Raw genomic sequence first — 56,532 nt, 5'->3', positions numbered from 1 at the left:
GCTGGACGAGCTGGCCCACGCCTACGCGGTGACCATCCACCGGTCGCAGGGCAGTGAGTATCCGGCCGTGGTGATCCCGGTCACCACGGGTGCGTGGATGATGCTCCAGCGCAATCTGCTCTACACGGCGGTCACCCGGGCGAAGCAGCTGGTCGTCCTCGTCGGGTCGCGCAAGGCGATCGGGCAGGCGGTGCGCACGGTGTCGGCCGGACGGCGGTGCACGGCGCTCGACTTCCGGCTCTCCGGCGGAGGCGACGTCCGGCTCTCCGGCGGGCCGCCGGCGCCGTGAGTTCGGGGCATCCCGGGGCGGTGTTCGTGAGCGGGCAAAAAAATGATCGATCAAACGAGTCGCAAACGTCACACAGCCCTTCCGGATGGGGAATCAAGGGGGCAGGATGAGCAAGTTGGCGGCACTGAGTGCCGCCGATAAGCCCAATGGTCGACCCCGAGTGCACTCTCCTGAGCCAAATGGGGGATGGTAGAGACAGTCAGGGCACCTCGAAGATGAGGCACTACGTCGGTGAGGGAAGACGTGAGCGACAACTCTGTAGTACTGCGGTACGACGGCAGCGAGTACACCTACCCGGTGATCGACAGCACCGTCGGGGACAAGGGCTTCGACATCGGCAAGCTCCGCGCCCAGACCGGTCTCGTGACCCTGGACAGCGGTTACGGCAACACCGCCGCCTATAAATCCGCGATCACTTACCTCGACGGCGAGCAGGGGATCCTCCGCTACCGCGGCTACCCGATCGAGCAGCTGGCCGAGCGCTCCACCTTCCTGGAGGTGGCCTACCTGCTGATCAACGGTGAGCTGCCGACCGTCGACCAGCTGGCCGGGTTCAAGGACGAGATCACCCGGCACACCCTGCTGCACGAGGACGTCAAGAACTTCTACCGCGGCTTCCCGCGGGACGCCCACCCGATGGCGATGCTGTCCTCGGTGGTCTCCGCGCTGTCCACCTTCTACCAGGACAGCCACAACCCGTTCGACGAGCAGCAGCGCAACCTCTCCACGATCCGTCTGCTCGCCAAGCTCCCGACGATCGCGGCGTACGCGTACAAGAAGTCGGTCGGCCACCCGTTCGTCTACCCGCGCAACGACCTCGGCTACGTCGAGAACTTCCTGCGGATGACCTTCTCGGTCCCGGCCCAGGAGTTCGAGCTCGACCCGATCGTCGTGTCCGCGCTGGACAAGCTGCTCATCCTGCACGCCGACCACGAGCAGAACTGTTCGACCTCGACGGTCCGCCTGGTGGGCTCCTCCCAGGCGAACATGTTCGCGTCGATCTCGGCCGGCATCAACGCGCTGTGGGGTCCGCTGCACGGCGGCGCCAACCAGTCGGTGCTGGAGATGCTGGAGGGCATCCGCGACGCCGGCGGTGACGTCGACTCCTTCATCCGCAAGGTGAAGAACAAGGAGGACGGCGTCCGCCTGATGGGCTTCGGCCACCGGGTCTACAAGAACTTCGACCCGCGCGCCAAGATCATCAAGGCCGCCGCGCACGATGTGCTGTCCGCCCTCGGCAAGTCCGACGAGCTGCTGGACATCGCGCTCAAGCTGGAGGAGCACGCGCTCGCCGACGACTACTTCGTCTCGCGCAACCTCTATCCGAACGTCGACTTCTACACCGGCCTGATCTACCGGGCCATGGGCTTCCCGACCGAGATGTTCACGGTCCTGTTCGCCCTCGGCCGCCTGCCGGGCTGGATCGCCCAGTGGCACGAGATGATCAAGGAGCCGGGCTCCCGCATCGGCCGCCCGCGCCAGATCTACACGGGCGTGGTCGAGCGCGACTTCGTGCCGGTCGAGGAGCGCTGAGCCGCTGCCGCGTAGGGGCACCATTCGTCTGGTGCCCCCGTTGGCGGGTGGGCGTCGGCCGTCTTTCGGCTTTGGCGCCAGGGCTCGGGGCGCGGCCGGGGGTCCGGGGGTTGTCCCCCGGGACAGCACGGCCACGGGCGTGGTCGAGCGCGACTTCGTGCCGGTCGAGGAGCGCTAGACGCTCCGCTAGGGGGCGCGTGAAGGGTTGTCGGTTGGCTGCGGCTGGGTCGTGGCTGGTCGCGCAGTTCCCCGCGCCCCTTAGGTCAGCTGCGCTGAGCGCGCTCCAGAGGCTGAGCAATGAAGAAGGCGCCCTGGCGTCGGTCCCCCCACGGGCCGACGACCAGGGCGCCTTCCCATGTCCCGGTGCGGATTCCCCCCACGGGATCCGGCCGGGCGCCTGTGAGACCAGCGCCTGAATCGCTGTCCGGACCCTGTGAGCACAATGAGCAAAACTCACTGCGCTCGGGTCCTGTCTGTTCACTTGTGATCACTGCGATGTTCTGACTGCGGTCTGCCGGGACAGCGCACGCTGGGAGGGCCGCTCAAAGCTTCCCGGTGTACGTGCCCCGGCAACGCATCTCTGGAGAAGTCCCCCAAGACATCCCCAGATGCCAGTCGACGCCCCCCAAGACGCCTTCTGACATCGCCAACTTAGACCTTCGAACCCCTTCGATGGTTACGTTCACATCACTGTGATCTGCGTCTCTTGCATATGTCCCAATAGATGCGCAAGAGGCCCGATACGACGAACGGGGCTCAAGCGTAAGGATGATGCGCGAGCCTTGTGAAGAGCTTATGTGAGGCTTGCGTCGGATTGAAGGGGGGTCTCGCGGAACGTCCGCAGTCGCAGGCTGTTCGTGACCACGAACACCGAGGAGAAGGCCATCGCCGCCCCCGCGATCATCGGGTTCAGCAGACCCGCCGCGGCCAGCGGCAACGCGGCCACGTTGTAGCCGAACGCCCAGACGAGATTGCCCTTGATCGTGGCCAGGGTGCGCCGCGAGAGGCGGATCGCGTCCGCCGCTACCCGCAGATCCCCGCGGACCAGGGTCAGGTCGCCCGCCTCGATCGCCGCGTCCGTGCCCGTTCCCATCGCCAGACCCAGATCGGCGACGGCGAGCGCGGCCGCGTCGTTGACGCCGTCGCCGACCATGGCGACGGTACGACCCTCGGCCTGGAGCCGCTTGACGACCTCGACCTTGTCCTCGGGCAGCACCTCGGCGATCACCTCGTCGACGCCGACCTCCGCGGCCACGGCCTCGGCGACCGTCCGGTTGTCGCCGGTCAGCAGCACCGGCGTGAGCCCCAGTGCGCGCAGCTCGCGCACCGCCTCCGCGCTGGTCTCCTTCACCGCGTCCGCGACCGCGAGCACTCCGCGCGCGGCCCCGTCCCAGCCGACCACGACGGCCGTACGACCGCCGCGTTCGGCCTGCTCACGGGCCGCGGCCAGCTCCGGAGGCAGCTCGTCGAAGAGCAGCCGGCCCACGGCCGCCTCGTGGCCCTCCACACGCCCGCGTACGCCCCGCCCGGGCACGTTCTCGAACCGCTCGACCTCCGGCAGCTCCCCGGCCCGGTCCTCGGCGCCCGCCGCCACCGCGCGGGCCACCGGGTGCTCGGAGGCGTGCTCCAGGGCGCCCGCGAGCCGCAGCACCTGCTTCTCGTCGGCGCCCTCGGCGACGTAGACCTCCTGGAGCGTCATCTTGCCGGTCGTGACGGTGCCGGTCTTGTCGAGGACGACGGTGTCGATCCGGAGGGTGGTCTCCAGGACCTCCGGGCCCTTGATGAGGATGCCGAGCTGGGCTCCGCGCCCGGTGCCGACCATCAGCGCGGTCGGCGTGGCCAGGCCCAGCGCGCACGGGCAGGCGATGATCAGGACGGCGACGGCGGCGGTGAACGCGGCCACCGTGTCGCCGGTCGCGCCGAGCCAGCCGCCGAAGGTGACGGCCGCGATCAGCAGCACCACGGGCACGAAGACGGCGGCGACCCGGTCGGCGAGCCGCTGCACCTCGGCCTTGCCGTTCTGCGCGTCCTCGACCAGCCGGGCCATCCGGGCGAGCTGGGTGTCGGCGCCGATCCGGGTGGCCTCGACGACCAGCCGGCCCCCCGCGTTCACGGTGGCGCCGGTGACGGTGTCCCCGACGGTCACGTCCACCGGCACCGACTCGCCGGTCAGCATGGAGGCGTCCACGGCGGACGCGCCCTCGACGACGGTGCCGTCCGTGGCGATCTTCTCCCCGGGCCGTACGACGAACCGGTCGCCCACCGCCAGCCGCCCGACCGGGATCCGCACCTCGCGTCCGCCGCGCAGGACGGCCACGTCCTTGGCGCCCAGCTCCATCAGCGCCCGCAGCGTGGCGCCCGCGCGGCGCTTGGCGCGGGCCTCCAGATAGCGGCCGAGCAGGAGGAACGCGGTGACGCCGGCGGCGACCTCCAGGTAGATGGCGGAGGCGCCGTCGGTGCGCGAGACGACGAGGTCGAAGCCGTGGCGCATGCCGGGCATGCCCGCGTCGCCGAAGAACAGCGCCCACAGGGACCAGCCGAACGCGGCCAGCGTGCCGACCGACACCAGGGTGTCCATGGTGGAGGCGGCGTGCCGGGCGTTTGTCCAGGCGGCCTTGTGGAAGGGCAGGCCGCCCCAGACGACGACGGGTGCGGCCAGGGTGAGGGACAGCCACTGCCAGTTGTCGAACTGGAGGGCCGGGATCATCGCGAGCAGCACGACGGGGAGGGCCAGGGTGGCGGAGACGGCGAGGCGCTGCCGCAGGGACGCCAGTTCCGGGTCCTGCTCCGGGTCTTCCTGCCGTACGTCTTCGGGGGCGGGCTCCGGCGGCGGGGGTTCCTCCGCGGTGTAGCCCGTCTTCACGACGGTGGCGATCAGATCGGCGACCTCGACCCCGGCGGGGTAGGTGACCCTGGCCTTCTCCGTCGCGAAGTTCACCGTGGCGGTGACCCCGTCCATGCGGTTGAGCTTCTTCTCGACGCGGGCGGCGCAGGCGGCGCAGGTCATGCCGCCGATCAGCAGCTCGACCTGGGAGGTCGGCGGCGTGTCTATGGGCGTGTCTGTGGTGGTCATGTCCGGGCTCCAGACGACGGACCGGACCGTACGCCACCCATTCTCGGTGGAGTACGGCCCGGTGTCGGCGGTCGTGGCTCAGTTGCCGTTCAGCCGGTGCTCAGGCGCGGCCGACCAGCTCGTAGCCGGCCTCGTCGACGGCGGCGCGCACGGCCTCCTCGTCCAGCGGCGCCTCGGAGACGACGGTGACCTCGCCGGTGGCGGCGACGGCCTGCACGGACGTCACGCCGGGGAGCTGGGTGAGTTCGGCGGAGACCGAGCCCTCGCAGTGTCCGCAGCTCATCCCGGTCACCTTGTAGACGGTGGTGACGGAACCCTGGGTGTCGGTCTGGGCGCTCATGTCGTTACTCCTCGTCGAGGCGTATGGGGTTGCGGTGGCCCACGAGGGGCTCACCTCACTCACACACTATACCCCTAGGGGGTATTTCTCAAAGAGGCCCCCGGCCGTGTCGCCGCCGCGGCCGGTTACCGTTCCCCGTCGAAACCGACGGAAGGCGAGGGGCGTATGCGGGCGGTGGTGTTCGAGCGGTTCGGGGAGCCGGCCGAGGTGCGGGAGGTCGCGGACCCGCGGCCGGCGGAGCACGGGGTGGTGGTGCGGGTCGAGGCCACCGGGCTGTGCCGCAGCGACTGGCACGGCTGGCAGGGGCACGACCCGGACATCACCCTGCCGCACGTGCCGGGCCATGAACTCGCCGGAGTCGTCGAGGCGGTCGGCGACCGCGTGGCCCGCTGGCGGCCCGGCGACCGGGTCACCGTGCCGTTCGTCTGCGCGTGCGGCGGCTGCCCGGCCTGTGCGGCGGGCGACCAGCAGGTGTGCGAGCGGCAGACCCAGCCCGGCTTCACCCACTGGGGGTCCTTCGCCCAGTACGTGGCGCTGGACCACGCCGACGTGAACCTGGTCGCCGTGCCCGAGGAGATGTCGTTCGCCACCGCCGCCTCGCTGGGCTGCCGGTTCGCCACCGCCTTCCGGGCGGTGGTGCAGCAGGGCCGGGTGGCGGCGGGGGAGTGGGTCGCGGTGCACGGCTGCGGCGGGGTGGGCCTGTCCGCGGTGATGATCGCGGCGGCGGCCGGGGCGCGCGTGGTCGCCGTCGACGTGTCGCCGCGGGCGCTGGAGCTGGCGCGGCGTTTCGGGGCGGCCGAGTGCGTGGACGGGACGCGGACGCCGGACACGGCCGAGGCGGTCCGGGAACTGACCGGCGGCGGAGCCCATCTCTCCCTGGACGCGCTCGGCTCACCCGTGACCTGCGCGGCCTCCGTGCGGTCCCTGCGCCGCCGCGGCCGGCACGTCCAGGTCGGCCTGCTGCCCTCACCGGACGGCACCACCCCCGTGCCCATGGCCCGCGCGATAGCCCTCGAACTCGAACTCCTCGGCAGCCACGGCATGGCCGCGCACACCTACCCGCCGATGCTGGAACTCGTCCGCACCGGCGGCCTGCGCCCCGACCTCCTGGTGACCTCGGCGATACCGCTGGCCGCCGTGCCGGACGCGCTCGCGGCGATGGGTACGGCGCCCGGGGCCGGGGTGACGGTCATCGAGCCGTGGAGCTGACCGCGGCCCACTCGGGCGCGAGGACCGACATCCGTACGGCGTCGATCCACTGCCCCGACTGCCACACCACCTGCCGCTCGGTGCCCTCGGCGACGAACCCGGCCTTCTCGTAGGCGCGCCGCGCCCGGGGGTTGTGCGCCAGGACCTGCAACGACACGCGGTGCAGCCCGAGTTGCCCGAAGGCGTGGCCCAGCATCAGCCGGACGGTCTCCGTGCCGAGGCCGCGGTCCCGTCCGCCGGGGCCGATCAGGATGCGGAAGTTGCAGTTGCGGTTGGGCTCGTCCCAGTCGTTCAGGACGGCCTCGCCGACCAGTTCGCCGCTCGCCCGGTCCACGATGCCGAGGTCGAGCCGGTCGGTCTGCTCGTTCCGGCTGCCGTACCAGGCACGCAGCCGGTCGGGCTCGAAGGCGTCCTGAGGGCTGCCGGTGAGCCGTATGACGTCGGGGTCGGCGAGGACGCGCGCCATCACGGGCACGTCGGCCTCGGTGAACGGCCGCAGTACGACCCGTTCGCCGGTGAGCACGGGTTTCACGGAGAAGTCCATGGGCGGCACTGTGCCCCACGGCGAGGTGGGGCACCGAGTGATTTTTCCCCGTCGACTTTTCCGGGGCGATTTCCAGGCCGGGATCAGTCCTGCCTGCGCCCCCGGTTGCCGGGCCGGGAGGCGACCCACGCCCGGACGGTCTCCGGGTACCAGTACGGCTTGCCGCCCTCCACGTGATCCGGCGGCGGCAGCAGACCGTGCTTGCGGTAGGAGCGCACGGTGTCGGGCTGGACGCGGATGTGGGCCGCGATGTCCTTGTAGGACCAGAGCCTTCGGTCGGTCATGTGTTGCACCTCCCCGCGCGCGCCACGGCGGCGGCCGGGGGAGCCGTCGGGGGAGCCGGGCGCTGCGCTGGCGATCACCAAGCCTGTGCCCGGTCAACGACGCCCGGTGACCGCGTGAACGGGCTTGTGGGGCGGGTGTGACACGGAATCCGCGGACACGTGACATGTGTGACAGAGAGGTGGTGTTTGTGACACGGGTGCAGCAAAGCCACACCTCCGCGAGCCCCCGACCGGACGTATCTAGTCCGAATGTCTGGACAAACTATTGACAGGGCTGTCCGCCCGCGACTAGAAACCCTCACAGAGCCGCGAAGGCGCGACGCGAAGGGATCTCGATGGCGTACGACCTGATCACCATGGGGCGCATCGGCGTGGACCTCTATCCGCTCCAGACCGGCGTCCCGCTCCCGCAGGTGTCGTCCTTCGGCAAGTTCCTCGGCGGATCGGCCACCAACGTCGCGGTCGCCGCCGCCCGCCTCGGCCGCCGCACCGCGGTGATCACCCGCACCGGCGACGACCCCTTCGGCACCTATCTCCACCAGGCGCTGCGCGACTTCGGCGTGGACGACCGCTGGGTCACCGCCGTGCCCGGGCTCCCCACCCCGGTCACCTTCTGCGAGGTGTTCCCGCCGGACGACTTCCCGCTCTACTTCTACCGGCAGCCCAAGGCGCCGGACCTGGAGATCGACGCCCACGAACTCGACCTCGACGCCCTCCGCGAGGCCCGGATCTTCTGGGTGACCGGCACGGGACTGAGCGAGGAGCCCAGCCGTACGGCGACCCTGGCGGCCCTCGCCCACCGGGCCAAGGCGTCCACCACCGTCTTCGACCTGGACTGGCGCCCCATGTTCTGGCAGGACCCGGACACCGCCCGCCCCTTCTACGCCGAGGCCCTGAAGCACACCACCGTCGCCGTCGGCAATCTCGACGAGGTGGAGGTCGCCACCGGCGTCCGCGAACCGCACGCCGCCGCCCGCGCCCTGCTGGACGCGGGGGTCGAACTCGCCGTCGTCAAGCAGGGACCCAAGGGCGTCCTCGCGGTCAACGGCAAGGGCGAGTCCGCCGAAGTCCCGCCCCTCCCCGTGAACGTCCTCAACGGCCTCGGCGCCGGCGACGCCTTCGGTGGCTCCCTCTGCCACGGCCTGCTGGAAGGCTGGGACCTGGAGCGGATCATGCGGTACGCCAACGCCGCCGGGGCGATCGTCGCCTCCCGCCTGGAGTGCTCCTCCGCGATGCCGACGCCGGACGAGATCGAGGCGGCGCTGAGCGCGGGAGCGGTGCTGTGAGGGCGGGCCGGGTGACGGGCGCGCACCACGAGCCCGGCGGGACGCCGGGCGGCGGCACGCCCATGGCCCCTCGGCAGGGCGCCCCCGCCGTGGACGTGCCCGCGCTGGTCCGCCTGCGCACCCACCACCCCGAGGCGATCGCCGAGGCCGCCGCCCGCCGCGCCCGCCGGCCCCTCCTCAAGGACAACGGCCGGCTGATGATCGTCGCCGCCGACCATCCGGCGCGTGGCGCGCTCGGCGTCGGCGACCGCAAGCTCGCCATGGCCAACCGCGCCGACCTGCTGGAGCGCCTCTGCCTGGCGCTCAGCCGCCCCGGCGTCGACGGTGTCCTCGCCACCGCCGACATCCTCGACGACCTGCTGCTGCTCGGCGCCCTGGACGGCAAGGTCGTCATGGGCTCGATGAACCGCGGCGGCCTCCAGGGCGCCCGCTTCGAACTCGACGACCGCTTCACCGGTCACCGCCCGGAGGACATCCAGCGGCTCGGCTTCGACGCCGGCAAGCTGCTCCTCCGTATCGACTACGACGACCCGGGCTCCCTCAACACCCTGGAGTCCACCGCCCGCGCCATCGACGAGATGGCGGCCCGCCGACTCCCGGTGTTCGTCGAGCCGTTCATCAGCCGTCGGGACCCGGACGGACGGCTGCGCAACGATCTGTCGGCCGACGCCGTGACCCGGTCGATCGCCATCGCCTCGGGCCTGGGCGGCAGTTCGGCCTACACCTGGCTGAAGGTCCCGGTCACCGACGACCCCGACGACATGGCCCGGGTCATGGAGACGTCCACCCTGCCCGCCGTGCTGCTCGGCGGAGAGGTCGGAGACGACCAGGAAGAGGCGTACGAGAAGTGGCGCGGCGCCCTGCGACTGCCCACCGTGCGGGGGCTGGTGGTGGGCCGGTCGCTGCTGTACCCGGCGGACGGCGACGTGGCCGCCGCCGTGGACACCGCCGTAGGACTGCTGTGAGGGCCGCATGAACGACGAGTTGTACCTGCCCAAGGGCACGACCACCGACGCGCACCACACGCTCGCCATCGACCCGAAGCGGGCCGGCTGGACCTACAGCGGCCTGCGGATCGTCGAACTGCCGCCCGGTGGCAGCCACACTCTCCTCGCCGGGGACAGCGAGTGGATCGTGCTGCCGCTCAGCGGCGGATGTACGGTGCACGTGGAGGACGAGGTATTCCAAGTCGTGGGCCGGCAGAACGTGTTCGCGTCCGTCACGGACTTCGTGTACGTCCCCCGGGAATCCCGGGCCCAGATCGCCTCCGGCGCGGGAGGCCGCTTCGCCCTGGCAGGAGCGAAGTGCGAGCGACGACTCCCCGCCCGCTACGGCCCCGCGCCGGAGGTACCCGTCGAACAGCGCGGCAGCGGCACCTGCGCCCGCCAGGTCCGCAACTTCGCCTCCGCCGACGCCTTCGAGTGCGACAGGCTCATCGCCGTCGAGGTGATCACCCCGGGCGGCAACTGGTCGTCGTACCCGCCGCACAAGCACGACGAGCACCGGCCCGGCGAGGAGGCGGAGCTGGAGGAGATCTACTACTTCGAGATCGACGGCCCGAACGGCTTCGGCTACCAGCGAGTGTTCCCCTCCCGCGAAGGCGGCGCCGACGTGCTCGCCGAGGTCCGCTCCGGCGACGCCGTCCTCGTGCCGAACGGCTGGCACGGCCCGTCCGTCGCCCAGCCCGGCCACGACATGTACTACCTGAACGTCATGGCGGGCCCGGGCGAGACCCGGGAGTGGCGGATCTGCTTCCACCCGGCCCACGTAGAAAGCACAGGGGGGTACCGATGACCATCCGGCTCACCGTCGCCCAGGCACTCGTCCGCTTCCTCGCCGCCCAGTACACCGAACGGGATGGCGTCCGGCAGCGGCTGATCGGCGCCACCTGGGGCATCTTCGGCCACGGCAACGTCGCCGGGATCGGGCAGGCGCTCGTCGAGTACGCCGATGTCATGCCCTACCACCAGGGCCGCAACGAGCAGTCCATGGTGCACGCGGCGGTCGGTTACGCGCGGCAGGCCAACCGCCTGTCCACGCACGCGGTGACCACCTCGATCGGGCCGGGCGCGACGAACCTGGTCACGGGCGCCGCCCTCGCGACCATCAACCACCTTCCGGTCCTGCTCCTCCCCGGCGACATCTTCGCCACCCGTCCCGCCGACCCGGTGCTCCAGCAGCTGGAAGTGCCGTACGCGGGCGATGTGTCGGTGAACGACAGCCTGCGCCCGGTGTCGCGCTACTTCGACCGGATCACCCGGCCGGAGGCCCTGATTCCTGCGGCGCTGAGCGCCATGCGGGTGCTCACCGACCCCGTCGAGACCGGCGCCGTCACGCTCGCGCTGCCGCAGGACGTGCAGGCCGAGGCGTACGACTGGCCGGAGGAGTTCTTCGCCGAGCGCGTCTGGGTGGTACGGCGGCCCGGTGCCGACCCGACCGAACTCGCCGAGGCGGTGCGTGCCATCCGGGCGGCCCGGCGGCCGCTGATCGTCGCGGGCGGCGGCGTCCACCACAGCCGCGCCGAGGCCGCGCTCGCCGAGTTCGCCGAGGCCACCGGCATTCCGGTCGCCTCCACCCAGGCGGGCAAGGGCTCCCTGCCGTACGACCATCCGCAGGACGTCGGCGGCATCGGCCACACCGGCACCGCCACCGCCGACGAGCTGGCCCGCGGCGCCGACCTGGTGATCGGCGTCGGCACCCGCTACACCGACTTCACCACCGCGTCGAACACCCTCTTCGCGGGGGAGAACGTCCGCTTCCTCAACCTGAACATCGCCCCCTTCGACGGCCACAAGCTGGCCGGCCTCCCGCTCATCGCCGACGCCCGCAGCGGCCTGACCGAGCTGACGGACGCCCTGCGGCTGCACGGCCACCGGGTCGCCGACGCCTACCGGGCCGGGTACACGGAGGCCAAGGAGCGCTGGGAGCAGCGCGTCGACGCCGCCTACGCCGCCCACGACCCGGACGCCCGGCCGACCCAGCCACAGGTGCTGGGCGCCCTGGACGCCCTGGTCGACGAGCGGGACGTGATCATCAACGCGGCCGGGTCCCTCCCCGGCGACCTGCACAAACTCTGGCGGGCACGGTCGTACGACCAGTACCACCTGGAGTACGGCTACTCCTGCATGGGCTACGAGATCCCGGCGGCGATCGGTGTGAAGCTGGCCGCGCCGGACCGGCCGGTGTGGGCGCTGGTCGGCGACGGGACGTATCTGATGATGCCGACGGAGATCGTGACGGCGGTGCAGGAGGGCGTGCCGATCAAGGTGCTGCTCGTGCAGAACCACGGGTACGCCTCCATCGGCGGCCTGTCCGAGTCGGTCGGCGGCGAGCGGTTCGGCACCGCGTACCGCTTCCCGGCCGACGACGGCACCTACACCGGGGCGCCGCTCCCCGTCGACCTGGCCGCCAACGCCGAGAGCCTCGGCATGCGGGTGCTGCGCGCCCGCACCGTCCGTGACCTGCGCACCGCGCTCGCGGAGGCGCGGGCCGCCGACACTCCCACATGTGTCTACGTGGAGACCGAAACGGCAGACACAGTGTCGGGCGCGCCCGAGGCGCAGGCCTGGTGGGATGTACCTGTGGCCGAGACCGCGACCCGACCGTCGGCGGTCAAGGCACGTGAGCTGTACGAACGGCACGTCTCGACCCGACGCCGCCATCTGTGAAGGAGTAACTGGGCATGACGAAGATCGTCAACCACTGGATCGGCGGCAAGACCGTCGAGGGCGCGTCGGGCACGTTCGGTCCGGTCACGGACCCGGCGACCGGCGCGGTCACCACGAAGGTCGCGTTCGCGTCGGTGGACGAGGTGGACGCGGCGGTCGCCGCCGCGAAGGAGGCGTATCTGACCTGGGGCCAGTCCTCGCTGGCGCAGCGCACCTCCATCCTGTTCAAGTTCCGGGCGCTGCTGGACGCGCACCGCGACGAGATCGCCGAGCTGATCACCGCCGAGCACGGCAAGGTGCACTCCGACGCGCTCGGCGAGGTCGCGCGCGGCCTGGAGATCGTCGACCTGGCCTGCGGGATCAACGTCCAGCTGAAGGGCGAGCTGTCCACGCAGGTGGCGAACCGCGTGGACGTGGCCGCGATCCGCCAGCCGCTGGGTGTGGTCGCCGGCATCACGCCGTTCAACTTCCCCGCGATGGTGCCGATGTGGATGTTCCCCCTCGCCATCGCGTGCGGCAACACCTTTGTGCTGAAGCCGAGCGAGAAGGACCCGTCGGCGTCGATCCGCATCGCCGAGCTGCTGGCGGAAGCCGGTCTCCCGGACGGCGTCTTCAACGTCGTCCACGGCGACAAGGTGGCCGTCGACCGCCTCCTGGAGCACCCGGACGTCAAGGCGGTGTCGTTCGTCGGCTCGACGCCGATCGCGAAGTACATCCACACCACGGCGTCGGCGAACGGCAAGCGCGTCCAGGCCCTGGGCGGCGCCAAGAACCACATGCTGGTGCTGCCGGACGCCGACCTGGACGCGGCGGCGGACGCGGCGGTCTCGGCGGCGTACGGCTCGGCGGGCGAGCGCTGCATGGCGATCTCGGCCGTGGTCGCGGTCGGCTCGATCGGCGATGACCTCGTGGAGAAGATCCGCGAGCGCGCCGAGAAGATCAAGATCGGTCCCGGCAACGACCCGACGTCCGAGATGGGCCCGCTGATCACGAAGGTCCACCGCGACAAGGTGGCGTCGTACGTCGAGAACGCGGCGGCCGAGGGCTGCGAGGTCGTCCTCGACGGCACCGGCTACACCGTCGAGGGCTTCGAGGACGGCCACTGGATCGGCATCTCGCTCCTCGACAAGGTGCCGACCAGCGCGAAGGCGTACCAGGACGAGATCTTCGGCCCGGTGCTGTGCGTGCTGCGCGTCGACACCTACGAGGAGGGCGTGGCGCTCATCAACGCCTCCCCCTTCGGCAACGGCACCGCGATCTTCACCCGGGACGGCGGCGCGGCCCGCCGCTTCCAGCTGGAGATCGAGGCCGGCATGGTCGGCGTGAACGTGCCGATCCCGGTCCCCGTCGGCTACCACTCCTTCGGCGGCTGGAAGGACTCGCTCTTCGGCGACCACCACATCTACGGCAACGACGGCACGCACTTCTACACCCGCGGCAAGGTCGTCACCACCCGCTGGCCGGACCCGGCCGACGCCCCGGCGGGCGTGGACCTGGGCTTCCCGCGCAACCACTGACGCACGACGCACGGTGCCCCGCCCTCTCCTCGGCGGAGGGGGCGGGGCACCGGTGCGTCACTGGCCTATCGCCGTGTCGCGCTGCTCCCTGACCTGCTCGGTGAGGTCGCCGGTCTCGGCGGCGGGCGGAGCCGTGATCTGCCGGGTGGCCCCGAACTTCAGGAAGTCCATGGTCACGGTCATGCCGGCGCCGGTCTGCGAGATGCGCACGGGCAGATCCTCGCCGTCGACCCAGATGTCGGCCGTCAGCTTCCCGCCGCCCGCCTCCATGGCGGCGAGGGCGGCCTTCTTCTCCGCCTCGGTGAGCCTGGACTTGTTGATGTGCTCGGCGCCGACGCTGCCCCGGTAGTGGGTGACCTTCTTGCCGAGGACCGTCTCCTCGCCGAGGTCCTTCACCTGCGTGGCGGTGGTCATGTAGCGCAGCGTCGCCGTCGGGTCGGCGGTGGCCGCCATGTTCTCGGCGCCCGCCTCGCCCATCACCGCGGAGACGTCGATGCGCATCCATTCCTTGCCCGCGAGCGGGCCGCTCGGCTGGGGATCGATCTCGTAGTAGTAGGCACCGTCGACCATGATGACCCGCGTCGTCGGGTCGTCCTGGAGGGAGCTCATCTGCGCCGCGGCGGTGTCCATCTCGACGTCCATGGCGGCGCCGTCGCCCCAGGAGTAGGTGCCGTCCATGGCGATCGGCTCGCCGCCGGCCGCGTCCAGCGTGGTCGTCGTCTCGATCTCCGCCGAGCCCAGCTCCTCGGTCTTGTCCGTCGCACGCGTGAGCGCGGCCATGATCTGGTCCGCGTTCTCGACCGCCTCGGCCGCCTTCTTCGTCGTCTCCGCGCTGCAAGCGGTCGTCGCCAGCAGCGCCGCCGCCGTGACCCCCACCCAGGCAGCGGTGTGCCGCACCTTCATGTGTTCCCACCCCAAAAGCTGTGTGTGCGTTGTGGGAGGCGACTCTAGCGGGCGCCACTGACAGTTGTGCGACGTCCTTGTGTTCGCACTCTTCGCTCAGGTGAAGTCCCAGCTCACCACCGCGCAGGCGCCGTCCTCCCGGCCGCCCGCGCTCCGGTAGGCGGCGAGCGCGACCTCGTTGCCGGTGTCCACCCCGACCCACATCCCGTAGCAGCCCAGCTCCCGCGCGAGCTCCGCCAGCCGCCACACCAGCGCTCGCCCGATGCCCCGGCGCCGGTACGGCTCGGCCACACCCAGCTCGTACAGGAACATCTCGGTGCCCTTGTCGGGGTGGACCGTCTCGACGCCGCTGACGAAGCCGACGGGGACGTCCTCCTCGTACGCGAGGAACAGATGGTGCCCGGCCGCGGCCAGGAACCGTTCCGCCCACTCCGTGCGCACGGGGTTGTCGAACAGCGACTCCGCGGCGACGAGTTCGGTCACGGTCGTGGCTCGGCGAATCTCCATACGGCCGTTCGTACCACGGGCGCGGTACGCGCGGCGCCCGCCGTACTCCCCGGGGAGGGGGCGGGGTTCCGCCCACAAGCTGTCTGTCGCCGACAGGTTGGCCCCGTACCGTTGACGCATGGATCTTCGACTGCCCGGACCGCGCGGGGCGTGGTCGCGGGGGCCGCGGCGGCTGCTCGCCGCCGGGGCCGCCGTCGCCGTTCTCGCCGGGGCCGGTACATGGACGGCCGTCGCCTCCGACGACCCGCCCGTGGTGCACCGCGCCGACCGGGTCATGGACGTCGGTGACGGGGTGCGCATCGACACCTCGTACTTCACCTCCGAAGCCGACGGCCGCCGGCCCGCCGTGCTGCTCGGGCACGGCTTCGGCGGCAGCAAGGACGACGTCCGGCAGCAGGCGGAGGAGCTGGCGCGGGACGGGTACGCGGTGCTGACCTGGTCGGCGCGCGGCTTCGGCAATTCGACCGGGAAGATCGGGCTGAACGACCCGGACGGCGAGGTCGCCGACGTCTCGAAGCTCCTCGACTGGCTGGCGAAGCAGCCGCAGGTCCGGCTGGACAAGGCCGGCGACCCGCGCGTCGGCATGGCGGGCGCCTCCTACGGCGGCGCCATCTCCCTGCTGGCCGCCGGGCACGATCCGCGCGTGGACGCCATCGCCCCCGCGATCACCTACTGGAACCTGGCGGACGCGCTGTTCCCGAACGGCGTCTTCAAGAAGCTGTGGGCGGGCATCTTCGTCAACACCGGCGGCGGCTGCCAGGCGTTCGAGCCGACGATCTGCCGGATGTACGAGCGGGTCGCCGAGTCCGGCACCCCGGACGCCGAGGCGCGCGCACTGCTGGAGGAGCGGTCGCCGTCCGCCGTCGGCGACCGCGTCAAGGTGCCCACGCTGCTCGTCCAGGGCCAGTCCGACTCCCTCTTCCCGCTCGGCCAGGCCGACGCGGCGGCGAAGGCGATCCGCGCCAACGGCGCCCCCGTCGACGTCGACTGGATCGCGGGCGGCCACGACGGCGGCGACCTGGAGACGGACCGCGTCCAGGCCCGCGTCACCGCCTGGTTCGACCGGTACCTGAAGGGCGACAAGGGCGCCGACACCGGCCCCGCCTTCCGCGTCACCCGCACCGGCGGCGTCGACTCCACCGACGGCGAGGCCCAGCTGCGCGGCGCGAGTGCCGACACATACCCGGGCCTGGCGAGCGAGGGCACGTCCCTCGCGCTGACCGGCCGCGAGCAGACCTTCGCCAACCCGCCCGGCGCGAACCCGCCCGCCGTCTCCGCCCTGCCCGGCCTCGGCGCCGGCGGCGGCCTCGCCCAGCTCTCCTCCCTCGGCGTCGGCGTCTCGCTGGACTTCCCCGGCCAGTACGCCCGCTTCGCCTCGGCGCCGCTCCGCGACGACCTGCGGATCACCGGCTCCCCGACGGCCACCGTCCACGTGAGGTCCACCAGCGAGGACGCGGTGCTCTTCGCCAAGGTCTACGACGTCGGCCCGGACGGCGCCCAGCAGGTGCTGCCCTCGCAGCTGGTGTCGCCCGTCCGCGTCGAGGACGCCAGGACCGGCAAGGACGTCACCCTCACCCTCCCGGCGATCGACCACGAGGTGGAGAAGGGCCACCGGCTGAGCCTGGTGCTGTCCGCCACCGACCTCGGCTACGCCTCCCCGGCCGCCCCGGCGACGTACACGGTCTCCCTGAAGAGCGACCTGACCGTGCCGACGGCCCCCGACGTCACCACCGCCGCGGCCCCGCTGCCGTCCTGGGTGTGGTGGCTGCCGCTCACCGGCGCGCTGATCGCCGCCGCCCTGCTGTTCACCGCCCGCCGCCGCACCGCGAGCCCCGCACCCGACCCCGAACTGGCGGACGTACCGCTGGAGATAACGGGGCTGACCAAGCGGTACGCCAAGTCGGCGGACCGGTACGCCGTGCAGGACCTCTCCTTCCGCGTGGAGAAGGGGCAGGTCCTCGGTCTGCTCGGCCCCAACGGGGCGGGCAAGACGACCACCCTGCGCATGCTGATGGGCCTGATCACCCCGGACGGCGGCGAGATCCGCGTCTTCGGGCACGCCATCCGGCCCGGCGCCCCGGTCCTGTCCCGGGTCGGCGCCTTCGTCGAGGGCGCGGGCTTCCTGCCGCACCTGTCCGGCCGGGAGAACCTGGACCTGTACTGGAAGGCCACCGGCCGCCCCGCCGAGGACGCCCACGTCGAGGAGGCGCTGGAGATCGCCGGGCTCGGCGAGGCCCTCGCCCGCGCGGTGCGCACCTACTCGCAGGGCATGCGCCAGCGCCTCGCCATCGCGCAGGCCATGCTCGGCTTGCCGGACCTGCTCATCCTCGACGAGCCGACCAACGGCCTCGACCCGCCCCAGATCCGCGAGATGCGCGAGGTGATGATCCGGTACGCGGCCGCCGGGCGCACCGTGATCGTCTCCAGCCATCTGCTGGCGGAGGTCGAGCAGTCCTGCACCCACCTCGTGGTGATGGACCGGGGCCGGCTGGTGCAGGCCGGTCCGGTCGGGGAGATCGTCGGCTCCGGCGACACCCTGCTCGTCGGCACGCCCGAACCCCTGGAGGAGCCGGTGGTCGAGAAGGTCGCCGCCCTGGAGGGCGTCGCCTCGGCGGTCCGCACCGACGACGGCCTGCTGGTCCGGCTCGACGCCGACGGCAGCGCCGCCCGGCTCGTCGCCGAACTCGTCCGCCTGGAGGTGCCCGTCCAGTCCGTCGGCCCGCACCGCCGCCTGGAGGACGCCTTCCTCACCCTGATCGGAGGCTCCGCATGAGCACCCCCGCGCTCGCCGACGTGGCCTCCGGCTACCGGGCGGCCCGCACCCTGCCCCTGCGCGTCGAGCTGGTCCGCCAGCTCAAGCGCCGCCGCACGATGGTCATGGGCGGCATCCTCGCCGCCCTCCCGTTCGTGCTGGCCGTCGCCTTCGCGATCGGCGGCGAGCCGGACGGGCGCGGCGACCGCATCACCCTGATGGACACGGCCACCGCGTCCGGCGCGAACTTCGCCGCGGTGAACCTCTTCGTCTCGGCGGGCTTCCTGCTCGTCATCCCGGTCGCCCTGTTCTGCGGGGACACGGTCGCCTCGGAGGCCAACTGGTCCTCCCTGCGCTATCTGCTCGCCGCCCCGGTGCCGCGCGCCCGGCTGCTGTGGTCGAAGCTCGCCGTGGGGCTCGGCCTGAGCCTGGCGGCGATGGTGCTGCTGCCCGTCGTCGCCCTGGCCGTCGGCACCGCCGCCTACGGCTGGGGACCGCTGGCGATCCCCACCGGCGGCTCCCTGGACGCGGGCACGGCCGCCCAGCGGCTGGTGGTCGTCGTGGCGTACATCTTCGTGTCCCAACTGGTCACCGCCGGGCTCGCGTTCTGGCTTTCGACCCGCACCGACGCCCCGCTGGGTGCCGTCGGCGGGGCGGTCGGCCTGACCATCGTCGGCAACGTCCTCGACGCGGTCACCGCCCTCGGCGACTGGCGGCACTTCCTGCCCGCGCACTGGCAGTTCGCCTGGGCGGACGCCGTCCAGCCCCGCCCGGAGTGGTCCGGCATGATCCAGGGCACGGCGGTCTCCGTAACGTACGCCCTGGTGCTGTTCGCGCTGGCCTTCCGGGGTTTCGCCCGCAAGGACGTGGTGTCGTAGCCCCATTGAGACCCGTCCGCAACGCCCCGTAGCGCACGTTCGGGCCCCCTTCCCCGTCACAGTCACACCAGTAGACGGACGCGAAGGGGGAACGGACGATGGAGCGTTACCGGATACGACGCGGGCTCATCGCCCTGACAGCGGGGGCGGGGCTGCTGCTCGCCGGGTGCAGCGGTACGGGCCAGAGCACCAGCGACAAGGCGGCCGGCCCCGCATACGAACACGGCGGCGACCGCGCGCCGGAGGACTCCCGCCAGGTGGCCCCGTCCCCGGACCAGGACGAGGACCAGGGTCAGGACCTCCTCTCCACCTTCGCCCTCGACGTCGACACCGCCTCCTACGACTACGCCCGCCGCACCCTCGCCGACGGCCGGCTGCCCGACCCGTCGACGGTCCGGCCGGAGGAGTTCGTCAACAGCTTCCGCCAGGACTACGAGCGCCCCGACGGCAACGGCTTCTCGGTCACCGTCGACGGCGCCCGCACCAGCGACGAGGACTGGTCCCTGGTCCGCGTCGGCCTCGCCACCCGGCCCGCCGAGGACGACCGGGAACGCCCGCCCGCCGCCCTCACCTTCGTCCTCGACGTCTCCGGCTCCATGGCCGAGCCGGGCCGCCTCGACCTCGCCAAGGAATCCCTCGGCGTGATGACCGACCGGCTGCGCGACGACGACTCCGTCGCCCTCGTCACCTTCAGCGACGAGGCGGAGACGGTCCTGCCGATGACCCGGCTCGGCGGCCACCGAGGCGAGGTCCACGACGCCATCGACGCCCTGGAGAGCCAGTACTCGACCAACCTCGGCGCCGGCGTCGAGACCGGCTACGCCACCGCCGTCGAGGGCCTGCGCGAGGGCGCCACCAACCGGGTCGTCCTGGTCTCCGACGCCCTCGCCAACACCGGCGACACCGACGCCGACACCATCCTGGAGAAGATCGCCGGCGAGCGCCGCGAGCACGGCATCACCCTCTTCGGCGTGGGCGTCGGCAGCGACTACGGCGACGAGCTGATGGAACGCCTCGCCGACCGCGGCGACGGCCACACCACCTACGTCTCCACCTCCGAGCAGGCCCGCGAGGTCTTCTGCGAACAGCTCCCGCGCCACATCGACCTCACCGCCCGCGACGCCAAGGCGCAGATCGCCTTCGACCCGGGCACGGTCGAGGAGTTCCGCCTGCTCGGCTACGACAACCGCGAGGTCGCCGACGAGGACTTCCGCGACGACCGCGTCGACGGCGGCGAGACGGGCCCCGGCCACACGGTGACCGCCCTGTACGCGGTACGCACCAAGCCCGGCGCCGACGGCCACCTCGCCACCGCCACCGTCCGCTGGCTCGACCCGGAGACCCGCGCCCCGCACGAGGAGACCGGACAACTGGAGACCGACGCCCTCGCCGACTCGGTCCGCGACGCCTCCGCGCGCTTCCAGGTCACCGCCTCCGCCGCCTGGTTCGCCGACGCCCTGCGCCACGAGGACGCGGGCCCGCTGCCGGGCGCCCCACGCTCCCTGTCGGACCTGGCCGAACGCACCTCGCAGCTGGCGTACGAGACGGGGGACACGGCGGTACGGCAGCTGGCGGACGCCGTTCAGCAGGCGAGCGACCTGCGCGGGACCCATTGACCATCCCTTACGGACGAGTAAGTTGACCTTGCGTCAACGACGACGGGCACCACGCCGGCACCGGGAGCCGCCATGGGCGTACGCAGGGATCTGAAGCGGGCCACCCAGCGCACCGATCTGGACAGGCGCGCCAGGATCGAGCTGATCAGGGACGACACCGGCACGGTCCGCGAGGTGCGGGCCGAACCCATGGCCCCGCGCCCCGCCGCCGGCAGCGTCGCCGACATCCCCTACACCAACGCCGCGGAGGCCCCCGACGCCGTGGTGCTGCGCCGCAGGGCGGCCGACGGCCGGGGCGGCTGGCGGCCCGTGACCGCCACCGCCTTCGCCCGGGAGGTCACCGCCGCCGCCAAGGGCCTGATCGCCGCCGGGCTGGAACCCGGCGGCCGGGTCGCGATCATGTCCCGCACCCGCTACGAGTGGACGGTCCTGGACTTCGCCGTCTGGGCGGCCGGCGGCCGGACCGTCCCCGTCTATCCCACCTCGTCGGCCGAGCAGGTGGAGTGGATCGTCCGCGACTCCGGCGTCCGCTTCGTCGTCACCGAGACCGCCGAGCACACCGCCACCGTCACCACCGCCACGTCCGGCCACCCCGAACGCCCCCGCGTCTGGCAGCTGGACGCCGGCGGACTCACCGACCTGACCACCCTCGGCGCCCACCTCCCCGACGAGGAGGTCACCCGGCGCCGCACCGCCCTCACCCCCGACACCGTGGCGACGATCTGCTACACCTCCGGCACCACCGGCCGCCCCAAGGGCTGCGTCCTCACCCACGCCAACCTGCACGCGGAGGCCGCCAACACGGTCGAACTCCTCCACCCGGTCTTCAAGGAGGTCACCCGCCAGACCGCCTCCACCCTCCTCTTCCTCCCGCTCGCCCACATCCTCGGCCGCACCCTCCAGATCGCCTGCCTCATGGCCCGCATCGAGATCGGCCACTGCCCGAGCGTGCGGCCGGACGAACTCCGCCCGGCGCTGAAGGAGTTCCGCCCCACCTTCCTGGTCGGCGTCCCCTACCTCTTCGAGAAGATCCACGACACCGGCCGCGCCACCGCCGAGAAGATCGGCCGCGGCGCCTCCTTCGACCGCGCAGACCGGATCGCCGTCCGCTTCGGCGAGGCGTATCTGCACAAGTTCCTCGGCACCGGCAAGGGCCCCGGGCCCGGCCTGTACGCCGCCTGGGCGCTGTACGACCTGCTGGTCTACCGCCGGATCCGCAAGGAACTCGGCGGCAGGATGCGGTACGCCATCAGCGGCGGCTCCCCGCTCGACCGCAACCTCAACCTCTTCTTCTACGCCGCCGGGATCATCGTCTACGAGGGCTACGGCCTGACCGAGACCACCGCCGCCGCCACCATCGTCCCGCCCCTGAAACCCCGCCCCGGCACGGTCGGCCTCCCGGTCCCCGGCACGGCGGTCCGGATCGCCGACGACGGGGAGGTGCTGATCAAGGGCGGCATCGTGTTCGGCTCGTACTGGAACAACCCGGCCGCGACCAGTGAGGTGCTGGCGGACGACTGGTTCGCCACCGGCGACCTCGGCGCCCTCGACCAGGACGGCTACCTCACCATCACCGGCCGCAAGAAGGACATCCTGGTCACCTCCGGCGGCAAGAACGTCTCCCCGGCGATCCTGGAGGACCGGCTGCGCAGCCGCCCGCCCGTCGGCCAGTGCATCGTCGTCGGCGACAACCGGCCCTTCGTCGCCGCCCTCGTCACCCTCGACCCGGACGCCCTCGCCCACTGGCTTGCGGTCCGCAGGCTGCCCGCCGACACCCCGCTGTCCGAGCTGGTCCACGACCCCCGGCTGCGCGCCGACGTCCAGAAGGCCGTCGACTACGCCAACGAGGCCGTCTCCCGCGCCGAGTCCATCCGCGCCTTCGCGCTCGTCGAGGGGGAGTTCACCGAGGAGAACGGCCTGCTCACCCCGTCCCTGAAGGTGAAGCGGCACGCGGTGACGGCGGCGTACGCGAAGGAGATCGACGCGCTGTACGAGAACGGGCGCGCACCCGGGCCCTGACACACGAGAGGGCGGGGCCGCCGGTGCACTGCCCGGCGGCCCCGCCCGTCTTCCGTCTGCCCGGGGGAGATCAGCTGCTGTTGGACGACAGGATCGAGACGTCCTCCAGCAGGTGCGCCAGCGCGCCGTCGCGCTTGGTCAGCGTCGAGTTCTCGGCACACTGCTGGGTCATCTCGTCCGCCAGGATGTTGAAGTCCGAGAGCGGGACCAGGTTGACCACGCTGACCGGAATGTCGGTCACGGCGATGCACGGCTTGTTGAACGAACCCTGGATGAGCGCCATCTGCGGGCTCATGTTCCCGTACGTGGCCGCGTTGCCGTAGAACTGCGCGGCGCCATTGCCGTTCAGGGAGGCCGGGCCGCTGTCATCGCCGACCGCCATCGCCTGCGGAGAAACGACAGCGGAAGCGCCCATGACGGACGCGGCGATCGCCGCGGTGGCCATAACCTTCTTGATCACTGTGGCAGTCCTTTCTGAGGAAACCCCGTCCACCGGAGCTCTTTGGTCAACTGCAGGCGTGCCGCGCGGTTTCTCCCGTTCACCCCGTTGGCCCATATGCGGGCCAACCGGGTGAACGGCCGCAACCAATCACGATCCGCCCGGTTGATGAGGCCGTAGGACATGCGTCGCTACGAGGAAAGGAATGCGAAGTGCTCAAGAAGGCAATGGTCGCCGCGGCGGCCGCCGCTTCCGTCATCGGTATGTCGGTGGCGGCCGCTCCCCATGCGCTTGCCGTGGGCGACGACGGCGGCCCGGCCGTGGCCAACGGCAACGACGCCAAGTCGGCGTACGGCAACTCGTCGACCGACGGCGCCATGAGCCCGCAGCTCTCGCTGGTCGACGGGACGCTCAACAAGCCGTGTGTCGGCCTGGAGGACATCAACGTCCAGGTCATCAACCTGGTGCCGCTCTCGGACTTCAACGTCGTTGCGGACGAGCTGACCCAGCAGTGTGCCGACAACTCCAGCCAGACCAAGCGCGACGGAGTGGTGTCGCACGTTCTGGAGGACCTGTCGGTCCTGTCGGCGAACGGCGGCTGATCTCCGTCCGCCTACGGCGACTGATCGGAATTCGGTCGAGCCCGGGATGTCCGCCACGATGGTGTGCGGAGCCCGGGCTTTTCCGGATACGGCCCGCGTCACGAACTCCCGAGGGGTGAAAAGCGTGGCGGCAGGCGGCGAACGGGTGAATTTCCTCGCGGTAGACGTTCCGTGGCTTCTTATTCTGTCAATCCCTTTTTCTACAGCTGCCGGTCATGGTGCGAGCCATTCAAGCTGCGCTCGCTCGGTTTCGGCCGTCATAGGGGCATGACCGCAGAGAAGGGAATGTTCATGAAGAAGTGCGCTGCTGTTGTCGCCGGCGCGATCATGGCTCTGGGCGCGGCCGCCCCCGCCTTCGCGGACGCGGGTGCCGAGGGCTTGGCCGCCCACTCCCCGGGCGTCCTGTCCGGCAACCTGGTCCAGGTTCCCGTCCACGTGCCGATCAACCTGTGCGGCAACACCGTCTCCGTGATCGGGGCGCTGAACCCCGCGGAGGGCAACGTCTGCCTCAACGACGACTGACGAGGCGTCGCCACCAGCCGTTCGGCTGGGTCACGGCCGGTCTTGGACGACTCCTGTCACTTGCCAAGGCCGGCCTTTCCCACTTCTTCAAGCAGGAAGACAACGAGATTGCGACAGACCCTGAGCAAGGGAATGGTCGCGGCCGCCGCCGCGACGAGCATTCTGTCCTTGTGCGGCGGTGCCGCACTCGCCGACGTCTCGGCGGAAGGCAGCACCAAGGGCTCCCCCGGTGTGGTGTCGGGCAACAACGTCGAGGTCCCGGTGACGGTGCCGGTCAACGCCTGCGGCAACAGCGCCGACCTGATCGCCGCGATGAACCCCGCGTTCGGCGCGTCGTGTGCCAATGACTCGGGCAAGGGTCGCGACGAGGATCACGACAAGTCGTACGACGACTCCGACGGCCCGTCGTACGGGGACGACGAGAGCGACGACGAGTCCGGTTACGGCGATGTCCCTACTGATGAGCCGGGTGATTACGGGAAGACGCCGACCGGCGAGCCGGGTTACGGGGAGACGCCGACCCACGAGCCGGGTTACGGGAAGACGCCGACCCACGAGCCGGGTTACGGGAAGACGCCGACCCACGAGCCGGGTTACGGGAAGACGCCGACCCACGAGCCGGGTTACGGGGAGACACCGACCGACGAGCCGGGTTACGGGGAGACGCCGCCCGACGACCACACGTCGCCGCCACCTAGTGACCACACGTCGCCACCTCCGAGTGATCACACGTCTCCGCCGCCCAGCGACCACCACACGCCCCCGCCCAGCGACCACCACACGCCGCCTCCTGGTGACCACCACACGCCCCCCGGCGGGCACCACACCCCGCCCCACGGTGGGCACCACACCCCGCCCCACGGCGGTGAACACGAGGTGCCGCCCAAGCTGCCCGACACCGGTGCCGAGGCCGTGCTGGCCGCCTCGGGGCTCAGTGCCGCGCTGATCGTGGGTGGGGCCCTGCTGTACCGGCGAGGCCGAGCCGGGACACATCGGTAGCGCGGATCTCGCGCCCCAGGGGCGCCCCGGGTGACGGTCGGCCAGGTCATCCGGGGCGCCCCTGTGTCGTGCCCGGGCTCCTCTCCTTCGGTCACCCCCAGGGGCTTCACCCTTGCGGGCGAGGCCCGCACTCGAAAGCCCCACCCGCAGTGGCAGAAACGTCTCTCATATGACTGGGTGTCAGTAGACGCGAGCGTGGAGAAGGGAGCAGGCATGGCCCCACAGCAGCGACGGGCCCGGTCCCGGCGGCTCGCGTGCGTCGCGGCGACGGTCGCCGCGGCGGCCGCCCTGGCCGCCGGCACGGGATTCGCCGCAGGACTGGGGGTGGTGGCGGTCGGTGATCCGCCCGCTCCGACGCCGACGTCCCCGGCGGCGGTACCGGGCGCGAGCCGGCCGCCCGTCGCCCTGGCGCCCATCCCGGGTCAGGCGACCGCCTCGCCGCCGCCCGCCCTGGCCATCGCGCCCAGCCCTGCCCTCGCTCCGGTCCCCGCCACCGCGTCAGTCCCCGCCGTCCCGGCAGTCCCGACAGTCCCCGTCGTCCCCGGCCCGCCGGCAGTCCCCGGCGTCTCGTCCGTCCCGACGAACTCCGCGGCTCCGAGCAGCCCGCTGGTCCCGGCGGGCCCGTCCGTCCCCGTGCCGCCCGCCGTCCCGGCACCCGCGAAGGACGTCCCCGCCTTCGGCGCCTATCTCGACTACGGCCCGCGCGGCGTGTCCCGCATCGCCGAGCTGAGCCGGTGGCTGGGCGGCGCCGAACTGCGCGTCGGCCACACCTATCTGCCCGGCGACCTGTGGAGCAACATCGAGGGCCGACCCGGCTTCCTCGACGCGTGGGCGGACTGGCGCACCCAGCGGGAGGACCGGATCCTCGTCCTCAACGTCCCCATGCTGGAACGCAACGAGGCGGGCGTCCCCGACCCCGAGGTGCGGACGCTGTTGCGGCAGGGCGCCGCCGGACGGTTCGACCACCACTTCCGGGCCCTCGCCGAGCGGCTGGTCGCGCTGCGGGTGCCCGACACGGTGATCGTGCTCGGCTGGGAGATGAACGGCATCACCTACACCCACCGCTGCGGCCCGGACCCGGAGGCCTGGAAGACGTACTGGAAGCGGATCGTCACCGCCATGCGTTCGGTGCCGGGCCAGAGGTTCCGGTTTGACTTCGCCCCGAGCCGCGGCAGGGACGCCGTTCCCTGGACCGCGTGCTATCCCGGGGACGACGTGGTCGACATCGTCGGCATGGATTCCTACGACCAGCCGGCCGGAGTCTCGTTCGACGAACAGGTGAATGAGCCCTACGGACTTCGGCACCACGTGGACTTCGCCAAGCAGCATGGGAAGGCCATTTCCTATCCGGAATGGGGGCTGTTCCGCAACGGGGACAACGCCGAGTACATGCGGCGCATGCTGGCCTGGATGAACGAGCACAAGCCGCTGTACAACACGCTGACCGACTACTGCCCGCACGGCGTCTGGCAGTGTGACCGTAACCCCGAGGCGGCCGAGGTGTACCGGACCGTCCTGTCCGGTCGGACCAAGGACAAGGAGCGGACCGCCGCGCCCACGACACTCCCCAGGACGCCTCCCACGGTTCCGCCCACCACCCCGCCCGTCACCGCGCCCGCCCCGCAGCCGTCCGCGAACTGCACGCCGCTGGAGGTGGGCGACTGGGTCGAGTACTGGATCGGCGGGAAGCTGTGCATGCGCCTCGACTGGTGGGCGCGGTTCCGCTGACCCCGGCGCGCCGACGGGGGCGGCGGGCCGGGGTCAGGACCCGCCGCCGCTGCCGTCCCGCTCCCGCCACCGCCGGACCAGGTTCCGGCCCCCGCCGCGGACTTCGGCCCGGCACAGTGCCGCCGCCAGCAGCGGGGCGGTGCGCCGCCGGGCCAGCAGCAGCCGCCGGTTCGGCACCGGCTCCGGGCGCCAGTGGTGCTTGTACGGCTCGTCGCCGCGCAGCAGGCTGAGCGTCTCCTGGCCGGACAGCCGCCCGGCGCAGGCGTCCAGCAGCATCACCGCCACGTCCACCCGGCGTTCGCGCAGGCCCGGATGGGCGCCGTACAGATAGCCGCCCGCGAGCCGCGGCGACAGCAGCGTCAGATCGACGGCGACCACCTCGCCGTCCAGCCGGAACTCGGTGACCACCGCGTCCCCGGACCGCACCATCGGCCCGGCGGCCCGCACCAGATGGTCACGGAACCGGGGCCGCAGATGCTCCGGCGTCACCTTCCGTCCCTGCCACTGGAGCCGGTGCAGCTCCAGCAGCCGGTCCAGGGCCCGCGCCACCTCGCCCGGGGCGACGGCGTGCCGTTCGACGCCGAGCGCCTCCAGCCGGCGCAGCTTGGCCCGCACCCGCTGCCGCGCCTTGGTCGCCGGCAGCCGGGCGATCAGGCCGGGCATGGAGAGCGGGGGCAGTTCCAGGCAGAGGGAGTCGTCGAGGCGGCGGCGCGGTCCGCTCCACCGCTCGTAGACCCGATCCGCGGCGCCGCCGGGGCGCACTTCGCGCAGGTCGATCAGCGCGCCGCGGGCCTCCCGGGCGAGCGCGTCGGTGAGCGCGGCCACCGCCGTGTCGCCGTGCGTGTCGTCCAGCAGGACGTCGCCGTAGTCGGACACCGCCCCGCCGAGCGGCACCAGCGCGGGCAGCGGGCCGCCGGTGCGCATCAGCGGGGCCGCCGCGACGAGGTCGGCGCCGGACCGCACCAGCACCAGCCGCAGCCGCCCGGGTCTGCCGTACGACCGCCACCAGGAGTGCAGCCAGGCGTGCGTCTGGAACGGCGTCGCCGTACCGCACCGCCCGTACAGCCGCTCCCAGGCGGGGCCGAGCGCGGCGAAGGCGGCCTCGTCGGTGACCACCTCCACGGCGCAGCCGGGTGCCGGGCCGGCGGTGGGCGGGGCGGGTGCGGTGTCCGTCGGGTTCACAGCGCTCCGCGGGTGTCGGGGGCCGGGGCCTGGCTGGGCAGGGTGGCGGGGCGGCCGGTCGGGTCCGGGGCGCGCCGGGGCCGCACCAGCAGGGCGAGCCCGCCGAGCAGCCCGCCCGCGCTCGCGCCGACCAGCCCGGTCACGGCCGGGGAGGCCGAGGACGGCTCGGTCGGTTCGGTGGCGCGGGCGAACTGCTCCAGCTCGACATGGGTGGACTCGGCGGTCTCGCCCGCGTGCCGGGTGAGCGCGCGGGCCACCGCGTCGGCCATGTCGGCGGCGAGGCCGGGGCGGGTGGAGGTGGCGGTGATGGCGACCATCGGGGCGTCCGGCGAGGTCGCCGTCCGCACACTCGCCTTGAGCGTCTTCACCGGGACGCCCGCCTCCTCCTGGGCGTCGCCGAGCACCGCGAGCTGGGTGGCGACCCGGCCGTAGGCCTGGGCGAAGCCGAGTGCGGCGGCGGGGTCGGACCGCTCGGTGGGTACGGCGACGACATAGCTGGTGGCCGTGTACGCCGGCGTCCTCACCATGCCGTACCCGCCGCCCAGCAGTCCGCCGGCCAGCACTCCGGCGGCCAGCAGGGACCAGGGCGGCAGCGCCCCGAGGCGGGACAGGGCCGATGACCCGTGGGACGGCGTGGGCGCGGGGTGCGCTCCGGGGGCGGGGTGCTCGGTCATGAGGCGGTGACTTTCTGCGGAGACGGGGAGCAGGACGGGGAGACGGTCCGCGTGTACACGTCCATCAGTTGGGCGGCGCTGCGTGTGATGCCGTAGTGGCGGGCCGCGGCGGGGGCGGTGCGCGGCGCCGGACCGGCCGCGCGGACCTCGGCGACGGCCCGTGCGAAGGCGTCCGCGCCGCCGGTGACGCGGCGGGCCGTGGGGGCGCTGTGCGGGGGCAGGTCCTCGAGCGCGGGGCAGGAGGCGTAGCGCACCGGCAGCCCGGACGCCAGGGCCTCCACGATCGCCAGCCCGAACGCCTCCTCGGGGGAGGGCGAGGCGAGGACATCCATCGCGGAGAGCAGCGAGGGCAGATCGGGGCCGGGGGAGCCGTCGGGGACGTACGGGCGTTCGCCGGTGAAGAGCACCCGGTCGGCGACGCCCGCCTCGTGCGCGGTGCGGCGCAGCGCGTTCTCCTCCGGGCCGCCGCCGACCAGCAGCAGCCGGTGGTCGGCGGGCAGCCGGGCGAGGGCGTGCACGAGGACGTCGAAGCGTTTGCCCGAGGTGAGCCGTCCGACGCCGCCGACGACGTACGCGCCCTCCGGCAGGCCCAGCCGCTCCCGGGTGCGGTGCCGCAGCTCCGGGTCGAAGCGGAAGCGGGGCAGGTCGATGCCGTTGGGCACCACCGCGATCCGGGGCGCGGGCACACCCCAGCGCTCGAGGCGGCCGGCGACCGTGGGGGAGACGGCGACCGTCGCACGGCCGAGGCGTTCGCTCGCGAGGTAGAGGGCGCGGACGCCGGCGCGCAGCGGGCGGCCCTCCATCTGCGCGTCGCCGAGGGAGTGTTCGGTGGCGACGATCGCCCGTACGCCCGCCAGCCGGGCGGCGAGCCGGCCGTAGACGCAGGCCCGGTACAGGTGGGTGTGGACGAGGTCGTAGCCGCCGGCGCGGATGACCCGGACCAGGCGGGGCAGGGCGGCCAGGTCGCGGTTGCCGGCCATGCCGAGGTGGACGACCCGGACGCCGTCGGCGATCAGTCCGTCGGCGACCGCGCCCGGGTTGGTGAGGGTGACGACGTCGCAGTCGACGGGCAGATGGCGCAGCAGGAGCCGCAGCTGCTGTTCGGCGCCGCCGACGCCGAGGCCGGTGATGATGTGCAGCGCCTTCACCGCGGCCCCTCCACCGGTCGGCGGCGCAGCCGGTGCAGCCGGTACTTGAGATGGAGGCGTACGGCGGTGTCGTTCTGCCCGATGTGGAGCCGGGGCAGGGCGTGCGGTCCGGTGAGCGGGCCGGGGTCGATGGCGCAGGCGTAGCCGTATCCGGCGGCGCGTACGGCGTCCATGGCGCGGCGGTCGACGGTGCCGTACGGATAGCAGAACCCGGAGACCGGAGCACCGGTCAACTCCGCGAGCAGCGCTCGGCTCTCGGCGGTCTCGGCGCGCAGCACCGCGTCGTCCGCCCGGGTCAGATCGGTGTGGGTCAGCCCGTGCGAGCCGATCTCCACGCCCTGGCCGGCCGCGTGCCGGATCCCGTCGGCCGTCAGCAGCGGCCTGCGCGGGCCCAGCGGATCCCAGGTGTTGTCGCCGCCCAGCAGGCCCGGCAGCACGAACAGCGTCGCGCCGAAGCCGTGGCGGCGCAGCACGGGCAGGGCGTGCTCGACGAAGTCGGCGTATCCGTCGTCGAAGGTCAGCCCGACCAGCCCGCGGACCCTCCCGGCGGCGCGGGCGGCCAGCAGCTCGGCGACGGACACGCCGCGCAGCCCGCGCCGGCGCAGCCAGCCCAGCTGCCGGTCGAGCCGGGCGGGCGAGACGGTGATGCGGTACGGGTCGTCGGAGCAGTCGCCCACGGAGTGGTACATGGCCACCCACGGAACCGGGCTGGTACGGGAGGCCGGGACGGCCCGGGCGCCGGGGGCGGCGGAGTCAAGGGATGCGGCCATGTGCGAGCCTTCGGGTCACGGAGCGGACGGAACGGAGTACGGGGTCGACACCCTGCGCGCCCAGGGCCCGGCCGAGCAGGGCGAACACGACGGTCACGGCCGGCAGGCCGACGGCGAGCGACGGAACCGGATCGGCCAGGAGGCTCGCGGCGAACGCGCCCGCGACCGTCGCCACCAGCGCCGCCCCGACCGGCCGGCTCAGTTCCAGCAGCACCCGCCGCACCCGGATCGGCACCGCCCCGCGCCGGCGGCCGCCGGCCAGCAGCAGGGCGGCGGTCAGCGTGATGCCGGCCGCGTTGGCGGCGGCGATGCCGCTGGTGCCCCAGGGCCCCACGGTCCAGGCGCCGATCCAGGAGGTCACCACGATCCCCAGGGCCATCGCGGCGACCGGATACCAGGTGGGCCGGCCCGCCGAGAAGTACGAGCGGATCAGCGCGCCCACCAGCGTCTGGGCGAGCAGCCCGAGCGCGTACACCCGCATCACCCGCGCGGTCGCCGCGGTGTCCTCGGCGGTGAACGCGCCCCGCTGGAACAGCACTTCGACGATCTGCGGGGCGCAGGCGACGACCGCCGCCGTGCCCACCAGCACCATGCACGCGGCCAGCGCCAGATCGCGCTCCACGCGCGCGCGTGCCCGCTCGGTGTCTCCGTCGGCCAGCGCCCGCGCGACCACCGGGAAGGTGACCGTGCACAGCATCAGCGACAGCGTCATCGGGATCTGCGCCACCTTCTGCGCGTAGTTGAGGTGAGAGATCGCCCCGGCGGGCAGATGGGAGGCGAGGAACCGCTCGACGAGCACCTGCGACTGACGGCACAGCGCGAACAGCAGTACGGTCGCGACCAGCGCGAGCGCCACCGGCCGCGCGCTCTCCCCGGGCCCGCCCTCCGGCTCCTTCGCCGCCCTCGCGCCCAGCTGCCGCAGCAGGAACGGCAGCTGTACGGCGATCATCAGGAGCCCGCCGACCGCGACCCCGAGCGCCGCCGAGCGCACCCCCCAGCGCCCGCCGAGCACGAACATCGCCGTGATGATCCCGGTGTTGTACGCGACGTAGATCGCCGCCGGGGCGAGGAAGCGGCGGTGGGCGCGCAGGGCGGCGCTGCAGTAACCGGCGAGGCCGAAGGTGAGCACACAGGTCGCGGTGAGGCGGGTGCAGTCGACGGCGAGGGCCGGGTCGGGCAGGCCGGGCGCCAGCGCCCCCACCAGCCGCGGGGCGAGGGCCACGACCAGGGCCGCGGTGCCGGCCAGGGCGAGCAGCAGCCGCGGCATGGTCGCGGCGACCAGCGCGCGCACCGGATCGCCGGGGACACCCCGCGCCCGCCGGGCCAGGGCCAGACTGAACGCCGGGACGAGCACGAAGGCCAGCCCGTCCTCGATCAGCAGGGTGGCCGCGAACTCCGGCACGGTCCAGGCCACCAGGAAGGCGTCGGTGTCCCTGCCCGCCCCGAACAGCCGGGCCAGCGCCTGGTCCCGGGCGAGCCCCAGCACCGCCCCGGCGACCGAGAGCGCGGCGGTGAGGAGCGCGGCCCTGGCGAGGAAACCCCGGGATTCCTGGGGGAGTTCGGCACCGCGCTCGGGAGGTGGGACGGGGACGGTGGGCGTGTCGGGGACTTCCCGGCGGCCGGCGTCGCCGGGACCGTCCGGCCGGGGTGCCCGAGGCGGCGTCACCGTCATCGCGCCGGTGCCTCCTCCTGGTGGCTGTCGACCGGTTCCTCCGGGTGGCTCCCGGTCAGCCCCCACCAGGCGGCGAGCCCGAGGCCGATGGCGGTCAGGACCGTGGAGGGGCCGCCGATGTCGGCGTAGAGGAAGTCGGTGAGCTGCCACACCAGCAGCCCGCAGGCGACCAGCGCGCAGTCCAGGCCCCGCGCCCGTCCGGCGCGCACCCGCCGCAGCCCGCGCAGCGCGCAGACGAGCAGCGCGGCCCAGCTGCCCGCGAGCGTCAGCAGCCCGATCAGGCCCTGTTCGCCGAGCACGAGCAGATACATGTTGTGCGGGGAGAGCAGCGGCTGCCGGTGATAGGCGGCGCCCGCGCCCTCCGTGTCGCTGCCCGACGACAGCGCCAACGAGGCGTGCGTGTCCCGGTACTCGGGGAACGCCTTCAGGCCGACGCCGGTCAGCGGCTGTTCGCGCCACATGCCGACGGCCGCCGCCCACATGGTGTACCGGTCGGTGACCGACTGGTCGGGCGCGTCCGTGACCTGGGTGATGCTGGCCATCCGCTCCTGGAGCACGGCCGTACCCATCCCGAACCCGCCGACCAGGATCACACCCGCGGCCGCCACCGCTGCCCCCACCCGCAGCGCCCGCCGCAGCCCGGCCAGCGCCAGCTGCACCGCGCAGGTCACCGCGGTGGCGATCCAGGCGCCCCGGCTGAAGGAGAGCGCGAGCGGCACCAGCAGCGCCAGCGCGCAGGCGACGGCGGCGGCCCGCTGCCGTACGGGGGACCGGCCCAGGGCGAGGCCGACCGCGCACACCACCCCGAGGGACACCACGGTCGCCATCCCCATGACGTCCTGCGGCCCGAAGGTGCCGACCGCGCGGATCAGCCGGCCCTGGTAGGAGGCGCCGGTGCCGGTCACGTACTGGTGCGCGCCGACCGCGCCCTGCCACCCCGCGAGCCCCACGAACGACCAGGCCAGCAGCCGGAAGTCGCCCCGGTCGCGGACGAGCAGCGCGACGGCGGCCGGGACCAGCACGAACAGCTGGAGGTAGCGGCCGAGGCCGGTGAGCCCGGCGCCCGGCGAGGCCGCGCCCGTCGCGGCGAGCGCGAGCCCGACGACCGGCAGCCCGAGCACGACGGCGGCGGTCCGGGTGAGGGGGCGCCGCCGCTGCCGCAGCAGCCGGATGCCGCAGAAGACGACGACCAGCGCGGACAGCGCGTCGGCCGGTCCGGCCCCGCCCTCGTCGCCGGGGGCGACGGGCAGGGCGAGTACGGCGATCACGGCCACCACCGGCAGCACGGGGGCCAGCGACCGGAGGCGGGACCGTCCGGTCACGGGCAGCACGAGGCTCATACGGCTCAGCTCCCCGTCGGCCGGACGAGCGCGGCCGCGGTGCGCAGCAGGATGCAGACGTCCTGCCACAGCGACCAGTTGTCGATGTAGGTGTTGTCGAAGCGGGCCCGGTCCTCGATGGAGGTGTCGCCGCGCAACCCGTTGACCTGGGCGAGGCCGGTGATACCGGCCCGCATCCGGTGGCGGGCCGCGTATCCGGGGTAGGTCTGGCTGAACCGGCTGACGAAGAACGGGCGTTCCGGGCGCGGGCCCACCAGGCTCATGTCGCCGCGGAAGACGTTCCACAGCTGGAGCAGCTCGTCCAGCGAGGTGCGGCGCAGAAAGCGGCAGAACCACGGCATGTCCCGCTCGTTCGCCACGCTCCACCGGGTCGCCGCCTCGTGGGCGTCGGCCGGGCGGTGGGTGCGGAACTTGAGCAGGGTGAAGGGGCGCCCGTCCTTGCCGATGCGCTCCTGCCGGAACACCACCCCGGGCCCGTCAACGGCCCGCAGCGCCACCGCGCACATCAGCAGCAGCGGACTCACCACCAGCAGCAGCGCCCCGGACAGCACCACGTCCAGCAGCCGCTTGCCGACGCCGCCGCGCCGCCCGGACCCCAGGTCCAGGCGCCGGCAGGCGAATCCGGCGAGCTGTTCGGGAGCCGCGTACGACGGCGAGTCGGCGTCGACCTCCCACACCGCGCACCCCGACTCGGCGAGCGCCCGCAGCAGCGGCCCCTGCTGGGTCCGCACCGACGGGTGCACGACCAGGATCTCCCGTACGTTGTTCTGGATCAGCGCCCGCTGGACCTCCTCGCCGGTGGTCAGCACCGGCAGCCCGTCGACACCGTCCGGGCGCTCGGCCACGATCCCCACCGGGCGCACCCCGCAGCGCGGGTGCCGCAGCACGGCAGCAGCCACCCGCCGCGCGGTCCGGGCGGGCCCGACGACCAGCGCGGCGTGCGGCTGCCGCAGCAGCGCGGCGCGCCGCCGCCCGTGCACCACGGCCCGCCCGGCGAGACCGGCCGCGCAGTGCGCCGCGCAGCCGGTGGCCAGGGTGCGGGCGGACAGCGCGTGGTGCGGGTCGTACGCCGCGACCAGCGCCGCCAGCGCCAGCCAGGCCACCGTGATACGGCCGCACACGGCGGGCAGTTCGTCCAGCGCGCCCTGGTCCCGGCGCGGCGGCCGACGCGGGCGCAGCAGCAGCGCGGCGGAGACCAGCAGGGCCATCAGGACCGGGCGGCGGTGCCCGGCGAGCGCGAGGGAGCCCAGCAGGGCGGCCGGCAGATCCGCGAGCAACAGCAGCCGCAGTGGCAGTGGCAGCGGCGGCGGCGCGGCGGGCCGGGCCGGAGGGCGCCGGGCGGGGAACCGGGAGCCCGAGCCGCCGCTGCGCGGCGCCGGCACCGAGACGGGCGGGACGCCGTTCCGCCGGGGCTGGGCACGAGGAGAGGGGATGGCGCTTTCGGCAGCACCTTCCGCAGTACTTTCCGCAGTCACGAGTGGATGGACTCCCTGTACTCGGTGGGCGCGACGTGCGCGCCGGGCCCGCTGCCGAGCAGATCGCGGTAGAGGCCCACGACCGCCGCGGCCATCCGCCGCGCGTCGTGCGCCGCCACGACGTGACGGCGTGCCCGATGCCCCAGCGACGCGCGCAGCGGCGGATCGAGCAACAGCCGCGCGACGGCTCCGGCGAGCGCCGCCGGGTTCTCCGCGGGCACCAGACAGTGCGGCCGCAGCGCGGGCGGCAGGCTCTCGCGGGCGCCGTCGACATCGGTCACCACCACCGCCCGGCCGCAGGCCATCGCCTCCAGCGGGGCCAGCGCCATGCCCTCCCAGCGCGACGGCAGCACGACCAGATCGGCCGCCTGGTACCAGGGCACGGCGTCGGCGACGGCGCCGACGAGCCGTACCGACGCGGAGGGCGCCAGCCGGTCGCGGTCCGGGCCGTCGCCGACCAGCACCAGCCGCGCCCCCGGCACCCGCGCGCGGACCGACTCCCAGGCGGCGAGCAGGACGTCCTGCCCCTTCTGCCGGCACAGCCGGCCGACACAGACGACCAGCGGGGCGTGCGGACCGATGTCTGAAGCGAGGTCCGGTCCGACGTCCGGTCCGACGTCCGGTCCGACGTCCGGACCGGCCTCCGGAGCGAGGTCCGGAGCGAGGTCCGGCAGCAGCGCCGCGCGCACGGCGGCGGCGTCGGCGGGGCGGAAGCGTTCCGGGTCGACACCGTTGGGGATCACCGCCCAGCGCCCGCCGACCCCGGCCCGTAGCCCGGTAGCCCGCTCCGCCTCGCTCACGCACACCGTCCGGTGCGCCCACCGCGCCCCGCGCCGCTCCCAGGCGAGCGCCAGCGCGGCGGTCACCCCGCCGACCGCCTCGAACGACCAGGCGTGCGGCTGGAACACGGTCGGGATCCGCCCCCGTACCGCGAGCCGCCCGGCCAGTCCCGCCTTCGCGCTGTGCGCGTGCACCAGATCCGGCCGGACGTCCGCGAGGAGCCGGGTCAGCCGCCGCACCTCACCGACGAGCGAGGGCCCGGGCGCGCGCGTCGCCTCCCAGCGCCGTACGTCGGCGCCCGCCGCCCGCAGCCGGTCGGCGAGTCCGCCTTCCGGGCAGGCGACGGTCACGTGCAGGCCGGCAGCCAGCTGAGCCCGGGTCAGTTCGGTGACGACCCGGGCGACTCCGCCGTCGACGGGCTGCGTGAGGTGAAGGACCCGCGGCCAAGGGCGGGGTGCTGACTGGTGCATGCGCGGGGAACGAGCCGGAAGGCCGGCTGGTCACCACCGTTCCCCAAAGGTTTACGGAGATCGAACATCGCCGAGTCGCGGCGGCCGTTCGTGCGATTTGCGGGCTATATGGGTGTGTCGAGATCACTCCTTTGGAGGCGGAACCCCGGCGCGTCTCGCGCGTTTTCACAACGCCGGGCATCCGCCCGGATGTTTGTGTCAACCCCAAGGAGCACCTCTCCATGTCGCGTATCGCGAAGGGCCTGGTCCTGACCTCCGCCGCCGTCGCCGCGGTGGCCGGCACCGCTGGTGTGGCCGTGGCCGACTCCGGCGCCCAGGGCGTGGCCGCCCACTCCCCGGGCGTGCTGTCCGGCAACGCCATCCAGGTTCCGATCCACATCCCGGTCAATGTCTGCGGCAACACCGTCGACATCATCGGTCTGCTGAACCCGGCATTCGGCAACACCTGCGTCAACGACTGACGTCGGACGCCCTTTGACGACCGGCCGCACTCCCGCGGGGAGGGCGGCCGGTTCCGTGTGCGCTGACCCGAATGGAGGGCGCGGCGCCGACACGCCCCGCACTGCTTGACACGGTCCTCACCAGCGGTGATGTGACCAGCGGCGGATATACGGAGGGTGTTCGACGGTTGCGGAGCGCGACGACCGCTCGCACGGTGAACGCAAGACCCGACGCAATCGAAAGGAACACTCATGCGTGGTCTGCCTGTTCGGCGTGTCGCCTCCTCCGCCCTCTGCGCCACCGTCGTTCTCTCCATCGCCGGACCGGCCGCCGTCGCGGCCGACCACGACTCCGCCCGCGAGCGCACCCGTACGACGGCCAAGGCGGCCGTGCCCGGTGCGGAAGCCCTGCTCGCCCAGAACAGAGACCTGGACGGCCTCGGCTCCGTGCTCGACCCGATCACCGATCTGGTGGAGAGCATCCTCAAGGCCGAGGACGGTCAACTGCCCGCCGACGAGGCGAGCGAGATGGCCGCGGAGGTGAAGGAGGCGATCGCCGAGGCCACCGAAGCGATCGAGGCGATCGAGGCAGACGCGGCCGACGACGCGACGGAGACCGGCGAGGCGACGGAGGCGGCACCGGCAGTTCCGGCTGTCCCGAGCAGCCCGGCCGCCGTACCGAGCACTCCGGCGGCCGTCCCCAGCAGCCCCGCTGCCGTCCCCAGCAGTCCGGCCGCTGTCCCCAGTCCCGCCGCCGTTCCGAGCAGCCCCGCCGCCGTGCCCAGCAGCCCGGCGGCGCCCTCGTCCCCAGCGGTCCCGCCGGTCTCCGCCGCGCCGAGTGCCGCAGCCTCCGTGCTGCCCTCGCTGCTCCCCGCAGTCGACGAGACAGAGGCGTCCGCCGCCGACGTCACGGCGGACGCGCTCGCCGCCCTCCAGAAGACGGTCGACGAGCTGCTCGCGGCCGCCACCTCCGGCAAGGTCGACGAGGTGATTCCGGCCGCCACGGCCGTGGTGACCGGACTCGTCAACGTCCTCACCGCCACGCTGCTCGGCGGCGAGCTGCCCGAGCCGACCATCGCCGGTCTGCCGCCGCTGCCCAGCCTGCCGGCCACCACGCCCGCCGCAGCGGCCACGCCGGCCACTCCGGCCACGCCCGCGCTGCCGGTGGCGCCGCCGGTCCTCCCGGCGGGCGTACTGCTGCCGACGTCCTGAGCCCGCGGAGCGCGTCGCCGCGCCGACCTCGCGGGTCGGCGCGGCGACCGTTCATATGTCTTCTGCGTGCGGGGTTTCCGAGCCGCGTGGGGATCGTTGGGCACGGCGTCCGCATCACTCCGGCGGCACGAGTCGCCGAAGAAAGGAACACGATGAAGTCCCTGAAGGCTGCCGCTGTCGTAGCCGGGTCCGTGGTCATCGCCGGTGCCGCCGCGCCCGCGTACGCCTACAACACCGCCGACCTCACGCCCACCAGCCTCAACGGCGCCGTGAACACGCTCACCAAGGGCCCCATCAAGCCCATGGACCTGATGCCGCTCAAGCACCAGTCGCGGGCGCTCGACACCGAGAACAAGGACTCCGTGCTCAGCACGGTGAACGGTGCGACCGACACCCTCAACGCCAAGGGCGGTCTGCTCGGCGGCCTGCCGATCCAGCGCTGACGTACGCGCACCGCACCCTCGCGCCGACGTACGCGCCCCGACGCGGACCGCGATCCCGCGTCCCAGACAGGGCCGATTCCGCCCCACCGGGAATCGGCCCTTTGCGCTGTTCGAGCGAGCCGCGCGGGTCCGTCCCTCGTTCGGGTGGCAACCGCGGTGGCCATCGGCCGCTCGGGTGAGAACCCGTCCGGCCCCCTTCCGGCGCGTCGATAAGGTCGCGCGGTGACCACCACCCCCACCGAATCCCGCCGCTTTCCCGCCAACGACCTGGGCACCCTCGTCATCATGGCCTGGAGCGGCGAGGCCGCCGACGAACGCGACATGCCCTATCTGCTCGCCTGTCCCCTGGGTGACGGCCCCGACGGTCCCGAGGCCACGTCCGCCGCCGTGGCGAAGATGCTGACGGACAGCGGCCTTCCCCTCGGCGGCGAACTCGTCGACGGCACCCTGCGGCCGAGCCTGCCGGTCAGCCTGCTCGTCGTGGCCGGTCAGGCGGTCGTCACCATGCCGCGCCTCAACGCCCAGTGCACGGTGGGCGAGGACTGGCTGGCGGCGGTCGCCGACCGCGGCTTCGCCTACTTCATCTTCACCACCCGCCCGTGGTCCGGTGACACTCCGGGCAGGACCGTCACCCCCGAGGAGCTGACCGCGTTCGCGGGTGACGAGGAGACCTTGAAGGCCGCCGCGCACATCGTCCTGCCGGCCCGCAGCCTGCGAACCTGATGGACGGGTCCGAAGACCACCGCACGCGCCCGGCACCGGCGGCGCGCACCGCCGGTGCCGGGCGCGGGTTCGCGCTGCTGCTGGTCGTCATGGGAGCGGCGGGGCTGCTGGCCTCCTGGGTCATCACGCTCGACAAGTTCAAGCTGCTCGAGGACCCGGACTTCACCCCTGGGTGCAGTCTCAACCCGGTGCTGTCCTGCGGCAGCGTCATGGAGAGCGACCAGGCCGCCGCCTTCGGGTTCCCCAATCCGATGCTGGGCCTGGCCGCCTACGCCGTCGTGATCTGCGTCGGCGTGAGCCTGCTGGCCGGGGCGGCCTTCCCCCGCTGGTACTGGCTCACCTTCGACGCGGGCTGCCTGTTCGGCGTCGGCTTCGTCTCCTGGCTCCAGTTCGAGTCGCTGTACCGGATCAACGCCCTGTGCCTGTGGTGCGTACTGGCGTGGATCGTGACCGTGATCCTGTTCTGGTACGTCACGTCCTTCGCCGTACGCAACGGCTTCCTCCCCGCGCCCCGCGCGCTGCGGGCGTTCCTCGACGAGTTCACCTGGGTGCTGCCGGTCGCGCACCTCGGCGTGATCGGGATGCTGATCCTGACTCGCTGGTGGGACTTCTGGACGAGCTGAACGAGCTGAGCGAGCTCAGCAAGCTGGACGATCTGCATGAGCTGCATGAGCTGCGTGAGCTGACAAGTCGGACGTCGTACTACTACTAAGTCGTACTACTACTAATCGGACGTCGTACTACTGCGGCACTCGGGGGAAATGTGCCCGGGGCCGATCTCAGGAGGGTTCTCAGGCTCGTTACGCGGTACGGACGCCCAGCCCTCCGACTCCTGAAAGGGACCCCGCCTGAGATGAAGCCGACCACCCGAGGAACCCTTGCCGCCGTCGTCACCGGCGTCGCGGCCGCGGTGGGAGCCACCACCGCGTCCCCCGCCGCCGCGGCCGGCACGGTCCCCGTCCCGCTGCCGCTGGAGGGGGCCGAGCGGTCCCTCAACATGGAGCTGCCCGAGGTCGCCGGCGAGCTGCCGCTGCTGAAGCCGGGCGCCCCCGACGGCCCGCGGTACGTCACGGGCCGGCTCCTCCCGGACCGGGCGCTTCCGCAGCTGCCGGTGAGCGGCGGGCTGCCCGGCGCGGACGTGACCGCCCCGCTGCCGCGCCTGCTCGGCGACGACTTCGATCATCTCGGCGTCCAGGCCCCCGCCTCCGACCTGCGCACGCTCGCCCCGGGCCTGGCGGTGGACGCCCCGCTCACCGCGCCCAAGGCCGAGAACTGGGGGCTGCCCGACGCGAAGCTGCCGCAGCTGGGCGTCGTCGCGCCGGTGCTCCAGACCGTGCCGGGGGCCGCGCTCGTCATGGGGCCGGGACTGTAGGGACACCGATCGCGAAGGGCCACGGGCCCGGGCGCCGCGCCGTGGCCGCCCGGGCCCTTCGCCTGTCCGTGGCGTGTAGCGGCCGTGCACGGTGACCGAGGGCGGGGACGGGCGGTTAGTCCCGTACGGACAACCGAACCCGGACGAGGAGCACACGATGGTCGTCAGCGTCGGCGGAGTCGCGGTGGGCGCGGAGCACGGACCGGGCGGTGGGGACAGACCGTCGAGACCGGGCAGCGGGGAGGGACCGTCGAGGCCGGGCAGCGGGGACGGGCCGTCGAGACCGGGCGCGGCGCGCCGCACCCGGCGCGACCTGCTGCGCGGACTGTTCGCCTCGGCCGCCGCCCTGACGATCGCCCCACTGGTGGCGGCGTCCCGTCCCGCGCGCCGGGACGAGCCGCCCGCGGACCTCGCCTTCGACGAGATCTACCGGGGCCGGCACATCGTGGGTGCGCCCGCGGACGCCGCCGACCGCGCGCTCGGCGCCGACGAGTGGCACGTCACCGTCGACGGTCGCGTGCTGCATCTGATGCGCCGCGCCGACGGCGGCTGGCTGACCATGGTCGACCACTACCACTCGTATCCGACCCCGCTCGAAGCCGCCCGTGCGGCCGTCGACGAACTGGGCCCGGGACAGCAGCTGCGCGAGACGGGCCCCGCCGAGGGGCATCACGAGGGGCATCACGAGGGGGGACATCATGGCGTACACCCGTAAGGACGTCAGCACGCTGACCCGCGCCGAGCGGCGCCGGTTCGTGAAGGCGCTGCTGGAGCTGAAACGCCGGGGCGAATACGACGAGTTCGTGCGGATGCACATCGAGTACTACGTGGCGGACGGCGAGCGGGGCCTGCGTACGGCGCACATGGCGCCCTCCTTCCTGCCGTGGCACCGCAAGTTCCTGCTGGAGCTGGAGAAGGCGCTGCACCGGATCGACGCGTCGGTGTCCGTGCCGTACTGGGACTGGACCCGTGACCGCGGGAAGTCCTCCGTGCCGTGGACCGAGGACCTGCTGGGCGGCAACGGGCGGCCCTCCGACCGGCAGGTGATGACCGGGCCGTTCGCCTACGCGCAGGGCAACTGGACGCTCACGGAGGGCGTGACCGACGGGCAGTTCCTGACGCGCGACCTCGGCCGGGCCCGTGATCCCATCGAACTGCCCACCAGCGACGAGCTGGAGTGGGCGATGAAGGACCCCGTCTACGACGTCTCGCCGTGGGACTCCACGGCCACCGGGGGCTTCCGCAACAAGCTGGAGGGCTGGGGCACCGGGCGGGGCAGTTCCTCGTGGCGCAACCACAACCGGGTGCACCGGTGGGTCGGCGGCGCGATGGTCGGCGGCGCGTCCGTCAACGACCCGGTGTTCTGGCTGCACCACGCCTTCATCGACCTGCTCTGGTCACGCTGGCAGCGGCGTCATCGCGAGCACCGCTATCTGCCGGCGAAGCCGCCGGGGTACGGCGATCTCCAGCACGGACGGGTCGTCGCGCGGCACGAGAAGCTGCTGCCCTGGGACGTGACGCCGGACGAGCTGGAGGAGCACGGCGGGATCTACCGGTACGCGTGAGCCCGCGGACGCGCGGGTGCGCGGATGCGCGGACACGGGAGAGCCCCGGCGCTCGGGGGTGCCGGGGCTCGGACGCGGCGGGGCGTCAGCTCTTGCCGTACTCGTTGTCGTCGTGGCCGTTCTTGTCGTCGTCGTCCTTCTTCTTGTCCCCGTCCTTGTTGACGCAGGGGTTGCCGAAGGCGGGGTTCAGCGCGGCGATCACGTCGACGGTGTTGCCGCACAGGTTGATCGGCACGTGGATCGGAACCTGGATGAGGTTGCCCGACAGTACACCCGGCGAGTGGACGGCCGCGCCCGAGGCGCCCGCGTCCGCCGTGGCCAGGCCGGCCCCGCCGAGGACCATGGCGCCCGTGCCGAGCGCGACACCGGCTGCCTTCGCGATGCGAGACATCACGTTCTCCTTACGACTCGATGAGCACGACGGCAGGTGGCGCCGCCGCACTCCCCGTTCAACGCGGCGGATCTTGGCGGGTCACGGCGATCAGGCACGGATCACCCTTCTTGAAGAAGGGCGGGGCGGTGGGGCGCCGGGGAACGGCGCCGCGACGCGAGATGCGCGTACCTCGGCGCACCTCGCTGCACCTCGATCACAACAAGCCCAAGTCCTGTCCGGAACGGGGCCTTTACCGACCGGCGGCAGACATACGAAAGCCCTCCCGGAGGGGAGGGCGGAGGGTGGGCGCCCCCGGCAGGACTCGAACCTGCGGCCAAGCGCTTAGAAGGCGCCTGCTCTATCCACTGAGCTACGGGGGCCGGGTGTGGTGGCCTCTGTCGTGGTGCCCGGGTGTGGGCCGATCCGTGACGTTGCCGGGGACAAGGATAGGGCTCCCGCATCCTTGACCCTGTTGCTTCGCCTCCGTGGCTCGATGTGGAGGTTCGGTGAAGCGGTCCTGATAATCGCAGGCAGGTGCGAATCGTGCAGCGCTTTTGACGCCTTACGCACCGGGTGTTGTGCACTCGTTATGCCTGGACTGCCTTCGTGTCCCAGTCATCCCTTCCGTCCCTTGTGTTCTGTCGGCGCGCAGACATGCTCATATGCTTCAGAAATCCCATAAAATTGGGCATTCTTCGCATGTGGTGACCTTGGACGTACGGCCTCAACTGCTCGACGCACTCTCCACGCTGCGCGACCGCGTCGCCGCCGCACGCTTCCCGCTGCCCCTGGCGGGGGCCCCACGCGCGCGTGCCAACCGCGACGAACTGCTCGCCCAGCTCGACGACTACTTGGTGCCCCGGTTGAGACAGCCCGAAGCGCCCTTGCTCGCCGTCGTGGGGGGATCCACCGGCGCCGGGAAGTCGACCCTCGTCAACTCGCTGGTCGGACGGCGGGTCAGCGAGGCGGGCGTGCTGCGGCCGACGACCCGGACCCCCGTGCTGGTCTGCCACCCGGAGGACCATCACTGGTTCAGCGGGATGCGGGTGCTGCCCGACCTCACGCGCGTGTGGGTGTCCCCGCAGGACGCCGCCGACGATCTGCTGCTCCCCGGCGAGAACCCCGCGCGCGTGCTGCGCGTGGAGTCCGCCGAGACCCTGCCGCCCGGCCTCGCCCTGCTCGACGCGCCCGACATCGACTCCCTCGTCGCCGACAACCGCGTCCTCGCCGCCGAGCTGATCTGCGCCGCCGACATCTGGATCATGGTCACCACGGCGGCCCGGTACGCCGACGCCGTGCCCTGGCATCTGCTGCGCACCGCCAAGGAGTACCAGGTCAGCCTGATCACCGTGCTCGACCGGGTGCCGCACCAGGTGGTCTCCGAGGTCTCCCGGCAGTACGGCGCCCTGCTCACCAAGGCCGGCCTCGGCCACGTGCCCCGGTTCACCGTGCCCGAGCTGCCCGAATCGGCGTGGGGCGGCGGACTGCTGCCCGCCACCGCCGTCGCGCCGCTGCGCACCTGGCTCGTCCACCAGGCCCAGGACCCCGCCGCCCGGCAGCACGCCATGGCCCGCACCGCGTACGGCGTACTGGACTCCCTCAAGGCCCGGATGCCCGAGCTGGCCAGCGCCGCCGCCGCACAGTACGCCGCCGCCCTCCGCCTCACCTCCGCCGTCGACACCGCCTACGACAGCGAGCACGCGCGCGTGCGGAGCCGGCTCCAGTCCGGGGCCGTGCTGGCCGGGAACGCCCTCAAGCGCTGGCGGGCCTTCCCGCTCGACTGCACCGCCGGGGAGCTGCTGGACGCGCTCGTGGAGAGCCTGGGCGACCTGCTGCTGTGCGCCGTCACCGCCGCCGACGAGCGCGTCGACGAGGCCTGGCGGCGCGAACCCGCGGCGGGCGCTCCCGGGCTGATCGCGGACCACGATGCCCAGCCGGAGACCGTTGTGCACCGGATCGGCCTCGCGGTCCGGCGGTGGCGGCGCGAGCTGGAGGAGTACGCCGAGGAGGAGGTGCGCGAACTCGAACGGAGCCCGGCGCCCGACCCCGAGGTCGTCGCCGCACTGGTCGCCACGGCGCTGCTCGGCGGCCGCCGGGCCCGGTCCGCGGGCGAGGGGCTCGCCGAGCGGATCGGCGCGCACGGGGCGCTGCGGCTGCGTGACCGGGGCGGCCGGCTGCTCGCCGAGCACCTGGACCGGGTGATGCACACCGAGCGCGAACGCCGCCTCGCCCCGCTCGACGCCCTCGACGTCCACCCCGAACCCCAGGCCGAACTCATCGCCGCGCTGTCCGTACTGCAGAAGGAGAGGTGACCGGTGACCGCCGTCACTGACCAGGACCACACGGAGCACGCCGATCACGACGGTCACTCCGATGAGACGGATCGCGTCCTCCAGGGGGAGGGCCGGACTCCGGAGGACGAGGGCCGCGCCCCAGGCGAGGGTGATTCCGGTGCCGCGAACGCGGCCTCGTCCTCGGCGGCCGACGCGGACCAGCGGGCCAGGGACCGCGGGGACCGGGGGGACCGGGAGGACGACGCACGCGCGCGCGTGAAGCAGCTCGGGGCCGACGACTCCCGCGCGGAGGGTGTTGCGAAGGGTGACGTGAAGGGCGGCGGGGCGGAAGGTGATCCGAAAGGCGCTACGAAGGGGGACGCGAAGGCCGATGCGAAGGCCGACGGGCGCGGGAAGGCCGATGGCGACGCCTCACCTCGTAGGGGGCGTCGGAAGACTCGTACGGAGCGTCCGGAGGCCCGTACGGACCGTGTGGAGTCCCGTACGGACCGCGTGGAGGCCTGTACGGATCGTTCGGAGGCCCGTACAGACCATTCGGAGTCCGGGATCGTCTGGGACGACGGGCTGATCGCCCGCCGGGTCACCGAAGGTGCCGCCCAGGCCGAGCAGGCCGTCGTCGTCGAGACCCGCCTCAGCGGGCCGCAGGCCGCGGCCCCGCTGGTGTACGACGGGTCGCTGCGGTCGCGGCTGGACGCGCTGCGCGAGCTGGTGGGGCTCTCCCGCACCCGGCTGGACAGCCGGACGCTCGCCGAGGCGGGACGGGTCCTCGACGAGGCCGCCGCGCGGCGCCGGCTCTCCGGGCAGCACACCGTCGTCGCCATCGCGGGGGCCACCGGCAGCGGCAAGTCGCAGCTGTTCAACACCCTCGCCGGGGTGACCATCTCGGAGACCGGCGTACGCCGCCCCACCACGGCCGCGCCCATCGCGTGCAGCTGGAGCGACGGGGCGGCGAGCCTCATCGACCGGCTCGGCATCCCGCCCCGGCTGCGGCGGCGGCCCGCGCAGCACGCGGACCCCGACGGGCAGTTGCGCGGCCTCGTCCTGGTCGACCTGCCCGACCTCGACTCGGCGGCCGTGCAGCACCGGGAGCAGGCGGACCGGGTGCTGGCCCTCGTGGACGCGATCATCTGGGTCGTCGATCCCGAGAAGTACGCCGACGCCGTGCTGCACGAGCGCTATCTGCGGCCCATGGCCGGACACGCCGAGATCATGTTCATCGTCCTCAACCAGACCGACCGGCTGCCCGGGGAGGCCACCGAGCAGGTCCTCGACGATCTGCGGCGGCTGCTCGACGAGGACGGGATCGCCCTCGGGGAGTACGGCGAGCCCGGCGCGACCGTGCTGGCGCTGTCCGCGCTCACCGGGGACGGCGTCGGCGAACTGCGCGAGGCGCTCGGCCAGTTCGTCACCGAGCGGGGCGCACCGGCCCGGCGGATCTCCGCGGACCTGGACGCCGCCGCGTGGCGGCTGCGGCCCGTCTACGCCACCGGCCGGCGCAGCGGGCTCAGCGAGGCGGCCCGGGACGAGTTCTCCGCGCGCCTCGCCGACGCGGTGGGCGCCACCGCGGCCGGGGAGGCGGCCGAGCGGGCCTGGCTGCGCAACGCCAACCGCGCGTGTGGCACGCCCTGGCTGCGGCTGTGGCGGTGGTGCCAGGGCCGGAACGAACCGCTCACGGGCCGGATGTCGCTCCGGACGCAGGCCGAGGAGGAGGCCACCGCGCGGCAGCGGGTCGAGCAGGCGGTGCGGACGGTGGCCGACCGGGCGGCGGCCGGGCTGCCCGCGCCCTGGGCGCAGGCGGTGCGGGAGGCGGCCGTTCGCGGCGCGCAGGGGCTGCCGGAGGCGCTGGACGAGCTGGCGGCGCGGGCCGGGCTGCCCCCGGGGCGGCCGCCGCGGCCCGGCTGGTGGCCGGCGGCCGTGCTGGCGCAGGCCTCCATGACCATCCTGCAGGTCCTCGGCGGGCTGTGGCTGGTGGGGCAGATCGTCGGAGTCATGTCGCCGAACCTCGGGGTGCCGGTGCTGCTGATGGTGTCCGGGATCGTCGGCGGGCCGCTGGTGGAGTGGGGCTGCCGGATGGCGGCGCGGGGGCCGGCCCGGCGGTACGGGATGGAGGCGGAACGAAGACTGCGCGAGGCGGCCGCCGGGTGCGGGCGGGCGCGGGTGCTGGATCCGGTGGCAGCGGAGCTGCTGCGGTACCAGGAGGTGCGGGAGCAGTACGGGCGGGTCGTCGGGGCGGGGGTCGGGGGGAGGTAGGCGCGAGGCGCCGGCGCTGGGTGGGGGGTGAGGCGCCGGCGCTGGGTCGGCGCGAGGCACTGGGTGGGTCACCGGTGGGGGAGCCCCGTCACCCGTGTGGGTGGCGGGGTTTTCCACAGGTCGGGGGTGGTCCACAGGGCGCGGCGAGCTTGGCGGGACGGGGGCAGTCTGAGGGCGCGGCGATCGCGACGGACGCGGTCGCCGGGCCAGACGCTGCCGTACGGGAGGGCCCGTACGAGGGAGGGGCTGACGATGAACGAGACGATCATCTGCGCGGTCGGCAACGTGGCGACCCCGCCGGTCTACCGGGAGACGCCGACGGGTCCGTCGACGCGGTTCCGGCTGGCGGTGACCGCGCGCTATCTGGACCGGGAGAAGAACACCTGGACGGACGGGCACACCAACTTCTTCACGGTGTGGGCCAACCGCCAGCTCGCCGTCAACGTCAGCAACTCGCTGACCGTCGGCGAACCCGTCATCGTCCAGGGCCGGCTGAAGGTGCGCACGGACGCGCGGGAGGGGCAGAACCGCACCTACGCGGACATCGACGCCATCGCGATCGGGCACGACATGACGCGCGGCACCTCGCTCTTCCGGCGCTCGTCACGCGCTGAGGGTCCGGCGGCCTCGCCCCCGCGTCCGGAACCCAACTGGGAGACACCCCCGGACGGTTCCACCACACCCGACGAGACTGGAGCCCAAAAGCAGCAGGAGCCAGCCCTGGTGACGTGATGTCAGGCAACGCACTGAGGTGACCGAAGTGCGGGCTTATCGGCGAATACGCTCCGAACAACCCGGTGTATTTGTCGATAAGCCCAGCTCAAGCCCGCCCCGGCGATAACGATTACGAGTCGGATCACGCCTCCGACGGGATCACCGGGAAAGGCGGCGCGCCCGCCTCCCTAGGATGCCGGACATGGCTCCAGGGGCTTGACCACTCTGCTGGCGGGACCGCGCCCCCACGTCAACGGGTCCTGCTCGAAGGGGAATTCTGTGTTTTCTGCGTTCTCCGCACGGTCCGCGTGCGGGCGAGGGGCGGCCAGGATCGCCGCCGCGACGCTGGTGTCCGGGCTCGCCGTGGCCGCGCTGACGGCCGCCGCCGGACCGGCCGCGGCCGACGGCGCGGCGGGGCAGGCCCAGGGCGGCGCGACCGCCATCATCGGTGGCCTGGAGACGTACGGCGCGGCGGTGGTGCACACCGACGCCGGGGACCAGGAGCTGTCGGCGGGCCTGTTCGAGATGTCCGTCGAGGGCGGCGGCACCCTGCAGACCTACTGCGTCGACATCCACAACCCCACGCAGAGGGACGCCAAGTACTACGAGACCCCCTGGAGCGGCACCTCGCTCGGGGCCAACAAGGACGCGGGCCGGATCCGCTGGATCCTGCAGAACTCCTACCCGCAGGTGAACGACCTGGCGGCACTCGCGCGCAAGGCGGGAGTGCGCGGCGGCCTCACCGAACAGGACGCCGCGGCCGGCACCCAGGTGGCGATCTGGCGTTACTCGGACGGCGTGGACGTCGAGGCCCTCGATCCGCAGGCCGAGAAGCTCGCGGACTACCTGGAGGACAGCGCCCGCGACACGGAGGAGCCCCAGGCGTCCCTCACTCTCGACCCGCCCGCGCTCTCCGGCCACCCCGGCGGCCTGCTCGGCCCGGTCACCGTGCGCACCAACGCGGACAGCGTGACGGTGACCCCGCCGACCGACGCGGCCACCAGCGGCGTACGGATCGTGGGCAAGGACGGCAAGCAGCTGACCACAGCGAAGAACGGCACCCAACTCTTCTTCGACGTGCCGACGGACGCACCGGACGGCTCGGCGGCCCTGACCGTGCAGGCCTCCACCACCGTCCCCGTCGGCCGGGCCTTCGCCTCCGACAGCCGCAGCCAGACCCAGATCCTGGCCGGCTCCAGCCAGTCCACCGTCTCCGCGACGGCGAGCGCGATCTGGGCGGAGACCGGCGCCATCCCGGCCCTCTCCGCGACGGAGAACTGCGCCGAGGGCGGCGTCGACATCACCGCCGTCAACCAGGGCGACGCCCCGTTCACCTTCGAGCTGATGGGCGCCGAGCACACCATCGCCGCGGGCGAGACCCGCACGGTCACGGTCCCCCTCCAGGAGGACCAGGCCTACGACTTCACGATCACCGGTCCCGGCGGCCAGGAACACCGCTTCACCGGCGTCCTCGACTGCCGCACCCAGTCCGCCGAGACCGCCGACACCGGCACCACCACCCAGACCGTCAGCGAGCCCAGCCCCGCGACCGTCCCCGCCCCCACCGACGATGTCAACCTCGCGGCCACGGGCAGCTCCGGCGCCACACCGGTGATCGGCGGCGTGGCGATCGGGCTGGTGGTGATCGGCGGGGCGGCGCTGGTGCTGGTCCGCAGGAAGAAGACCCAGGACTGACCGGGCTGATCGGGGGAGAAGTGATCATCGCCGATTCGCACGCCCACGACCCGGCCTACCAGCTCCAGACCAGCGTGCTCACCCTGATCTTCGGCGTGGCGCTCATCGGCTTCGGACGGATGCTCTGCCGGACCGGAAGGCTGCCGGCCCATCTCAACATCGGGCACAAGATCTCCGGCTCGCTGACAGCGCCAGAAGGCAGGAGCGCGGCGGTCGTCAGACTGGGCGCCGTCCTCATCGGTCTGGGCTGCTTCTTCCTCTTCGGCACAGTGTGTCTCGTCCTCGGCGCGATGGGTGTTCTCGGCCCTGCTTGACCAAGTCACCGGTAGGTGGAGTCCGCCCGGCGCGTCTGCTGACGGGTCTGGGTCGGTACGGGGGTGCAGGGCCGGTCATGGCAGTACAGGGTCGTACCGGCACCGGACGGCGACATCTTGTCGATCTCCGTGCAAGGCCCGCCGGGCAGGATGGGCTGATCGCAGCGATTGCAGATCATCACGACTGCCACCCGTGGTTCGGCTGCGCTCGCCGGTATGCCTCGTAGAGCCGGTCGGCGTCCGCGCATGACAGGTTGGCGTTGACGCCGGTCCCCTCGTCCGTGGTCATGCACGTCGAGCATTCGATGCAGTGGTTCGACAGGTGCAGGAGCGCGGCCCGCTGCGGGTCGAGGACAGCAGGCTTCCCGCTGCTCAGATTCTCGTAGTGGTCACACAGGGCGTTCACGGACCGCGCCAACCGCTGCACATAGGCAATCTGCGCGGGCAGACTCCAGCCGGGCTTCAGGCCGAGGCGGACGCGGGTTTCCATGACGGCTGCGTGGGCGCATGCGCGGGGCACGTCGTCCTCGGGGAAGCGCTCAGCCAGTGCCTCGACGACCGGCATGGCGAGCATGAGGTGCCCGCGCAGTTGGAGTGTCAGTGTCTCCAGCTCATCGTCGGAGGGGAGGTCGGTGTCCTCAGCGAGCAGTCGGCGTGCGGTGGCGCGCATGGTCTCCAGGTCGATGGGCGCTGTCTGCATGCAACCGCCGGCCGTGCGTAGTTGTGTCGGCATTGAGGCTCCTTGGGCGCCAGGGTCCATGAGGTGCGTACAAGGGTGGCCCTTACGTGAACCGATTCCGAGGACTCGAAGAGGCCTCTTCTCGGCACCAAAGAGGACTTCCATTGCGCCTAGAGGGTGACGGCTGGCCAATGACAGGTCTTGGAGCGACACTTGACGCAGCGTACGGCGATGGAGATGGGGCAAGCAGTGGCACGGTCCGCAGGCAACGCACGGCTCAAGTCCGCCCGTTTGGCGGCCGGTTACTACTCTCAGCAGGCGTTGGCCGACGCTCTCGGGGTAGGCGTCCGGCAGGTCCGCCGCTGGGAATCCGAGCAGCCGCCCATGCCACAACCCGAAGTTGCCCAGAACCTCACACGGCTCCTGGGGCAGGAGTTGGAAGCACTCGGATTCGCGCCAGCGGGAGGCGCCTCGGCTGGGCAGGTGCGACGCTCGGTACTCGCGGCGCCCGTCGGGCTCGCGGTCGTCCCCACTCAGCCGGTCGCCCTACAACCCGCAACCGCCGCCACCGACTACGAAGCCATCACCCGCTCGCACCGGCGGCTGTACTGGTCCGTCGCCCCAGCCACGCTGCACCCCGCGACTATCGCCCACGCGACGCTGGGCTGCGCGCTGCTTGCCGAAACTGCCGGGCAGACCCGGCAGCGGGTCGCTGCGGCGCTCGCCGAGAGCTACCTTCTGGCGGGCCGCATCGAGTTCTTCGACACGCGTGAGGCCGACCGCGCGCAGCAGACCCTGCTCCGCGCGCTGCAAGCCGCAGGCGAGGCCGACGATGCCCTGATGGGCAGCGCAGTCCTGGCGCACATGGCGTTCATCCCCGGATGGGCGGGTGACCGTGACGCGGCCATGGAGCGGATGGTGGCAGCGCGAACCTACGCCCGCCGCGGCCACCCCTCGGCCGAGCTGCTCGCGTGGCTCGACGCCGTCGAGGCGGAGTGCGAAACCCGGTGCGGGAACACCCGCACGGCGCTGCACCTGCTCCGGCACGCAGAAGACGTCCTCGCCGACGGGAGCGAGCACGACAGCCCCGAGTGGCTGGACTGGTTCACTCCCGCTCGGCTCGCCACCTTCAAGGGCAACACCGAGCTGCGCGCGGGGCACCTGCCCCAGGCCCGCGCCACCCTCCTCGGCGCCCTGGAGGCCCTCGATGCCCAGGAGAAGCAGCGCACCGTCGTCCTCGGCGACCTGGCCGCGGTGGAGGCCGCGGCCGGCGACCCGGAAGCAGCGTGCCGCTACGCCCTGCAGGCCCTCGACCAGCTCGAGCGCACCTGGTACGCGACAGGCATGGACCGCGTCCGCGACGTGCGACGCACGCTGGCGCCGCACCAGCATGAGCAGTGCGTGCGGGAGCTGGACGACCGGCTGTACAGCTGGTCGACGACCGTCAGCGCCCTTGCTCGTTGAACCGGGCGATCTGCGGGGACAGCTCCAGGAGGCTCTCGACCCTGAAGGTCGGGAGCTTCTCCGCTTCCTCGGTCCGCCACTGGATCGTCGCCCACGGGCCCCGATGCACCAGCGCGGTGTGCATCCCCGCCGCGACCGCGGGCTTGATGTCGTTGTCCACGCGGTCACCGACATACAGCATCTCGTCGACGCCGACCGGAACAACCTCGGCGACCCGATGGAAGAACGCAAGGTCCGGCTTCGAGGCACCCCAGTCGTCGGACGTACCGATCAGGTCGACATCGTTCGAGAACAGCTCGCGGAGAATCCTTCCAGCGCGCACAGTCTGGTTCCCTGCGATGCCCAGCCACAGGCCGTCCGCACGCAGTGCGGCGAGCGCATCTCGCACGTCCGGGTACAGGTCGCTCTCACCGAAGGTCTCCGGCCGGCCTGCCTCCGCCCGCCGCTCCCGCTCGGCATAGAGGTCGAAGCCGGGCCGGAATTCCTGGAACACCTCGCGGTAGTCCCGGCCCTGGGCGATGACGGCGCCGAACATGGCGGCGAAGGTGTGACGGGGTACGCCAAGCCAGTCGGCCCAGGTGCCGTACTCCGTGGTCTCGTCCACAAGGCACTCACCGACGTCGAAGATCACAGCGCGAATCATCGAGGCAGCGTATCGAGGCACAGCAGGACACCCTCCCCGCCCGGAGGCAGCGAAGGCCAAGCAGCGGAGGGGCTGGGCAGCTACCGGGCGGTCGGACTGTCCCTACCCCACCAAGGCCCGCGCACGGCGCGGGCGCGCGCCGCCTCAGCGGCGCGGCCTGCCTCCTGTCTTCGCCCCGGCTGACTGCGCCAGGCGGCGCGCTCGGCGGCTGCGGGGCATGAAGCAGGAGAGCCCCCTGTGGCTGGGGCGGCCGACTCCACGTCTTTAGCAGCCACTTTGGGGCGAGCCTCTAAGATCATGGTCTCAACGTCGTGCTTTAACGGGCAGGTCCCACAGACTGCCCGACTCGCCATCAGATTACGGGGCCACGATCACTCGCCCCAAAGCAGCCCCAGCCCAAAGCCGCTCCGCCGACCTACGACTGCGCCTGCATCAATTCGGTACTGCGAGGAATGGTTCTATAGACGGCGAATGGAATGATAGAGAATCCTGGATGCTGAGGCAGATCGATGAAGCCAATCCTCCCCAGGTTCCGCATCTGGGCGTTCAATGCCTCGGCGAATTCCCCGCGATTAATGCTTCCATCTGGATTATAAAAGTCCATATCCGGCAGCTCGGTTTCTTCTGTCCCGTAGCTCCCGATGCTGCCGACCAAGGTCCAATCGTGACGCTCAGTGCCGTAGCGAGCGAAAAGGATTTCTGCTTCTGTGTCGAGATACTGGCGACCCTCTTGGAGTCGGGCGCTCACTAGAGCACCCTTGGCGGGAATCAAATTGATGTGCAGGCCCGGGGTGAATACACCTTTTGCGATTTGCACAAAAGATCGCAGGGTGTTTCCGTCCGTCCCGTCAACCGCCGGGAAGTCCGGGATTACGTCTTCCAGCTGGTTGGCACCCCTCTCGCCCTTCTTTGCGGGCTTTGGGTGCTGTGGGGTCTGCTTGCCTTTTCCCGCTCGCTGCGGCTCATTCGATGGCGAGGCTCCAATGCCCTTGAGCCCAACGTTTACGTACCCAAACGCGGCAAATGCGGCGGCTGCATACCTTGTGTCAAACAGGGAGCCAGGGGCTGTGATCCTAACGAGTGAGCCCGGAGGGTACTTGGTCTTCAGGCTGCCTGATTCCCAAAGATCCACCTCCGACGCTTCCTCTGAGATATCCTGCAACAGGAGTTCAGATTCCAGCGCTTCTTCCAGCATTGGAAATAGTGCGTCGCCGAGAGATTTGTTGGTGTAGCTCTCGCTGCCGGTTCCCTGTAGATGTTGAGCTGTCGAGCGCGGGCCGATGGTTGTCCTTTTCTCCCTACGCTCCGTCTCTCGTGATTCTTCCGCGATTCCGCCATCGAGTTGAGCGAGCAGGGCGCGGACTTTATCGGTGTCCACGTAGAGGAACTCACGCAGAATCATTGGCTCTCCTGACATTTACCTCGTCTCCCGCCAGGCTCTTGCGCGTGCAGCCCCGGCGTGACGAGATTGAACCACCCAGCTGGCGCAGACGTGGCTGTTCTGAGCGACAAACACATGCGGCCCAGCCCTGGCCAGTTCGTCCCCTTGTGTGCCCTTCGTGTACGTGTCACACAGTTGAGAGGCAGGGGACGACCTGGGGGAGGGGGCACTGCATGTCGGTGTTGGGTGGCTATCCGGTGGGGCCGTCGGGCTGGGCCGTCGAGCGGTTCGGGCGGCACGCCGGCGCGCTTGTCGCTGCGGTTCCGGTGCAACTGGCCAAGGCGCATGCGAAGGCTCATGCCGCGCACCTCGCCGCGGGGCTGAAGAAGCGGAGTCCCTACGGCGTCACCCTCGCCGGCGTGGTGCGCGAGAGCCTGGCGGAAACAGCACGGGAGCTGGGGGAGTCCGTGCGGGACGTGCGGGGGTACGAGTACGCCGTGATCAACGATCACGCACTTTTTCCCTTCAGGTACGCGGACAAGCCGAAGCCGCTCGACCGCGCCCGGTTGCCTGCCAACGTGTCGCCCACCCGCCGGCGGCTGTTCCGCGCTCATGGGCCGCAGCCCCCCGACGGGCTGTTCGAGGTCGACGGCGACCTGGTGACCGAGGAGTACCTGGGGCTCCACGAAGCGTTCGAGGAACTGGGAGCGTCCACCAGGCTGGTCTCCGTGTTCTTCACGGCCGACGCGGAGAACGGCATCCACGTCATCCACTGGGGAGAGGCCCATCTCGAACCCGACCGCACCTTCACGTGGCCGTACAAGGAACAGCTCCCGGTCGCTCCCGTGCCGCTGGAGTGACCGGCGGTGGTGTCGCGGCCGTCGCGGCTTGTCGGAGCCGGGTGAGTTCTGGGCCGTCCCTGGGCCGTGCGAGGGTGCCCGAGGACGACCGACGGCGACGGACAGTGACAGGTGAGCTGTCCCCGGCTGTGATGAAAACCCAGGTCAGAGGCGCCTAGCCTTACGCGTTTCCGCCCAGGGGTGGCGGTACGGCAAGATGGGGTGTATCTGCCCACTGCCAGATTCAAGCTGCCGGACGGTTTCTCTTGGCTGAGTTCATTTACACCATGCGCAAGGCGCGCAAGGCGCACGGCGACAAGGTGATCCTCGACGACGTCACCCTGAACTTCCTCCCCGGGGCGAAGATCGGCGTCGTCGGCCCGAACGGTGCCGGTAAGTCGACCGTGCTGAAGATCATGGCGGGGCTGGAGCAGCCGTCCAACGGTGACGCGTTCCTCACGCCCGGCTACAGCGTCGGCATCCTGCTCCAGGAGCCCCCGCTGAACGAGGAGAAGACCGTCCTGGAGAACGTCCAGGAGGGTGTCGCCGAGATCAAGGGCAAGCTCGACCGGTTCAATGAGATCGCCGAGCTGATGGCGACTGATTACTCCGACGCCTTGCTCGACGAGATGGGCAAGCTTCAGGAGGAGCTCGACCACGCCAACGCGTGGGATCTCGACGCTCAGCTGGAGCAGGCCATGGATGCGCTGGGCTGCCCGCCCGGCGACTGGCCCGTCACCAACCTCTCCGGTGGTGAGAAGCGCCGCGTCGCGCTCTGCAAGCTGCTGCTGGAGCAGCCCGACCTGCTGCTCCTCGACGAGCCCACCAACCACCTCGACGCCGAGTCGGTGAACTGGCTGGAGCAGCACCTGGCCAAGTACCCGGGCACCGTCGTGGCCGTCACCCACGACCGGTACTTCCTCGACAACGTCGCCGGGTGGATCTGCGAGGTCGACCGAGGCCGCCTGCACGGCTACGAGGGCAACTACTCCAAGTACCTGGAGACCAAGGCCGCCCGCCTCAAGGTCGAGGGCCAGAAGGACGCCAAGCGGCAGAAGCGGCTCAAGGAAGAGCTGGAGTGGGTGCGGTCCAACGCCAAGGGGCGGCAGGCCAAGTCCAAGGCGCGTCTGGCCCGCTACGAGGAGATGGCCGCCGAGGCCGAGAAGATGCGGAAGCTGGACTTCGAGGAGATCCAGATTCCGCCGGGGCCGCGGCTCGGCAACGTCGTCGTCGAGGTCAACAACCTCAGCAAGGCCTTCGGGGAGAAGGTCCTCATCGACGATCTCTCGTTCACGCTGCCGCGTAACGGGATCGTCGGGATCATCGGGCCGAACGGCGCCGGCAAGACCACCCTCTTCAAGATGATCCAGGGCATCGAGCAGCCCGACTCCGGCGAGATCAAGGTCGGCGACACCGTCAAGATCTCCTACGTCGACCAGAGCCGCGAGAACATCGACCCGAAGAAGACCCTGTGGGCCGTCGTCAGCGACGAGCTCGACTACATCAATGTGGGACAGGTCGAGATGCCGTCCCGCGCCTATGTGTCCGCCTTCGGCTTCAAGGGCCCGGATCAGCAGAAGCCGGCCGGGGTGCTCTCCGGCGGTGAGCGCAACCGGCTCAACCTGGCGCTGACCCTCAAGCAGGGCGGCAACCTGCTGCTCCTCGACGAGCCGACCAACGACCTCGATGTCGAGACCCTCAGCAGCCTCGAGAACGCGCTGCTGGAGTTCCCCGGCTGCGCCGTCGTCGTCTCCCACGACCGGTGGTTCCTGGACCGCGTCGCCACGCACATCCTCGCCTACGAGGGTGACTCCAAGTGGTTCTGGTTCGAGGGCAACTTCGAGTCGTACGAGAAGAACAAGATCGAGCGGCTCGGGCCGGACGCCGCGCGTCCGCACCGTGCCACCTACAA

At 72.1% G+C, this 56,532-nt stretch carries 51 protein-coding genes and 1 tRNA gene (2 of these 52 only partly in view); 32 read left to right on the top strand and 20 right to left on the bottom strand.

Going from position 1 to position 56,532, the window contains the following annotated elements; translation table 11 throughout:
* On the top strand, positions 1-289 hold the final stretch of the coding sequence (gene recD2 / locus ACZ42A_RS16215; RefSeq protein WP_468527838.1) for an SF1B family DNA helicase RecD2. Its footprint begins 2,009 nt before the window's first position; only the last 289 of its 2,298 coding nucleotides appear in the window; its start codon lies beyond the left edge, outside the window; its stop codon occupies positions 287-289.
* A 243-nt stretch (positions 290-532) separates the two neighbouring features.
* The gene (locus ACZ42A_RS16210) at positions 533-1,822 is read left to right on the top strand and encodes a citrate synthase (RefSeq protein WP_468527837.1); all 1,290 of its coding nucleotides are present in this window, start codon (positions 533-535) and stop codon (positions 1,820-1,822) included.
* A gap of 793 nt (positions 1,823-2,615) precedes the next feature.
* On the opposite strand, the gene ACZ42A_RS16205 is transcribed toward ACZ42A_RS16210, so the two are convergent.
* Together ACZ42A_RS16205 and ACZ42A_RS16200 are read right to left on the bottom strand one after the other, a co-directional pair.
* Entirely contained in the window at positions 2,616-4,895 is a 2,280-nt protein-coding gene (locus tag ACZ42A_RS16205) for a heavy metal translocating P-type ATPase (protein ID WP_468527836.1), read from the bottom strand.
* Positions 4,896-4,995: 100 nt separating this feature from the next.
* Entirely contained in the window at positions 4,996-5,235 is a 240-nt protein-coding gene (locus tag ACZ42A_RS16200) for a heavy-metal-associated domain-containing protein (RefSeq protein ID WP_468527835.1), read from the bottom strand.
* Positions 5,236-5,400: 165 nt separating this feature from the next.
* Here ACZ42A_RS16200 and ACZ42A_RS16195 point away from each other — a divergent pair, with 165 nt between their 5' ends.
* Positions 5,401-6,444, top strand: a complete 1,044-nt coding sequence (locus ACZ42A_RS16195) for a zinc-dependent alcohol dehydrogenase family protein (RefSeq protein WP_468527834.1) — start codon at positions 5,401-5,403, stop codon at positions 6,442-6,444.
* Here the strand turns inward: ACZ42A_RS16195 and ACZ42A_RS16190 are convergent.
* Positions 6,425-6,988: a GNAT family N-acetyltransferase gene (locus tag ACZ42A_RS16190; protein ID WP_468527833.1), complete on the bottom strand. Its 564-nt coding sequence runs from the start codon at positions 6,986-6,988 to the stop codon at positions 6,425-6,427. The two genes, ACZ42A_RS16195 and ACZ42A_RS16190, sit on opposite strands and share 20 nt — an antisense overlap.
* Positions 6,989-7,071: 83 nt before the next feature.
* Positions 7,072-7,272: a helix-turn-helix transcriptional regulator gene (locus ACZ42A_RS16185; protein ID WP_468527832.1), complete on the bottom strand. Its 201-nt coding sequence runs from the start codon at positions 7,270-7,272 to the stop codon at positions 7,072-7,074.
* 335 nt (positions 7,273-7,607) lie between these two features.
* On the opposite strand from ACZ42A_RS16185, the gene iolC reads away from it, so the two are divergent.
* The 5 genes from iolC to mmsA all read left to right on the top strand — a co-directional run bounded on the left by iolC (position 7,608) and on the right by mmsA (position 13,743).
* Positions 7,608-8,558 (top strand): 5-dehydro-2-deoxygluconokinase, encoded by a 951-nt coding sequence (gene iolC, locus ACZ42A_RS16180; RefSeq protein ID WP_468527831.1) that lies wholly within the window; start codon positions 7,608-7,610, stop codon positions 8,556-8,558.
* 62 nt (positions 8,559-8,620) lie between these two features.
* Positions 8,621-9,523 carry a Cgl0159 family (beta/alpha)8-fold protein gene (locus ACZ42A_RS16175; RefSeq protein WP_468528095.1) on the top strand — a complete coding sequence of 301 codons (903 nt, stop codon included), beginning with the start codon at positions 8,621-8,623 and terminating at the stop codon, positions 9,521-9,523.
* A gap of 7 nt (positions 9,524-9,530) precedes the next feature.
* Positions 9,531-10,352: a 5-deoxy-glucuronate isomerase gene (gene iolB, locus ACZ42A_RS16170; RefSeq protein ID WP_468527830.1), complete on the top strand. Its 822-nt coding sequence runs from the start codon at positions 9,531-9,533 to the stop codon at positions 10,350-10,352.
* Complete coding sequence (gene iolD / locus ACZ42A_RS16165) at positions 10,349-12,226, top strand: 3D-(3,5/4)-trihydroxycyclohexane-1,2-dione acylhydrolase (decyclizing) (protein ID WP_468527829.1); 1,878 nt, start codon at positions 10,349-10,351, stop codon at positions 12,224-12,226. Before iolB ends, iolD begins: the two co-directional genes overlap by 4 nt.
* A 14-nt stretch (positions 12,227-12,240) precedes the next feature.
* A complete protein-coding gene (gene mmsA / locus ACZ42A_RS16160) occupies positions 12,241-13,743 on the top strand; it encodes a CoA-acylating methylmalonate-semialdehyde dehydrogenase (protein ID WP_468527828.1) in 1,503 nt (500 codons plus the stop codon).
* A gap of 57 nt (positions 13,744-13,800) precedes the next feature.
* On the opposite strand, the gene ACZ42A_RS16155 is transcribed toward mmsA, so the two are convergent.
* Complete coding sequence (locus ACZ42A_RS16155) at positions 13,801-14,646, bottom strand: SCO4651 family lipoprotein (protein WP_468527827.1); 846 nt, start codon at positions 14,644-14,646, stop codon at positions 13,801-13,803.
* A gap of 96 nt (positions 14,647-14,742) precedes the next feature.
* The gene (locus tag ACZ42A_RS16150; RefSeq protein ID WP_468527826.1) at positions 14,743-15,153 is read right to left on the bottom strand and encodes a GNAT family N-acetyltransferase; all 411 of its coding nucleotides are present in this window, start codon (positions 15,151-15,153) and stop codon (positions 14,743-14,745) included.
* A 118-nt stretch (positions 15,154-15,271) separates the two neighbouring features.
* On the opposite strand from ACZ42A_RS16150, the gene ACZ42A_RS16145 reads away from it, so the two are divergent.
* The 4 genes from ACZ42A_RS16145 to ACZ42A_RS16130 all read left to right on the top strand — a co-directional run bounded on the left by ACZ42A_RS16145 (position 15,272) and on the right by ACZ42A_RS16130 (position 22,418).
* Complete coding sequence (locus ACZ42A_RS16145; RefSeq protein WP_468527825.1) at positions 15,272-17,926, top strand: CocE/NonD family hydrolase; 2,655 nt, start codon at positions 15,272-15,274, stop codon at positions 17,924-17,926.
* On the top strand, positions 17,923-18,783 hold the full coding sequence (locus ACZ42A_RS16140) for an ABC transporter permease (RefSeq protein ID WP_468527824.1): 861 nt from the start codon (positions 17,923-17,925) through the stop codon (positions 18,781-18,783). Before ACZ42A_RS16145 ends, ACZ42A_RS16140 begins: the two co-directional genes overlap by 4 nt.
* A 98-nt stretch (positions 18,784-18,881) precedes the next feature.
* Complete coding sequence (locus tag ACZ42A_RS16135; RefSeq protein ID WP_468527823.1) at positions 18,882-20,399, top strand: vWA domain-containing protein; 1,518 nt, start codon at positions 18,882-18,884, stop codon at positions 20,397-20,399.
* Between the two features lie 72 nt (positions 20,400-20,471).
* Positions 20,472-22,418 carry an AMP-dependent synthetase/ligase gene (locus tag ACZ42A_RS16130; protein WP_468527822.1) on the top strand — a complete coding sequence of 649 codons (1,947 nt, stop codon included), beginning with the start codon at positions 20,472-20,474 and terminating at the stop codon, positions 22,416-22,418.
* A gap of 70 nt (positions 22,419-22,488) precedes the next feature.
* On the opposite strand, the gene ACZ42A_RS16125 is transcribed toward ACZ42A_RS16130, so the two are convergent.
* A complete protein-coding gene (locus ACZ42A_RS16125; protein WP_468527821.1) occupies positions 22,489-22,878 on the bottom strand; it encodes a rodlin in 390 nt (129 codons plus the stop codon).
* A 191-nt stretch (positions 22,879-23,069) separates the two neighbouring features.
* Between ACZ42A_RS16125 and ACZ42A_RS16120 the strand changes: the two genes are divergently transcribed.
* From ACZ42A_RS16120 to ACZ42A_RS16105, 4 genes are all read left to right on the top strand, one after another.
* Positions 23,070-23,459 (top strand): rodlin, encoded by a 390-nt coding sequence (locus tag ACZ42A_RS16120; RefSeq protein WP_468527820.1) that lies wholly within the window; start codon positions 23,070-23,072, stop codon positions 23,457-23,459.
* Positions 23,460-23,726: 267 nt separating this feature from the next.
* Entirely contained in the window at positions 23,727-23,981 is a 255-nt protein-coding gene (locus tag ACZ42A_RS16115) for a chaplin (protein WP_468527819.1), read from the top strand.
* 108 nt (positions 23,982-24,089) lie between these two features.
* Positions 24,090-24,980 carry a chaplin gene (locus tag ACZ42A_RS16110; RefSeq protein ID WP_468527818.1) on the top strand — a complete coding sequence of 297 codons (891 nt, stop codon included), beginning with the start codon at positions 24,090-24,092 and terminating at the stop codon, positions 24,978-24,980.
* Positions 24,981-25,193: 213 nt separating this feature from the next.
* Positions 25,194-26,708, top strand: a complete 1,515-nt coding sequence (locus ACZ42A_RS16105) for a glycoside hydrolase family 26 protein (RefSeq protein ID WP_468527817.1) — start codon at positions 25,194-25,196, stop codon at positions 26,706-26,708.
* A 33-nt stretch (positions 26,709-26,741) separates the two neighbouring features.
* Here the strand turns inward: ACZ42A_RS16105 and ACZ42A_RS16100 are convergent, their stop codons facing one another.
* Genes ACZ42A_RS16100 through ACZ42A_RS16065 form a run of 8 tightly spaced genes read right to left on the bottom strand, consistent with a single transcriptional unit; the run spans position 26,742 to position 36,219 of the window.
* The gene (locus ACZ42A_RS16100; protein WP_468528094.1) at positions 26,742-27,830 is read right to left on the bottom strand and encodes a GNAT family N-acetyltransferase; all 1,089 of its coding nucleotides are present in this window, start codon (positions 27,828-27,830) and stop codon (positions 26,742-26,744) included.
* Between the two features lie 56 nt (positions 27,831-27,886).
* On the bottom strand, positions 27,887-28,564 hold the full coding sequence (locus ACZ42A_RS16095; protein WP_468527816.1) for a YveK family protein: 678 nt from the start codon (positions 28,562-28,564) through the stop codon (positions 27,887-27,889).
* Complete coding sequence (locus ACZ42A_RS16090) at positions 28,561-29,712, bottom strand: glycosyltransferase (RefSeq protein WP_468527815.1); 1,152 nt, start codon at positions 29,710-29,712, stop codon at positions 28,561-28,563. The genes ACZ42A_RS16095 and ACZ42A_RS16090 overlap by 4 nt, the downstream gene beginning before the upstream one ends.
* On the bottom strand, positions 29,709-30,482 hold the full coding sequence (locus ACZ42A_RS16085; protein WP_468527814.1) for a polysaccharide deacetylase family protein: 774 nt from the start codon (positions 30,480-30,482) through the stop codon (positions 29,709-29,711). The genes ACZ42A_RS16090 and ACZ42A_RS16085 overlap by 4 nt, the downstream gene beginning before the upstream one ends.
* Positions 30,466-32,154: a murein biosynthesis integral membrane protein MurJ gene (murJ, locus tag ACZ42A_RS16080; RefSeq protein ID WP_468527813.1), complete on the bottom strand. Its 1,689-nt coding sequence runs from the start codon at positions 32,152-32,154 to the stop codon at positions 30,466-30,468. Before murJ ends, ACZ42A_RS16085 begins: the two co-directional genes overlap by 17 nt.
* Positions 32,151-33,494 (bottom strand): O-antigen ligase family protein, encoded by a 1,344-nt coding sequence (locus tag ACZ42A_RS16075; protein WP_468527812.1) that lies wholly within the window; start codon positions 33,492-33,494, stop codon positions 32,151-32,153. The genes murJ and ACZ42A_RS16075 overlap by 4 nt, the downstream gene beginning before the upstream one ends.
* A 5-nt stretch (positions 33,495-33,499) precedes the next feature.
* Positions 33,500-34,969: an exopolysaccharide biosynthesis polyprenyl glycosylphosphotransferase gene (locus ACZ42A_RS16070; RefSeq protein WP_468527811.1), complete on the bottom strand. Its 1,470-nt coding sequence runs from the start codon at positions 34,967-34,969 to the stop codon at positions 33,500-33,502.
* Positions 34,966-36,219 carry a glycosyltransferase gene (locus tag ACZ42A_RS16065; RefSeq protein ID WP_468527810.1) on the bottom strand — a complete coding sequence of 418 codons (1,254 nt, stop codon included), beginning with the start codon at positions 36,217-36,219 and terminating at the stop codon, positions 34,966-34,968. The genes ACZ42A_RS16070 and ACZ42A_RS16065 overlap by 4 nt, the downstream gene beginning before the upstream one ends.
* Positions 36,220-36,440: 221 nt before the next feature.
* Between ACZ42A_RS16065 and ACZ42A_RS16060 the strand changes: the two genes are divergently transcribed.
* From ACZ42A_RS16060 to ACZ42A_RS16025, 8 genes are all read left to right on the top strand, one after another.
* Positions 36,441-36,680 carry a chaplin gene (locus ACZ42A_RS16060; RefSeq protein ID WP_468527809.1) on the top strand — a complete coding sequence of 80 codons (240 nt, stop codon included), beginning with the start codon at positions 36,441-36,443 and terminating at the stop codon, positions 36,678-36,680.
* Positions 36,681-36,911: 231 nt separating this feature from the next.
* Positions 36,912-37,871 (top strand): hypothetical protein, encoded by a 960-nt coding sequence (locus tag ACZ42A_RS16055; RefSeq protein WP_468527808.1) that lies wholly within the window; start codon positions 36,912-36,914, stop codon positions 37,869-37,871.
* Between the two features lie 152 nt (positions 37,872-38,023).
* Positions 38,024-38,314 (top strand): hypothetical protein, encoded by a 291-nt coding sequence (locus ACZ42A_RS16050; protein WP_468527807.1) that lies wholly within the window; start codon positions 38,024-38,026, stop codon positions 38,312-38,314.
* Positions 38,315-38,536: 222 nt separating this feature from the next.
* Positions 38,537-39,037: a DUF5949 family protein gene (locus tag ACZ42A_RS16045; protein ID WP_468527806.1), complete on the top strand. Its 501-nt coding sequence runs from the start codon at positions 38,537-38,539 to the stop codon at positions 39,035-39,037.
* Positions 39,037-39,660, top strand: a complete 624-nt coding sequence (locus ACZ42A_RS16040; RefSeq protein ID WP_468527805.1) for a vitamin K epoxide reductase family protein — start codon at positions 39,037-39,039, stop codon at positions 39,658-39,660. Before ACZ42A_RS16045 ends, ACZ42A_RS16040 begins: the two co-directional genes overlap by 1 nt.
* Positions 39,661-39,890: 230 nt before the next feature.
* Complete coding sequence (locus ACZ42A_RS16035) at positions 39,891-40,409, top strand: hypothetical protein (RefSeq protein ID WP_468527804.1); 519 nt, start codon at positions 39,891-39,893, stop codon at positions 40,407-40,409.
* A 157-nt stretch (positions 40,410-40,566) separates the two neighbouring features.
* Positions 40,567-41,124, top strand: a complete 558-nt coding sequence (locus tag ACZ42A_RS16030; protein ID WP_468527803.1) for a tyrosinase family oxidase copper chaperone — start codon at positions 40,567-40,569, stop codon at positions 41,122-41,124.
* Complete coding sequence (locus ACZ42A_RS16025; RefSeq protein WP_468527802.1) at positions 41,108-41,974, top strand: tyrosinase family protein; 867 nt, start codon at positions 41,108-41,110, stop codon at positions 41,972-41,974. The genes ACZ42A_RS16030 and ACZ42A_RS16025 overlap by 17 nt, the downstream gene beginning before the upstream one ends.
* Before the next feature lie 85 nt (positions 41,975-42,059).
* On the opposite strand, the gene ACZ42A_RS16020 is transcribed toward ACZ42A_RS16025, so the two are convergent.
* Together ACZ42A_RS16020 and ACZ42A_RS16015 are read right to left on the bottom strand one after the other, a co-directional pair.
* Positions 42,060-42,365: a chaplin gene (locus tag ACZ42A_RS16020; protein WP_468527801.1), complete on the bottom strand. Its 306-nt coding sequence runs from the start codon at positions 42,363-42,365 to the stop codon at positions 42,060-42,062.
* A gap of 289 nt (positions 42,366-42,654) precedes the next feature.
* Positions 42,655-42,727 (bottom strand) — tRNA-Arg (locus ACZ42A_RS16015).
* Between the two features lie 321 nt (positions 42,728-43,048).
* On the opposite strand from ACZ42A_RS16015, the gene ACZ42A_RS16010 reads away from it, so the two are divergent.
* From ACZ42A_RS16010 to ACZ42A_RS15990, 5 genes are all read left to right on the top strand, one after another.
* A complete protein-coding gene (locus tag ACZ42A_RS16010; RefSeq protein ID WP_468527800.1) occupies positions 43,049-44,659 on the top strand; it encodes a dynamin family protein in 1,611 nt (536 codons plus the stop codon).
* Positions 44,660-44,662: 3 nt separating this feature from the next.
* Positions 44,663-46,891 carry a YfjP family GTPase gene (locus ACZ42A_RS16005; RefSeq protein WP_468527799.1) on the top strand — a complete coding sequence of 743 codons (2,229 nt, stop codon included), beginning with the start codon at positions 44,663-44,665 and terminating at the stop codon, positions 46,889-46,891.
* A gap of 252 nt (positions 46,892-47,143) precedes the next feature.
* The gene (locus ACZ42A_RS16000) at positions 47,144-47,623 is read left to right on the top strand and encodes a single-stranded DNA-binding protein (protein ID WP_468527798.1); all 480 of its coding nucleotides are present in this window, start codon (positions 47,144-47,146) and stop codon (positions 47,621-47,623) included.
* A 261-nt stretch (positions 47,624-47,884) separates the two neighbouring features.
* Complete coding sequence (locus ACZ42A_RS15995) at positions 47,885-49,300, top strand: Cys-Gln thioester bond-forming surface protein (protein WP_468527797.1); 1,416 nt, start codon at positions 47,885-47,887, stop codon at positions 49,298-49,300.
* A 20-nt stretch (positions 49,301-49,320) separates the two neighbouring features.
* Complete coding sequence (locus ACZ42A_RS15990; protein ID WP_468527796.1) at positions 49,321-49,614, top strand: hypothetical protein; 294 nt, start codon at positions 49,321-49,323, stop codon at positions 49,612-49,614.
* Positions 49,615-49,792: 178 nt separating this feature from the next.
* On the opposite strand, the gene ACZ42A_RS15985 is transcribed toward ACZ42A_RS15990, so the two are convergent.
* Entirely contained in the window at positions 49,793-50,314 is a 522-nt protein-coding gene (locus tag ACZ42A_RS15985; protein WP_468527795.1) for a DUF6415 family natural product biosynthesis protein, read from the bottom strand.
* A 228-nt stretch (positions 50,315-50,542) separates the two neighbouring features.
* Here ACZ42A_RS15985 and ACZ42A_RS15980 point away from each other — a divergent pair, with 228 nt between their 5' ends.
* The gene (locus ACZ42A_RS15980; protein WP_468528093.1) at positions 50,543-51,757 is read left to right on the top strand and encodes a helix-turn-helix transcriptional regulator; all 1,215 of its coding nucleotides are present in this window, start codon (positions 50,543-50,545) and stop codon (positions 51,755-51,757) included.
* Here the strand turns inward: ACZ42A_RS15980 and ACZ42A_RS15975 are convergent.
* Both ACZ42A_RS15975 and ACZ42A_RS15970 read right to left on the bottom strand, forming a co-directional pair.
* A complete protein-coding gene (locus ACZ42A_RS15975; RefSeq protein ID WP_468527794.1) occupies positions 51,738-52,400 on the bottom strand; it encodes an HAD family hydrolase in 663 nt (220 codons plus the stop codon). The genes ACZ42A_RS15980 and ACZ42A_RS15975 overlap by 20 nt on opposite strands.
* Positions 52,401-52,815: 415 nt before the next feature.
* Positions 52,816-53,802, bottom strand: a complete 987-nt coding sequence (locus tag ACZ42A_RS15970; protein WP_468527793.1) for a DUF6414 family protein — start codon at positions 53,800-53,802, stop codon at positions 52,816-52,818.
* A gap of 212 nt (positions 53,803-54,014) precedes the next feature.
* On the opposite strand from ACZ42A_RS15970, the gene ACZ42A_RS15965 reads away from it, so the two are divergent.
* On the top strand, positions 54,015-54,641 hold the full coding sequence (locus tag ACZ42A_RS15965) for a hypothetical protein (protein WP_468527792.1): 627 nt from the start codon (positions 54,015-54,017) through the stop codon (positions 54,639-54,641).
* Between the two features lie 245 nt (positions 54,642-54,886).
* Positions 54,887-56,532: the 5' portion of an energy-dependent translational throttle protein EttA gene (gene ettA / locus ACZ42A_RS15960; RefSeq protein WP_468527791.1), read on the top strand. It continues 19 nt past the right edge of the window; only the first 1,646 of its 1,665 coding nucleotides appear in the window; it begins with the start codon at positions 54,887-54,889; the stop codon falls past the right edge of the window.

It is taken from the genome of Streptomyces sp. NPDC030838, assembly GCF_055572035.1.
This window is presented reverse-complemented; position numbering and strand designations above follow the sequence as displayed.

Excerpts from the sequence above, each read along its gene's own strand:
- ACZ42A_RS16205 (WP_468527836.1), bottom strand. The coding sequence starts at position 4,895 with ATGACCACCACAGACACGCCCATAGACACGCCGCCGACCTCCCAGGTC.
- ACZ42A_RS16200 (WP_468527835.1), bottom strand. The coding sequence starts at position 5,235 with ATGAGCGCCCAGACCGACACCCAGGGTTCCGTCACCACCGTCTACAAG.
- ACZ42A_RS16195 (WP_468527834.1), top strand. The coding sequence starts at position 5,401 with ATGCGGGCGGTGGTGTTCGAGCGGTTCGGGGAGCCGGCCGAGGTGCGG.
- ACZ42A_RS16190 (WP_468527833.1), bottom strand. The coding sequence starts at position 6,988 with ATGGACTTCTCCGTGAAACCCGTGCTCACCGGCGAACGGGTCGTACTG.
- ACZ42A_RS16185 (WP_468527832.1), bottom strand. The coding sequence starts at position 7,272 with ATGACCGACCGAAGGCTCTGGTCCTACAAGGACATCGCGGCCCACATC.
- iolC (WP_468527831.1), top strand. The coding sequence starts at position 7,608 with ATGGCGTACGACCTGATCACCATGGGGCGCATCGGCGTGGACCTCTAT.
- ACZ42A_RS16175 (WP_468528095.1), top strand. The coding sequence starts at position 8,621 with ATGGCCCCTCGGCAGGGCGCCCCCGCCGTGGACGTGCCCGCGCTGGTC.
- iolB (WP_468527830.1), top strand. The coding sequence starts at position 9,531 with ATGAACGACGAGTTGTACCTGCCCAAGGGCACGACCACCGACGCGCAC.
- iolD (WP_468527829.1), top strand. The coding sequence starts at position 10,349 with ATGACCATCCGGCTCACCGTCGCCCAGGCACTCGTCCGCTTCCTCGCC.
- mmsA (WP_468527828.1), top strand. The coding sequence starts at position 12,241 with ATGACGAAGATCGTCAACCACTGGATCGGCGGCAAGACCGTCGAGGGC.
- ACZ42A_RS16155 (WP_468527827.1), bottom strand. The coding sequence starts at position 14,646 with ATGAAGGTGCGGCACACCGCTGCCTGGGTGGGGGTCACGGCGGCGGCG.
- ACZ42A_RS16150 (WP_468527826.1), bottom strand. The coding sequence starts at position 15,153 with ATGGAGATTCGCCGAGCCACGACCGTGACCGAACTCGTCGCCGCGGAG.
- ACZ42A_RS16145 (WP_468527825.1), top strand. The coding sequence starts at position 15,272 with ATGGATCTTCGACTGCCCGGACCGCGCGGGGCGTGGTCGCGGGGGCCG.
- ACZ42A_RS16140 (WP_468527824.1), top strand. The coding sequence starts at position 17,923 with ATGAGCACCCCCGCGCTCGCCGACGTGGCCTCCGGCTACCGGGCGGCC.
- ACZ42A_RS16135 (WP_468527823.1), top strand. The coding sequence starts at position 18,882 with ATGGAGCGTTACCGGATACGACGCGGGCTCATCGCCCTGACAGCGGGG.
- ACZ42A_RS16130 (WP_468527822.1), top strand. The coding sequence starts at position 20,472 with ATGGGCGTACGCAGGGATCTGAAGCGGGCCACCCAGCGCACCGATCTG.
- ACZ42A_RS16115 (WP_468527819.1), top strand. The coding sequence starts at position 23,727 with ATGACCGCAGAGAAGGGAATGTTCATGAAGAAGTGCGCTGCTGTTGTC.
- ACZ42A_RS16105 (WP_468527817.1), top strand. The coding sequence starts at position 25,194 with ATGGCCCCACAGCAGCGACGGGCCCGGTCCCGGCGGCTCGCGTGCGTC.
- ACZ42A_RS16095 (WP_468527816.1), bottom strand. The coding sequence starts at position 28,564 with ATGACCGAGCACCCCGCCCCCGGAGCGCACCCCGCGCCCACGCCGTCC.
- ACZ42A_RS16085 (WP_468527814.1), bottom strand. The coding sequence starts at position 30,482 with ATGGCCGCATCCCTTGACTCCGCCGCCCCCGGCGCCCGGGCCGTCCCG.
- murJ (WP_468527813.1), bottom strand. The coding sequence starts at position 32,154 with ATGACGGTGACGCCGCCTCGGGCACCCCGGCCGGACGGTCCCGGCGAC.
- ACZ42A_RS16075 (WP_468527812.1), bottom strand. The coding sequence starts at position 33,494 with ATGAGCCTCGTGCTGCCCGTGACCGGACGGTCCCGCCTCCGGTCGCTG.
- ACZ42A_RS16065 (WP_468527810.1), bottom strand. The coding sequence starts at position 36,219 with ATGCACCAGTCAGCACCCCGCCCTTGGCCGCGGGTCCTTCACCTCACG.
- ACZ42A_RS16060 (WP_468527809.1), top strand. The coding sequence starts at position 36,441 with ATGTCGCGTATCGCGAAGGGCCTGGTCCTGACCTCCGCCGCCGTCGCC.
- ACZ42A_RS16055 (WP_468527808.1), top strand. The coding sequence starts at position 36,912 with ATGCGTGGTCTGCCTGTTCGGCGTGTCGCCTCCTCCGCCCTCTGCGCC.
- ACZ42A_RS16050 (WP_468527807.1), top strand. The coding sequence starts at position 38,024 with ATGAAGTCCCTGAAGGCTGCCGCTGTCGTAGCCGGGTCCGTGGTCATC.
- ACZ42A_RS16040 (WP_468527805.1), top strand. The coding sequence starts at position 39,037 with ATGGACGGGTCCGAAGACCACCGCACGCGCCCGGCACCGGCGGCGCGC.
- ACZ42A_RS16035 (WP_468527804.1), top strand. The coding sequence starts at position 39,891 with ATGAAGCCGACCACCCGAGGAACCCTTGCCGCCGTCGTCACCGGCGTC.
- ACZ42A_RS16030 (WP_468527803.1), top strand. The coding sequence starts at position 40,567 with ATGGTCGTCAGCGTCGGCGGAGTCGCGGTGGGCGCGGAGCACGGACCG.
- ACZ42A_RS16025 (WP_468527802.1), top strand. The coding sequence starts at position 41,108 with ATGGCGTACACCCGTAAGGACGTCAGCACGCTGACCCGCGCCGAGCGG.
- ACZ42A_RS16020 (WP_468527801.1), bottom strand. The coding sequence starts at position 42,365 with ATGTCTCGCATCGCGAAGGCAGCCGGTGTCGCGCTCGGCACGGGCGCC.
- ACZ42A_RS16000 (WP_468527798.1), top strand. The coding sequence starts at position 47,144 with ATGAACGAGACGATCATCTGCGCGGTCGGCAACGTGGCGACCCCGCCG.
- ACZ42A_RS15985 (WP_468527795.1), bottom strand. The coding sequence starts at position 50,314 with ATGCAGACAGCGCCCATCGACCTGGAGACCATGCGCGCCACCGCACGC.
- ACZ42A_RS15975 (WP_468527794.1), bottom strand. The coding sequence starts at position 52,400 with ATGATTCGCGCTGTGATCTTCGACGTCGGTGAGTGCCTTGTGGACGAG.
- ACZ42A_RS15970 (WP_468527793.1), bottom strand. The coding sequence starts at position 53,802 with ATGATTCTGCGTGAGTTCCTCTACGTGGACACCGATAAAGTCCGCGCC.
- ACZ42A_RS15965 (WP_468527792.1), top strand. The coding sequence starts at position 54,015 with ATGTCGGTGTTGGGTGGCTATCCGGTGGGGCCGTCGGGCTGGGCCGTC.